Here is a 57,671-nt window from a genome sequence, read left to right as displayed (position 1 = left end):
TGCAAGCATTATTTTATTGGGTTGTCATGGCAAATCTGCTGTTGAACATGCCCAAGTAACATCTACCTTAAAACCTGTTGATTTTAACAGCAAGCCAGGCTTTATTGAGCAGCACCGTCTTGGTATGTTTACCATTGGTGCGTGGGTCAATCAAAAATTAGGACAGCGCTTTCAGCCTGTACAAGCACAAAATGATCAAGCTGCCATTGTGTATATGTACCGTCCTGATAGTAAATGGAATCGTCAAGAAATTGTGGCATCCAGTCTTTTTATTAATAGTGAGCGCATTCCTAGTTTATTGAATAATCATTATTACTGGATTGAATTGCCAGCAGGAACGTATCGTTTATCGAGCAGTCGTCCTTTGGGTGCACAGCATTTTCAAAAGCCTAAATATTTAGATTTTACTGTGGAAGCAGGGCAGTCTTATTTCATTAAATATGATGAAGAAAATTTAAGTACCCGTCGTGAAGTTTCCGGACCATTGATGATCGTGCCTGAAAAAGCAGGCTTAAACGAAATTGCATTTACCCAGTTAAAGTCGGAAAGTTTTAACTTTGTGGCCCAAGATCAAAATACAGGTCAGGTGCGTAAAAAAGCACAAAAACTTAAACCTGGGAAATATGATCCTGCAGAAGATGTGCAACTGACCACACCATTTAAGTTATGGAATCCAATGACCTGGTAAATACACATCGCTGGATTTGAAATGGAAGACTAACAGTTGGTTGAGTAAGAAATATTTGTTTATAGAAATAAAAAAAGCACCCGAATGGGTGCTTTTTTTATTTTGGAAAATTAAACCGCAGCAGCATCAACCACTGGAATTTTACCAATTTTCGCTTGCCAGATTTTCGGAGCAGTTGCATGAATAGATGTACCATTCACGTCTACTGCAACAGATACAGGCATATCTTCAACCACAAATTTGTAGATTGCTTCCATACCAAGGTCTGCAAATGCAACCACTTCAGCTTGACGAACAGCTTTAGATACGAGGTAAGCAGCGCCACCTACAGCCATCAAGTAAGTCGCTTTGTTGTCTTTAATCGCTTCAATAGCCGTAGGACCACGTTCCGCTTTACCAATCATACCGAACAAGCCAGTATGTTCTAAAACTTGACGGGTAAATTTGTCCATACGTGTAGCAGTTGTTGGACCTGCAGGACCAACGACTTCGTCGCCCACTGGATCAACAGGGCCAACGTAGTAAATGAATTTACCTTTAAGATCGACAGGTAATTCTTCACCGTTGTTGATCATGTCAACCATACGTTTGTGCGCAGCATCACGACCGGTATAGATTGTACCGTTAAGAAGTAATGTGTCACCTGGTTGCCAAGAGTTCATTTCTTCTTGAGTGATGTTGTCTAGGTCAACACGTTTAGAAGTAGAAGAATCCCAAGTTACCGCTGGGTAGTCAGAAAGTTTAGGCGCTTGAATATGCGCAATACCTGAACCATCTAACTGGAAGTGTGCATGACGTGTTGCAGCACAGTTTGGAATCATACCGACTGGTTTGCCCGCAGCGTGGCAAGGGTAGTCTTTGATCTTGATATCAAGAACTGTGGTTAAACCACCAAGACCTTGCGCGCCAATACCCAAAGCATTTACTTTTTCGAAGATCTCGATACGGAGTTCTTCCATTTTGCTTTGTGGTCCACGACGAAGCAATTCGTCCATATTGATTTCTTCCATCAATGCTTCTTTTGCAAGCATCATGGCTTTTTCAGCAGTACCACCAATACCGATACCGAGCATACCAGGAGGACACCAGCCTGCACCCATGGTTGGAACAGTTTTAAGTACCCAATCCACGATTGAATCAGATGGATTCAACATTGCAAGTTTAGATTTGTTTTCTGAACCGCCACCCTTAGCAGCAACAGTAATGTCTACTTTGTTACCTGGTACGAGTTTGTAGTGGATCACAGCAGGAGTGTTGTCTTTGGTATTTTTACGGCCAAATGCAGGATCAGCTAAAACTGATGCGCGAAGAATGTTCGAGTTTTCTAAATAACCCTGACGTACACCTTCGTTAATTGCATCGTCTAAGCTCATCGTTAAATCAAATTTAACGTCTAAACCAACTTCAAGAAATACGTTAACAATCCCGGTATCCTGGCAGATCGGGCGGTGGCCTTCTGCACACATACGAGAGTTAATTAAGATTTGTGCAATAGCATCTTTTGCGGCTTTGTTCTCTTCACGATCATAGGCACGACTCATCGCTTGGATGAAGTCTTGTGGATGATAGTAAGAAATGAACTGAAGCGCATCTTTTACTGATGTGATCAAGTCATCTTGCTTGATAATAGTTGTCATATCAAATATCTCTTGAGCGGGCTGTTAGCTAGCGGGCTAAATTATAAGATAAAAAGCAAGTTTTGTGGGCATTTTGACTGCTTTTTGGCCGAAAGTTTAATAGCAAATTTCAACTCAAGTGAACGGTCATTTTTGTGAGGATTTCTGTCATAAATATGACAAAAGGCTGTCATATTTCAGTGTAAATATGACATTTAAAGCATCAATTAAAATATTTTGAACTTATTTTTAGTATTAAGTTATTGAAATTATTAATTAATATTATTATTTCAAGTTGTATTAAATATGACGAAATTGTCATAAAGTTGTCATAAAACTTTTACATAATGAGCTAGATCAAATCTAGAGTGTTATAAGTGTATGATTACTACAGTAGTTTCAGTCGTTGGTTTCTCTTTATATATCGCAGCGACATGGTTTTACGGTCAAAAAGAAGATCAGGCTTAAGCTCTATCTTCTTTTTTTTGCTTTAAATTTTATCAAAATAAAAACATTCTGAATCTTCAAATCTTCAAATCTTCAAATCTTCAAATCTTCAAATCTTCAAATCTTCAAATCTTCAAATCTTCAAATCTTCAAATCTTCAAATCTGGATCTAAATTTGCGTATACTATTTTAAAAATACTAAGCCTTTGATAATGAAAGATCAGTCTGAACTTGCGCAAAATATTATTGAAATCTATAAAAAACATGCACGTGCCTGGACAGAATTGCGTGGTCAATTCCTTTATGAAAAAGCATGGCTCGATCATTTTCTTTCACTCCTTCTAGAACATTCAACAATCCTTGATTTAGGCTGTGGTTCAGCGAAACCTATTGCAGCCTATTTAATTGCACAAGGTCATCCAGTGGTGGGTGTCGATAGTTCTGCTGTCATGATTGAAATGGCGCAAGAAAACTTTCCTGAACAGAGCTGGATTCAGGCAGACATGCGTCAGATGGATTTAGGGCAAAAGTTCCAAGGCATTTTAGCGTGGGATAGTTTTTTTCATTTGACTCAAGATGATCAGCGTGCAATGTTTTCGATATTCCAAAAACATGCCCAACCGGGAGTAGTATTGATGTTCACTAGCGGGCCAAGCCATGGTGAAGCAATAGGAGATCTGTTTGGCGATGCTTTATATCATTCCAGTTTGTCGCAAGAAGAATATCGAGCTTTATTGAAACAGCATGGTTTTAAAGTGGTAAAGATGATCGCCGAAGACAAGGAGTGTGCAGGACATACAGTATGGTTGGCAAAGAAAATTGATGAAGAAATTCTAAATAAAAATGTGGAACATAGAAAATCATTAAAAAAGCCCAATCAGGGGTGATTGGGCTTTTCAATATGCATTAAATAAATGATTTATATCAGAATAAAATCTGCATTTCGTATAAGGTGTATTATGTTGATTTTAGAAAAAATAAAGAATGAATATTAGATATTCTTCTCAAGGGTAACCTCTACATCATTACTGATTTTACTTTTTAAATTTCAATGATTAAAATTTTAATCATATTTAATAATTAGTAAAAGGTCATATAGCAGTGGAATATGCAGTAGTAGAAAATATCAGAATAACAGATGATAAAAATGAGATAGATCTAGACACAGTTCATCAATTCTTAACAACTACATATTGGTCTAAAGACATTCCCAAAGAAGTAGTTCAGAAAGCAATTAAACATTCATTATCTGTTGGATTATTACTTGACGATCAACTAATAGGCTTTGGTCGAGCAATTACAGACTATGCAACGTTTGCTTATCTTGCGGATATTTATGTTGGGGCTGAATTTCGTGGTAAAGGCTATTCTAAAATAATCATAAAAGCATTATTAGATAAAAGTGGATCAGAAGAATTAAGAAGAATTCTTTTAGCAACTGCTGATGCTCATGGTCTATATCGTAAATTTGATTTCACTAATTTAGCTAAACCTGAAAATTTTTTGGAAATAAATAGACCGAAAATATATCAACAAACAAATTAAAATCTATTCCATTTAATATGTATGATGGCGGTTATGTGAAATCCACATAAAAAAACCACCCAATTTTTCAATCAGATGGTTTGGAAAACTTAAATTTAAGGATTATTGAGCAGCTTGCTGTTCCGCCTGAATCGCAGTTAAAGCAATCGTGAACACGATGTCATCCACTAATGCACCACGAGACAAGTCATTCACAGGTTTGTTTAAACCTTGCAGCATTGGTCCTACACTCACCACATTCGCAGCACGTTGTACGGCTTTGTAGGTTGTGTTACCGGTATTTAAGTCAGGGAAAATAAATACATTGGCACGGCCTGCAACAGGAGAACCCGGTGCTTTCGATTGACCAACACTTTCAACCGATGCCGCGTCATATTGTAATGGACCATCAATCAGCAAATCAGGGCGACGCTCTTTGGCAATCCGTGTTGCTTCAGCCACTTTCTCTACATCTGCGCCCGTACCAGAAGTACCGGTTGAGTAAGAAATCATGGCAATGCGCGGGTCAATACCAAAGGCTTTTGCTGAATCCGCAGATTGAATTGCAATTTCAGCCAGCTGTTCAGCATCAGGATCTGGGTTGATTGCACAGTCACCGTAAACGTAGACTTCATCTGGCAACAACATAAAGAACACAGAGGATACCAGTGAATAATCCGGTGCAGTCTTAATCAGCTGGAATGCAGGGCGAACCGTATTGGCTGTGGTGTGTACTGCACCTGATACCAGTCCATCGACTTGATCAAGTGCTAGCATCATCGTACCTAAAACAACCGTATCTTGCAGTTGTTCACGTGCTTGTAGTTCGTTAATTTTACCTTTACGTAGTTCAACCATTTTAGGCACGTAGTTTTCACGAATCAGATCAGGATCGATAATTTCAAGATCATGCGGTAATTCGATATTACGAGCTTTGGCAACCTCAATCACAATTTCAGGTTTCGCCAATAAAACACAGTGTGCGATACCACGCGATTGACAAATAGCAGCTGCTTGAATGGTACGTGGCTCATCACCTTCAGGCAGGACAATACGTTTTTTCGCCGCCATTGATTTTTGAACCAATTCATGGCGGAAAGCAGAAGGAGATAAACGTGGTTTGTATGAACCATTCAGGATTTGTACAAGCCAATCCAGATTAATGTGACTGGATACGAAACGCGTCACCTGTTCTGCACGTTCAGTATCATCGACTGGAATTTCATTACTTAAATTTGAAAGGCTTTGAGCAGTTTCAAAGGTACTTAATGGCGTATGCAGAATCGGTAGGCCATTTTTAATCGCAGACTGGCAGAATGCTAAAACGCTTGCATTCGGTTCATGGTGCTCAGTCAATACTAATCCTGCTAAAGGAATACCATTGCAACTTGCCAAGCTACTTGCCAATAAAACATCAATACGGTCAGATGCGCTAATGATCAATTCACCAGCCACAAATTTATTCAATTCATGTTCAATATTTGAAGCAATTAAACTGCTGTGTAACACACGACGCTGTGATGCTTCACCCTGATTAATCCATTCTGCTGAAATATGTGCTGCCAGATCAGATATGCGCGGAACACTCAGGGTGCTACTGAACGGCACTAAACCAATCACAGGAAGATTTTCAGAACCAATATGTGCATGGGTTTTTTGAATCGCTGCAACAAATTTATTAGTGTCGCTAATCAAGCGCAGGCTTGGATCAAGCGTGACAGGAATTTGTTCAGAATCTTCTGGCAAACCTTTGGTACGCATAAATAACACACCGGCAGTGCGGTCACTGGCAGCACCGCCTAAATGGCGTAATTGTGTATCCACTTTGTCCGCAGTCGCTACAGGGTTATTCACATCTGCATTGCTCACCACAATCACTTGGGCATCTAGGGCTTTCGCTAAAGTTGCATTAAATTCTGATGCAAAAGCGTCACGGCTGGTAGGAACCAAGCCTTCTACAATAATGACATCATGCTGTTTTGCAATTTGGCGATGCAGGCGTACAGCTTCTTCAAGTAACTCGTCATTTTCACCCAGACTTAGTCGCTGGATGAGATTTTCATAAGCAATCGGTTCAACCGTTTCGCTATTCGATAAATGACGATACAGCGCTGTTGTGCCATCTATTGGTTGATTTTTTTCTTGTGAAAAAGGTTTAAGAAAACCGGCTTTCACACCTTGGCATTCCAAAGCGTAAACTAAGCCTAGACTGGCTGAAGTTAATCCTACGCCTTCCCCGGTTGGAACTAATAAAATTGTTTTCATAGCTTGATTCTAAATAAAAGGATTCAATGATGAGCATCATAAAATGTGCGATGGCTTAAGCCATCGCAACATTGGTTTCAAACTTTTTTGCAGCGGCTTGACTCACCTCATTCACAACGTGCTCAGTTTCTTGCGCAATGCGACCTTCTTCATCGGTAGGAACAACCCAGATTTGAGGACCTGTACCGGCATCGATACGACCTTCCGTTCCGCGTTTCAAATTGTCGTTTTGTTCTTTGTTTAATTTGAAACCGAAATGAGGTAAGTAAGCCATGGTTTTTTCGCGTATATAAGCCGAGTTTTCGCCAATACCACCGGTAAAGAACAGACCATCAAGACGTGGCAAGCCACAGCTTAAAGCAGCCAGAGATTTAGCGAGACGGTAGCAGAATACTTCAATAGCAATCGTGGCATCTTCATTGCCTTGTTCTGATGCTTCAATCAGGGTACGCATGTCATTTGAAAGATTGTCTGATAAACCGAGCAAACCACTTTCTTTGTTAAGCATCTTGTCAATTTTATAGAGATCCCAGCCAAGGTTAGCAGCTAAGAAGCTATGCAAACTTGGATCGACATCACCGCTACGGGTGCCCATAACAATGCCTTCAAGTGGGGTTAGACCCATAGAGGTATCCACACTTTGACCATTCCAAATGGCACAGGTCGAGCTACCGTTACCAAGGTGAGCTGTGAGCCATCCACCTTGTTTGAAGCTGCCAGCCAGTTCTGAACCGCGTTCAGATACATAGGCGTGACTGGTTCCGTGGAAGCCATAACGACGCACATTGTGTTCGGTATATAAAAATTTTGGCAAAGCGTAACGAAAAGCGTGTTCCGGCATGGTTTGGTGGAATGCGGTATCAAATACGGCTACTTGGGGTAAGTCCGGGAAAAGACGTGTGGTGGCTTCAATACCGACTAAATGCGCAGGGTTGTGTAGCGGTGCCAGTGGCGTCGCTGCACGAATTTTTTCAATAATGTCGTCAGTCAGTAATTCAGCTTTGGTGAGCGTGCCGCCATGTACAATACGGTGACCGATGGCATCAGGTTTATAGTTGGCTAGACGCGCCAAACCGACTTCAAGTGCTTCTTTATGATCAGCATTGGGAATACGAATATCAACAGGTTCATTGCCTACCGTCACACCTTTAATCCGCGCTTCAGGTGTACCCAAGTTTTCAGCCAAACCATGGATGCGGAATTCTTGATCTTCAAGCAATAATGCAAATTTAATCGATGAAGAGCCGCAATTGATGACCAGTACTGATTTAGGCATGACGTATTCCTTAACTGAAAATTATCGTACTTGAATTGTTGTATTACCCCTGATCGTTGATATTCATTTTGCTAGGCATCATCCGATCTGTTTAATAGTTGTACCATGTAGCTTTTTATAGCCACAAGCTAGACTTTAGGAGATTAGACTTAAGCACTATCGACCAGTAACACAATAATAATTAAAATTTATCAGCTGATAGTTTTCATTTATTAATAAAATAGTACTTAATCGTAAACTGTATCGTCTGTATGAATTATAAACATAGCATGGACGATCAATTTTGAGCAGAATGTAAGCGTGGTTTTAATACTTAGTTTCGATACTTTATTTCTGACCAGCGTACGATCACATAAGCAATCAGTGCAACCATAAAAAACACCAGCATCATCCAGGCCAAGCCTTGCAAGGTTTCAATAATCGTCCGATAAATTTCCAGTACCCAGCGTTCCTGTGTCAGCTCAATGACAATTTTTTTGTCATTATCGGTATAGGTGAGGGGGGTGATGTATTTTTCCATATCGTAAATACGAATGCCGGAAGATGTCCCCACGACCATGCCTGCAAATTTAGTGTATTTTGCCCATGCTTCATGAATCGGATCGTTAATAATTCGAGCCAGAATTTGATTAATAGAATTAGAAAAAATTTTCATTACGGCAAAGGAAACCAGTAATGCCAATACAAATGTGCAGATCATTAAATAATAAAACATCGCATTTTCCCTTTTATGGTTATTTTTATCATCTTATGAAATTTAGCTGAGAGATATTGTAGTGGCTATGTTCAGCCTCATTTTTGAAGCTGAACACGGAATGCTTTTATTCATTTCAGGATTTATTGGCGAATTTGACCATCACCAAACACCACCCATTTTTGCGAAGTCAGACCTTCCAGACCCACAGGACCACGGGCATGAATCTTGTCAGTTGAAATGCCAATTTCTGCACCTAAACCATATTCAAAACCATCTGCAAAACGTGTAGACGCATTGATCATCACCGAGCTTGAATCAACACGTGCGAGGAATTGGCGAGCAAGACTATAGTTTTCAGTAATGATGGCATCAGTATGATGTGAACCATATTTGTTGATATGTTCAATCGCTTCATCAATACCACTCACGACTTTAACCGCCAAAATTGGACCTAAATATTCGGTGTACCAATCTTCTTCACTGGCAGGTTTCACAGTTGAACCTAGTATGCGCTGTGTTTCGCGGCAGCCGCGTAGTTCAACCTGTTTTTCTGCATAGAGTTCAGCAATGTTAGGCAAGAATTCTTCAGCAACTTTCTCATCCACCAACAAGGTTTCCATGGCATTACATACGCCATAACGATGCGTTTTGGCATTCAGCGCAATCGGTAAAGCTTTTTGCAAATCGGCTTGTGCTTCAACAAAAACATGGCAGTTGCCATCCAGGTGTTTAATCACCGGAATACGTGCTTCGTTACTTACACGTTCAATCAGCCCTTTACCGCCACGTGGAACAATCACATCCACATATTCAGACATGGTAATCAGATGACCGACAGCAGCACGGTCAGCCGTGTTAATCACCTGTACTGAAGTTTCAGGTAAACCTGAAGCTTTTAAACCATGTTGAATCGCTTCAGCAATGGCTTTATTCGATTGCAGTGCTTCAGAACCACCACGCAAAATAATGGCATTTCCTGATTTTAACGCCAGAGATGCAGCTTCAAGGGTCACATTCGGGCGTGATTCATAAATCATGCCGACCACGCCTAAAGGTACACGCATTTTACCGAGCTGAATTCCGGAAGGGCGGAAGGCTAAATCGGTGATTTCCCCAATAGGGTCAACCAGGCTCATCACATCTTTTAAGCCATGCAGCATGCCTTTAAAGCGTGTGGGAGTGAGTTCTAAGCGATCAAGTAATGCACTGTCCAAATTGTTGTTACGACCTTTGGTCATATCAATTTGGTTCGCAGCTAAAATTGCAGCTTCACTGTCTTCTAAAGCAGTGTAAATTGCAGATAAAGCATTGTTTTTTGTTTGGGTAGAAGCGCTTGCTAACACGCGAGAAGCTTGGCGTGCCTGTTGTCCTACCGTTTGCATATATTGTTCAATTGAATCTTGCATAGCGGTTGATCACTTAGAAATTACACCTTCGATAGTAACAGTCTGGAACAAGACAATGAAGCATCTATCTGGAAAAAATATTTGAAACTTTTCAAGCTATTCATATTTTGAAATTCTTTAGTTTGTAAATTTAGATGAGTGGTCATGGAATAAGTTGCGTGTTAAATCATCCTCTGTATAGAATAAAAAATAGTGACATTGATGTCTGATAATTAAAGCAAATGAATGGATGCAGTACAGAGCAGAAATTCTATATTTATTTTCTTGCAAAATAACAATAAGGCAGGAATGGAGGAAGGGATATGAATTCCATGATCCAAATGGACTCGGAAGTACAAGAATCAAACACGAGTTTTGGCTTTTTTGATCTTTACCATAGAAACAGTTTTAAAGCGCCTGCACGTACAACGTGGATCAATGGCTGGAAAATTGAATATATGGCGATTACTCAACCTGAAACGATTCACAATACTCCAATCGTCATCATTGGCGGGGCATTTCAAAATTTCAACTCTTATAAATATTGTGTTGAACAATTGCTCAGTGCAGGTCCAATCATCCTCATTGATTTACCGTCTATGGGCGCGAATCAACAAATTACCAATCGTGATACCGGTGTTTCTGCAGGAACTTTGGAATTGCCGGATTTGGCACGTATGCTCGGTGAATGGCTGGATATAGAAAATTTGTCCAAAGTTTCGGTCATGGGGATGTCGCTAGGTTCAGTAGTCGCTTCAGGCTTGGCACATCAACGCCCTGAATTGATTGACCGTATGATTCTGATGGGTGTGATGCAAAAAACCCGTAAAAGCTGGCGCATGTTGCTGGAAGAGTCTTTGCATTTAATGAAAGAACAACGCATGGACGAGTTTGGCCAAGCGGTAATTTTGTATTTGGTCAATCATGCCAAAATTGATCAAACCCGCATGTCACCCACTGCGAAACGTTTATTCTTTAAACAGATGGCTGAGTTTACTGCAACCGAGCAAGATCGCTATGAAATTAACTGTAGCCGTTTACTGCGTTTAACGGATGTGCCTATTCCTGAATGTAAAGTACTGGTGGCTTGTGGGCAATATGACAGTTTTACCTTGCCACATGAAAATGCAAATTTTGCCTTGCAATGTCCAGACATGGAATTTGCAATGATTGCCAATGCAGATCATGTACCGCAATTACAGCGCCGTAAGGAAACCATGAGTTTGTTTGCAACTTTCTTGCAAGGTCAATCAATTCACACTGTGGAAGGGATTATCCCGATGACACGTGCGCAATTGCTGACCTTAGAACGTCGTGGTGAAGAACGTATTGCGGTACAAAGCCCAATGACTATATTGACCCATCGTCATTCAGAGTTGCAATTGCCCACTCATATTATTGATCTAAACTTCTTTGGGGTTTTACTTGAATTTGCTGAAGGTCTAACTGCAAAAGCGGAGCAATATCCACGTGATTTGGCTTTGCATTTGGAAGATGAAGAAGGTCAATTCAAGATTGAATGTTTGATTTTTGAGGTCGATGCAACACAAATTCGCACCTTATTTAAACATGGCAGTTTTGAATTGGCAGAACGTTTATTGCGTTATGTACAACGACAAAAAGAAGCGATGCTGGTACTAGAATCAGTGAGTTAAGCGCTTCCTTGCCAGGATGGAAACAGCGTTATTTAACGCTGTTTTTTTTGCTCGCATGAATCATCCAGACCAAATCCCCCAGGTGTTCATCGCTAGGTGATTCATTCGTCGGCTGGTCTTGAAAATACTGTTTAGGTTGAACAACAGTGATATTTTCAAAACCTGCTTGCTGGAAAAAGTCTTGCGCTTGTTGAGGATTAATAAAATGGAAACTAAACGCGCTACGTGACATCCATTTCAGTAATTTACTGCTTGCCCAAATAAAATTAGCCAATTTATTTTTTACCGGTTCCGGATAAATATCAGTCAGGTAATGCAGTTCTTTAAAGTCCTGACCGTAATGTGTAATCGCTTGCAGCAATTGCAATAGCATGTCTTTATTAAAGTAATTAATTAGTCCTTCACTAATCACCACCAATGGGCGAGTTGAGTCAAATACTTGAAAAGCTTGCTCAAAATCTGCAGTGAATAAATCAACCGATAAAACTTCAGGGCTATTCACATCGATTTGTTTCAAGGCTTGAGTTTTGACTTTTGCCATACCGGGTAAATCAAGTTCACGATAATCGATATTGGGGTGTTTTTGTCGAAAGTTCCAACCGCGTGGAGAAAGTCCACTAGCGATTTCAAGGACCTGTAAATCTGGATGTTGCTCGATCAGTTGCGTGAGATGCTGATCAATCATGCGGTGACGTTGTTTTAGCGTGGTACGCATACTGCCACCGACAAATTTTTCAGCCCAACTTTCTAAAGGGTGAACCAATTTGGCGAGCATTTTGCCTTTAGATGTTGCAAAAACCGGGTGTGAAATCCCCATGGTGTACCAAATATAGCCGGTGTAATGTGCAGTAAATGAAATATGTCGATGTTCTGAAAGCGGTTGTGTCATGTCATCCTGACCTGTATGTTTTTGTAGTTTTGAATATATAAGTGAGTGTTTGATAGGCTTCTTATATAGCTGATTCGTATCTTTTAAAAGTTAATATCAGCAAATATCTACAAGAAGTCTATGACTTTCTTTTTAATTATCATAAAGAAAAAGGAACACCTTGTCGTGTTCCTTTTGTCGCATTAATTAAATGATTTTTTAAAGTTTTCGATATTATCTCGAACTTTTTTCCATTCATCACCTAAGTTAAGCGTTTCATCTACGGTAATCTGTGGGATCTGTCCACGCATGCGTTCCAGACGTTTTTGATTCGGTAAAGCTAAGTCACGAATACCTTCTAAAGCAAGACAAGCCGCTGAACGGTCGTTACAGACTAAGCCCATATCACAACCGGCTTTGAGTGCAGCCTGAATACGTGCATCAGCGCCACCGGCTACACAGGCAGCTTGCATGGTTAAGTCATCTGAGAAAAGCACGCCATCAAAGTTTAACTCTTGACGTAAGATGTTTTGAATCCAGTAAGGTGAGAAACCGGCAGGGTTGGGGTCGACCTGATCGTAAATCACATGCGCTGGCATGAGTGCATCCAGTTGCGGCATCAGCTGAATAAACGTCTGCATATCCTTGTTGTAGATTTCGTCATAAGAACGTGAATCTACAGGTGCTGCCACATGCGAATCCGCTTTGACTGAACCATGACCCGGGAAATGTTTGCCTGTATTGGCCATGCCTGCACGTTTCATTCCTTTTAAAAATGCACTTGCAAGCGGGACAATATCCTGAATATTTTTGGCAAAGCCACGGTCGCCAATTACATCACTGACATCATTTAAGTCCAATACTGGTGCAAAGCTAAAGTCGATGCCAACAGCGAGGACTTCGGTTGCCATAAGCCAACCACTTTGCTCAGCTAAATCAACCGCTTTTTCAGGTTCGGTGAGATAGAGTTCGCCTAAACGACCCATTGCAGGAAGTAAGCTAAAGCCCTGTTTTAAGCGTTGTACGCGACCGCCTTCCTGATCCACGGCAATTAAAATATCGGGTCTGATACGACGCATATGATCGGTTAAAGCACGAACTTGTTGTGGCGATTTTATATTTCGTGAAAATAAAATCATGCCACCTACTTGCGGTGTTCGTAATAGTTCAATATCTTCTTGAGTAAGTTCTGTGCCAGCGATGTCTAGCATCAATGCGCCAATCATATCGGTGTCCGTGTTGGAATTTTATAAAGAAAAAACAATACCCGAATTTTGCAATGATTTGCTACATTTTGACAGTACAGAATATGATAAAACTACACGACATACACATATTAAGTTGTTTAAGATTTTGAATATACTGCATTCATGTTGAAAAATGACGCTGGAATATTGGTCAAAGACCAAGGAATTACGAATTATTTATGAAACTTCAGACATTAGCTTGTGCAGTTGCAATTGCGACTGGAGGGTTTTTCTTTACTCATGTAGTAAACGAGGCAATTGCTGCAAATACGACTGTTGCAGTTTCTCAATCTATACAGCCAACGCAAGAACAAGCGCTTGTATCGCGCCAATTGGCGACGTTGGTTGACCGTCAGCATTACCTAAATCAACGTTTAGATGCCGCGACCTCTAATCGAATTCTTGATTTTTATCTAGATAGCCTAGATGCAGATCATTCATTATTTTTAGCACCTGAAGTTGAACAATATAAGAAAAATTATGGTGCCAATTTTGGTGCTGCGCTAAAAGCCGGGGATTTATCCGGTCCATATTTGATTCATGCCCAATATCGTGAACGTTTAAAACAGTTTTATGAGTTCATGTTGGCTGAGTTGAAAAAGCCGCAAAACTTGAAACAAACTAATGTCTATATTGATACCGATCGCGAAAAAGCACCTTATTTCAAATCTGCAGCAGAGCAACGCGCACATTGGCAAAAAATGCTGGTGTCGCAACTCATCAACTTAAACATTAGTAAAGAAGAAGAGTCTGCGAAGCAGAAAGCATTAAAAGCTGATCCAGCTTTAGCCAATGGTCAGGATTTAGCCAGTCCCGAAGATTTAACGCCTGTTCAAACCTTGACCAAGCGTTATACCCGTCAACTTGAACGAATTACCCGCGTTAAAAGTGACGATGTCTTGGACAAAACTTTAAATGCGATGATGTTGACCTATGATCCGCACAGTAACTATTTCCCGCCTGTAGATGCAATGGAGTTGAATCGTCAAACCACCTTGCAATTAGAGGGGATTGGGGTTTCGATTCGTCCAGAACGCGGTAATGAAGATTACACCAAGATTGAAACCATTGTCGAAGGTGGTCCAGCCAGTAAATCAGGTCAGATTAAATCAGGCGATCGCATTATCGGTGTTGCACAAGACGGCGAAAAAATGGTCGATGTCATCGGCTGGGCAAGTAACGAAGTAGTGGGTTTAATCCGTGGTAAGCGCGGAACCAAAGTCAGCCTACGTTTACTGGGTGCCGGTGCATCCATGAGTCAGGCGCGGACTGTGAGCTTGGTTCGTGATGTAATTCAGGAAGAAGATGCCGGTGTACGTTCACGTACGGTTGATATTAAGCGTGATGGTAAAAACTATACTTTCGGTGTGATTGAAATCCCATCGTTCTATCTGAACTATCGTGCGCGCCGTGCAGGTACGGATTATCGCTCGGTTTCTGAAGACACCAACAACGCTTTAAAAGCTTTGGCTGCGAAAAATGTGACCGGGATTATTATTGATTTACGTAATAACCCGGGCGGTTCACTTGAAGAAGTGGCGCGCATGCTGGGTCAGGTGATCAAGTCAGGTCCAGTGGTGCAAATTCGTGATGGTAATGGCAATGTCAGCGTGTTTGAAGATGATGATGGCGGGGCACAAACTTATGCAGGTCCACTTGCAGTCATGGTGAACTTGGCATCAGCATCTGCTAGTGAAATTTATTCTGCGGCTATTCAGGATTATGAACGCGGTATCGTGATTGGTAGTACCACTACAGGTAAAGGTACAGCCCAAGTTCAACTGGATACTCTGGCGCATGGTCAAGCCACCTTAACGCAACGAAAGTTCTATCGTGTCACGGGTGGTAGTACCCAAAATAAAGGCGTAGTGCCTGACATCAAACTGGTCGATATCTACAACGAAGAGTTTGGTGAGCGTAAAGCCAAGAATGCCTTGAAATGGGATACTATTCCAACTGCACCATTTAAGCGTGAAGGTTCTGTACAACCGTATGTGCAAAACCTGGCACAAATGTCGCAACAACGCGTAGTGGCTGATCCGCAATTTAAATATTTAGAACAACGCAAAGCGATTGCTAAAAAAACCGAAGAGCAAAAACGTGTGGTTCTTGATATTGATCAGCGTAAAGCGGAGTTAAATGCACTGGAACAGAAAACTTTAGAGGCAGAAAATCAGCGTCGTGCGGTGACAGGTCAAAAGCCTTATGCCAATTGGGAAAGCTACCAGGCTTCTATGGATGCATTGATTGAGTCACGTGCAAAAATGAAGGCAACTCAACGACCTTATTTACCTGAAGAAGAAGCGTTTGTCACAGAATCTGCCAATATTTTATTGGATTACGCGAAATTACAGTCTGGTAAAGCGACTGCAAACTAAGCTTACTCATTACACGTTACTCCTTTAAATATCCAAAAAACCAGTCAGGTCAGCTGACTGGTTTTTTATTTGTCTGTGTATTGGTGGTTTTGAATTTGAAATAGTCTCCTTTCAAATAACGGGCTATACAACAAAATGTAATGCATCCGATTGGACTTTTGCTTGTCATTGGCAACCAGATTTTTTATTAGCGCTGAATTTTATGGAGAAACATATTGAATGCCTTGAACAGCTGGAAATATGACTGGTGTAGGGATAATGATCAAAAGTTTGATCTATCTTTGATTAATTAAATAAATAAATTAGTAATAAAAATGAATAGAGTAATAATCACTTGACCAAAATAGAATAGTATTAGATGCTTGTTTTAATTGATTGTTTTTATAAGTACTCTTTAATGAACGAAAAGCTTTTGTGAAAGGATAAATGGTATTAATAACGTGGATTAAAACAAGAAAGATAACCTATACGGAAGCTTAATATGGCTCATATACATTATGATTTTAGCCTCGTGGTAGGTTCAGTTATTGTTGCTGTTTTGGCCTGTTATTTTGCAGTGTCGATTGAACAATCATTATTCCGAGGCTTACGTCAGAAATATGAAAAAATTCTTCTTGTTATAAGTGGTTGCATGTTGGGTGCTGCAATTTGGTGTATGCACTTTATGGGCATGCTCGCCTGCCATTTACCTGCTAGCTACTCTTTTGACTATGGACTTACTTTCCTTTCTTATGTGATCGCGTTTATTGCTGCTACCTTTGCTGTTTGGCTAACGACCCGTGCAACCTTACCATTTTTACGTCTTGTCTTAGGCGCGGTACTGATGGGCTTAGGCATCGCTGGGATGCACTATACCGGGATGCTGGGTTTGGTCGTTGATCAACATCAAATTTATTATGATCCGCGCTTAACCATTTTTTCAGTCTTGATCGCCATTATTGGTTCTGGTTTAACGTTTTGGCTGACCTTTAAATATAAAAAGGCAGTACATAAATTGCTGCATATTAAAACCTCTATTGTTTTCATGATGGCACTTACCATTGTGGGTATGCACTATACTGGTATGGCCTCTGCCGCTTTTTATGCTATTGATGCGAATCAACTGGTTTCGAATTATAAAACTGGAGAAGGGTTAATTTTATTTAGCGTAATCTTTGTAAGCAGTTTAATCCTGGTTGCTGCATTTACAGTAGCTGTATTAGAACTACGCTTGGAAGCGCGCAATAAACAGCTTTCTAAAGCCAATCGTGAGCTTGCCAATCAAGCAGTCCAAGATAATTTAACCAAGTTGCCGAATCGTTTATTCCTGGCTGAATATTCACATTTGCTATTTACTGAGCATCGTTATCGAGATGATAAAATTGCATTTCTTTATATTGATTTAGATCGCTTTAAGGCAGTGAATGATGTATTTGGTCATCATGTTGGTGATCAATTGTTGGTGCAACTCGCTACACGCATTCAGCGCATACTCGCCGAAAAGGAAAAACTTCTTCGTATCGGCAGCGATGAATTTTTGATGGTACTCGAAAGAGCAAGCATTGAACAGGCGATCGAAAAGTCAGAAAAAGTATTAAGGCTGATCCAAGACAGTTTCTTGATTGCTGGCAAAGAGATTAATATTTCCAGTAGTATTGGCATAGCGATGTATCCCGATCATGGCAATAATTTACAAGATTTGCTGATCAATGCCGATGCTGCAATGTTGATGTCTAAATATCAGGGCAGAAATACCTATTCGGTGTTTAATTACAGTGTTGATCAACAGGAAGCCAAAAGCCAGACCAAACTGATCAATGATTTGTACAAAGCGGTTGAAGAACGACAGTTTATTCTATTTTATCAACCCAAATTTACCACTAAAAGCCATGAAATTTGTGGTGTCGAAGCACTGATCCGTTGGAATCATCCCAGTTTGGGACTGTTGACCCCGAATATGTTTATCGATGGTGCTGAAAAAACCGGACTCATTATTCAAATGGGCTATTGGGCACTCGAGCAAGCCTGCAAGCAGATTCAAATTTGGGAACAAAATGATTCAAATTATTTCCCGCTAGCGGTGAATTTATCGGCGGTACAGTTTGAACATAAGCATTTATTTTCAACCCTTGAGCGCTTATTCGATAAATATCAAATTAATCCCAATCATTTAGCCATTGAAATTACTGAATCTACCGCGATGCATCATATTGATGCCAGTATTCGGAGTTTTGAGCGCCTGCGTCAGATGGGCATTAAACTGGCCATTGATGACTTCGGGACTGGGCATTCCAGTTTCTTGTATTTAAAGAACTTGCCTGTGGATGAATTGAAAATAGATCGAGAGTTTATTCGTGATCTGTCCGTGGGTTCAAAAGATGAAATTATTTTAGAAAGTATTATCAAATTAGCCATTAAATTGGGTTTGGTGGTCACTGCAGAAGGGGTGGAAACGCCATCGCAGGCAGACATCCTGACCCGTTTAGGTTGCCAGCAATTGCAAGGATATCTGTTAGGAATGCCAGTGAATGTTGATCGATTGGAAGAGAGCAAATACGCGCTGCCTATTTAAGATTGGTAAACTTTGAACAAGTTTAGTTCATTTCAAAAGTTTGATGATCTGCTACAATATCGCCAAATTTTTATATTGATCAGTTCTGATCTTTTACACTGCCATTCTGCAGTAGGTATCTTTCATGAGTTTTAAAGACGAATTAGCGGCACAGGTCGCGAAGCGACGGACGTTCGCAATTATTTCCCACCCCGATGCTGGTAAAACCACCATGACAGAAAAACTGTTGTTATGGGGTAAAGCGATTCAGGTTGCCGGGATGGTCAAAAGCCGTAAGTCAGACCGTGCTGCAACTTCTGACTGGATGGAAATGGAAAAAGAACGTGGTATTTCCATCACCACCTCGGTTATGCAGTTTCCTTATAAAAATCAAGTCATTAACTTGCTTGACACCCCGGGACATGAAGACTTCTCGGAAGATACTTACCGTACTTTAACTGCGGTTGACTCTGCGCTGATGGTGATTGACGGTGCAAAAGGGGTCGAAGATCGTACCATTAAATTAATGGAAGTGTGTCGTATGCGCGATACACCGATCATTTCTTTTGTCAACAAAATGGACCGTGAAATCCGCGAGCCGTTAGAGTTACTCGACGAAATTGAAAACGTATTGAAAATCCGTTGCGTGCCACTGACCTGGCCAATGGGTACAGGACGTGATTTCGCCGGTGTTTATAATCTTTTAGAAGAAAAATTTTACGTCTACAAAGCAGGTTTTGGTTCAACCATTACCGACATTGAAATTCGTGATGGTTATGATTATCCAGACTTGCGTGAAAAAGTTGGTGATCTTGCTTTTGCTGCTTTTGAAGAATCTTTGGAACTGGTGCAAATGGCCAATGATCCGATTGATCGTGAGCTATTTTTACAAGGTAAACAAACCCCAGTCTTGTTTGGTACCGCTTTGGGTAACTTTGCGGTGGATCATGTTTTAGATGCTTTCATTAAGTGGGCACCTGAACCTAAGGCGCATCCAACCAAAGAACGTACTGTAGAAGCAACCGAAGAAGGTTTCACCGGCTTCGTATTTAAAATTCAGGCCAATATGGATCCAAAACATCGTGACCGTATTGCATTCATGCGAATCTGCTCAGGTAAATATGAGAAAGGTTTAAAAATGAATCATGTCCGTCTGGGTAAAGATGTACGGATTAGTGATGCATTAACTTTCTTGGCCGGTGAACGTGAACAGCTCGAAGAAGCTTGGCCAGGTGACATCATTGGTTTGCATAACCACGGCACCATTCAAATCGGTGATGCTTTTTCATCGGGTGAAAATGTTCATTTCACCGGTATTCCGCACTTTGCGCCAGAAATGTTCCGTCGTGTACGTTTAAGAGATCCGCTAAAATCCAAGCAGCTACAAAAAGGTTTGAAAGAGCTTTCTGAAGAGGGTGCGACTCAGGTGTTTATGCCACAAATCAGTAATGACTTGATTGTAGGGGCGGTTGGTGTGCTTCAGTTTGAAGTGGTGGCGTACCGATTGAAAGAAGAATACAAAGTTGACTGTGTATACGAGCCTGTAAACATTAATACTGTACGTTGGGTTTCATGTGATGATGAAAAGAAATTCAACGAATTTAAGAAAAAGGCGCATGACCAACTCTCCATTGATGGCGGCGGTCATTTGACTTACCTGGCGCCAAGTCGTGTCAACTTGCAATTAATGCAAGAGCGTTATCCGGATATTCAATTCCGTGCTACACGCGAACACTAAACATAACGAAAAATAAAACAGCTTCTTTATGAAGCTGTTTTATTATGTAAAATCATTCATATAAATGAATCACTTTAAAAAAAGAGTTGTGAGCATGAACGGGAAAATAGTGGGTGCATCAGTGATCGCCATTGGTCTGATACTCAGTGCTTGCGATGCTTCAAAAAAAGAACAACCAGACCCATCACATGAAAAGTCTGAAACTTCTGTATTAAAAACAGAAAAAGCAGAAGTTTTGCCGTATTTAAATATTCAAGAACAAGATGCAAAAATTGCTTTGCCCTTTTGTGAAACCAAAAATTGTATTGATCTGAGTATTCAAACAGTCCATACCGAAGATGTCTGGTTAAATGACTGGATTGCGAAAAGCCAGGCATTGGTGATTCAAGATCAAATCGGCATGAAACAAAATATGAGCCTGCAACAAGCCATCAATGCTTATGTAAAAAAGTCGGATGCATGGCAGGCTGAATTTTCCAAAAATAAAGCTTATGAGCTCTCTATGTATACCCGAATTGCCTATCAGCGTAATCAATATGTGTTGATGCAATTAGGTGTAGATACCAACCAAGAAGGCATTAAGGTTAAAGAACGTTATTACTTCTTTGTAGCCGATCGTAAAAAACAGCAAGCAGTCACTTTATTGGATGTGATTGAACCGAAACAGCAAAACAGTATGAACAGCATTGTGCAACAAGCTTATCAAAAATGGTTAAAAGAACAAACGGCTGAAGTGAAGCAGAAAGCGCCGAAAAAACTGTATTGGGGACAAGCCGACTGGTTCTTTGATCAGGAAGGGATTGGTTTACATTATCGTACCCATGAAATTGTTGCAGATGGAGCACAACTGGATATTTATTTAACCAAAGAACAAACGCAACAGTTATTGAAAGTTGATGTGTATCAGCATATGTTCTAGTTATCTATTTTAAATACAGACATCTAACAGAAGTCACGTTACCCGATTTAAAGTTATAGGTCAGCCTCATGTTAAAAAATAAAACAATATTTACCATCAGTATTCTTGCGTCAGCGATTGCATTGAGTGCATGTCAGCCTAAACAGACCGAATCTAACCAGGATCAAACGCCAGCATCTGAAGCGGTTCAAGCTGAAGTATTAAAATTGGCAGGGGATTCTGAAAAGTTAACTTTAGATTTGCCTGAGTGTGATGGCAATAGTTGTCCTGAAATTTCGATAGAACGTCTTTCCAGTAATCAGGCTTTTATTGATGAATTTATTGACCAGAAAATTTTAAAACAATTGGATCATATTTTAGATATTTCTCCAAAGTTGGCAAAAGAAAATCAACAGGCAACAACAGCAGAAAATCCGAAAGCTTCAAAAGCTCAGGATCAAGCTGCTGAACAAGCTGCATCAGTAGCTATTGAAACGCCAAAGCAAAAACTGGAACAACAAGTTGCACCTTATTTAGTGAATTTCTTGTCATTGGATAAGGAATTGAAGGCTTTAAGCGCCAATCATCAAATCAGCTTGATGATCAAGCCGAAAATTTTAAATGCAGACGTGCCTTTGGCGACGGTTGTTTTGAATTCGAGTAGTTATTTGGGTGGGGCACATGGTTCATCATCACAGCGCTACTATAACTTTGACTTGGAAAAGAAAAAACAGGTTGAACTGAATGATATTTTAGTGCCAAATCAAAAAGCGGCTTTGGAAAAGAAAGCGCATGAAGTATTTAAAACCTGGGTGATTGAATCCAAGTTGGCAAATAGCGTTGAAGAATATGAACAGGCATGGAAATTCACCTTATCAGATAATTTTTATTTATCCAGCCAAGGCTTAATTTTGCAATATGGCGAATATGAAATTGGTCCTTATGTGGTGGGATTGCCACGTTTGACCATTCCTTATGATCAATTGCAAACTGTGCTGAAGAAACAGTATTTACCTCAGGTTGAAGCGCCTGCAAGTACGCCTGCGGCAAATAAAGCTAAACCTTAATGTCTTATCCGCTGTTTGATACCCATACCCATTTTGATGTTCCCGATTTTGATCAGGATCGGGAGAAACTGGCGCATGCTGCAAAAGCAGTGGGGGTGGAACGGTTGATTTTGATTGGTTTTGTGCAATCTCGCTTTAAAGATTTAGTTCAGACTCAGCACTTTTTAAATCAATTGCCGGATGCCCCGCAAAGTTATTTAGCGCCGGGTTTGCATCCTGTTTATATTGAACAGCATCAAGCATCTCACCTTGCAGATTTAGAGCGACTTTTAACAACTGAAGCATGCGTGGCCATTGGTGAAATTGGTCTGGATACATTTTTAAAACAGCACAAGCAAGCAGACATTTTTCAAAAGCAACAAGATTTTTTCTCGGCACAACTTGAATTGGCACAACAATTTGATAAGCCTGTGTTATTACATATTCGTAAATCACATGCTGAAACATTGGCAATTTTGAAGCAGCATCAGTTTAAATTGGGCGGTATTGCCCATGCGTTTAGTGGCGGCATAGAAGAAGCCAAGGCTTTTATTAAACTGGGTTTTAAAATTGGTGTCACCGGGCAGATTACCAATCCCAATGCAAAAAAATTACATGCCGTGGTTCAGGCGATTGGTGCTGAACATTTGGTGTTGGAAACCGATTGTCCCGACATGACACCTTTATGTTGTCAAAGCTCAACGGAGCAGCGAACCCGCAATACCCCGGTCAATTTGCCTTATGTTTTAACTGGCTTGGCACAATCTCTTCATCTTGTACCAGATATTCTTGCCCTACAACTCTGGCAAAATTCACTACATGCTTTACAGCTTGATGCTTAAAAAATGTTATGAAATAACCTTTTATCCATAAATATTGGTATTTAATTTCATCGTTTGCTATGAATATATTTTGTTGAGTCATCCTGTTTTTATGGAATGTTGAAAAGATCCATTTTCTATACTTAAAACCTGTTTATACTATTTTAAAAATCTAAATGAAAAATAATGAGTGAATTATGCAAAGTAATAACCCCATTTTAACCCGGGTGGAAACCCACAGTGATTATAACCAGACCATGACTGTACAAGGCGCAATTCAAAAATCTGTGTTATTGACAGTAATTGCTGCTGCAGTAGGTTTGTCCCTATTTTTTTATAGCTTCATCACCTTAAATTTATCACTGGCCTATGCTGGTGCAATGGTCGGTGCGGTCGGTGGATTGATCTTGGCACTCATTGCGACATTTAAGCCGAAGACAGCACCGGTATTGGCGATTCCTTATGCCTTATTTGAAGGTGCCTTTTTAGGCGGAATTTCGGTGATCTTCCAGGTGAAATTTCCGGGCGTACCTTTACAGGCGTTACTGGCGACCTTTATCACCACCTTGGTGATGTTTGCCTTGTATCGCTTTCAAATTATTCGTGCCACAGAAAAATTTAAAGCCGTGGTTTTGTCAGCCTCCATTGCGATCGCAATTGTCTTTGTGGTGCAAATTGTCATGCGTTTGGCTTTTGGCTCAAGCATTCCTTACATTTTTGAAAGCAATTGGCTCGGGATTGGCTTTGCTGCATTTGTTGCTGTGATTGCCTCTTTAAACCTCATACTCGACTTTGACCTGATTGAATCATCAGCTGCACAATACGCCCCAAAAGCGATGGAATGGTTGTGTGGTATTGCCTTATTAGCGACTTTGGTCTGGATGTATTATTCATTCTTGCGTTTGCTCAGTTTATTACAAGGCGATGATTAATCATCTTAAAAGTAAAATGCATCTAAATAAAAATGCTCCCAGATCCTGGGGGCATTTTTTTATGATTTTTACAGAACATGGTAAAAAAGGCGCATTATGCAATTTCGCAAATGCTCCAGACTTGGCATTATGCTTCTAAATTATTTTGAGTGAGATTCACATGGCACAAGGACTATTGGCGGGTAAGCGCTTTTTAATCGCAGGTGTTGCAAGTAAGTTATCCATTGCATTTGGTATTGCTCAAGCCTTACACCGTGAAGGTGCGGAACTCGCATTTACTTATCCAAATGAAAAATTAAAAAAACGTGTTGATGATTTTGCTGAACAATTTGGTTCAACGCTGGTTTTCCCTTGTGATGTGGCAGTTGATGCTGAAATTGACCAGGCTTTTGCAGATTTGGCAAAACATTGGGATGGTTTGGATGGTGTGGTTCATTCAATCGGTTTCGCACCAGCGCATACTTTGGATGGTGACTTTACCGATGTTACCGACCGTGAGGGTTTTAACATTGCCCACGACATTAGTGCATACAGTTTTGTTGCAATGGCACGTGCTGCGAAACCTTTACTCAAAGTTCGTCAAGGTTGCTTGCTGACGTTGACTTACCAAGGTTCTGAACGTGTGATGCCAAACTACAACGTGATGGGTATGGCTAAAGCCTCATTGGAAGCAGGCGTACGTTATTTAGCGTCAAGCTTGGGTAGCGATGGTATTCGCGTCAATGCTATTTCAGCGGGTCCAATTCGTACACTGGCAGCATCAGGTATTAAATCTTTCCGTAAAATGTTAGATTTAAATGAAAAAGTTGCACCACTTAAACGTAATGTCACAATTGAAGATGTGGGTAATGCAGCATTATTCCTATGCTCGCCTTGGGCAAATGGTATTACTGGCGAAATTATGTATGTTGATGCTGGCTTCAATACAGTCGGTATGAGCGCAGATTTGATGATGGATGGTGAATAAATTCATCTAAAAGCTCCTCCCTTTTTTAAAGGGAGGTTGGGAGGGATTCTGTAATCTCCCCAACCCCTCTTTGATAAAGAGGGGCTTAAACGCCAATAAAAAAGACCGCATATGCGGTCTTTTTTATATGAGGTTGGCTTAAACGATTAAGCCTGACCTTCAGCAGCGGCAACTTGAGCACGTTGCATATTCGCTTCGAATTCAGCATCGAAGTTAATTGGGGTAAGAAGCAATTGCGGGAAGCTTCCTTTAGTTACCATGTCATTTACCGCTTCGCGTAGGAATGGGAACAAAATATTTGGGCAATATGCACCCAAAATATAAGGAAGACGTTCTTCTTCAACGCTATCAACCAAGAAAATCCCTGATTGTGTTACATCAACGATGAATGCAGTTTCACCTGCGTTATTCGCTTGAACAACCACTTGTAATGAAACTTCATAATGTGTCGCATCAATTTTTTCTGCAGCAGAAGACAGATTGATATTTAATTCAGGCTGCCATTCTTTGGTAAATACTTGAGCCCCAGGTACTTCAAAAGAAATATCTTTAGTATAAATACGTTCAAGTGCTAATTGCGGTTGAGCTTGTTGTTCACTCATTTTTTAATCCTTAATATGAGGGTGACTTAATAAAAGTGTTAAGCCAATAATTCGTTGAGTTTTCCTTCACGCTCTAAAGCATAAAGTTGATCAAAACCACCGATAAACTGGTCGTTAATAAAAATTTGTGGAACAGTACGGTGATTGGTGCGTTGCATCAATTCAACACGTACTTCAGGCGCTTCTTTAGATAAATTAATTTCTTTATATGCAACGCCTTTACGCTCAAGAAGTTGTTTTGCGCGAACGCAGTAAGGGCATACAGTCGTTGAATAAATTATTACTTCAGCCATTAATATATCTCCTTAAGCGAATTACTTGCTTTTAATCAGTGGTAAGCCTTGGACTTTCCAGTTGTTGATACCGCCGTCTAAACGGTAGCTATCAGCATGACCCACTTGTTGCAAAGCTGTACCCGCGATTTGACCGAGGTTACAAATAAACACCAGTGGACGATCCGAAGATTTTAACTCTTCAAGATGGCTTGTAATTTGGCTATACGGAATGTTGCGGCTACCGCTGATATGACCTTCACGGAAGTCTTTAGCATCACGTAAATCAATCAGCATGGCATTTTTAGCTTTGACTAAAATACCCAAAGATTGTGGTGAAATCTTACGACCATTGCGTTGTCCTTCTAAAACGAAGAACAAAACGATGAGAACCCCAAGTGTTCCAAACAAGAAGGGGTGATTCCCCATAAATTCCAACCAACGTTCCACAAGTCACCTAAGTACAATTTTAAATTGCGTAGAGTATAGCTCATAAATATGGCGATCAAAATCACCGCTTCAAGGGCTAAGGGTTAAGAAAAACTAATTTTTTTGCTGTGCTTCAGCAATTTCATCGGTTAAACGTAAATAACTGTCTAAACGACGTTGTAAAATTTCACCCGATTGCGCTGCCTGACGCAAAGCACATTGTTTTTCGTGCTTATGGGTACAGTTACGGAACTGGCAATGTCCAAGAAGATTTTCAATTTCAGGAAAACCTTGCTGAACTTTATCTGGGTTTAAATGCCATAAACCAAATTCGCGAATTCCGGGTGAGTCAATCAGTGCTGCACCTTCACCAAAAGCGATTAAACGCGTAGAGGTTGTGGTGTGCTGACCCAGTGCAGAGTTTTCCGAAATGATATTGGTCTTTTGCGCTGCATCTGGAACCATGGCGTTAATCAGCGAGCTTTTTCCGACACCGGACTGTCCCACAAAAGCCACCGTTTCACCAGCCAAACGATTTGCCAGTTCTGATAAATCACCATCAGATTGAGTTTGAATGATTTCATAACCTAAAGCTTGATACTCTTTCATTAGGCTCAAAATCGGATCATTTTCTTTGATTAAATCGGCTTTATTCAGTACCAGTAGCGCGGGAATTTCTGCATCGGCACACGCCACGATATAACGGTCGATTAAGCTTGGCGCAACTTCGGGAAAAGATGCGAACACAATCACAATTAAACTGACATTAGCGGCGACCGGTTTAACTTTATGGTAGCGGTCAGGACGGGTTAGCAGTGATTGACGTGGATGAATCGCAGTAATAATGCCGAGTCCAGTATTTGGATCAGCCTGCCATTTGACACGGTCACCTGTGACCAGTGCTTCTAAATTGGTACGTGTATGACAGCGCCAGACACTGCCGAGTTCAATCGGCTTCCAGAAAGGTTCTGGTTCACCTGCGGGTACTTCAGGTTTGATCGGATGCTCATCAGGCGTTGATAGGGCTTGAACCTCAAGTTGACGACCATAGTGCTGTACCACCAAGCCTTCTAAATCACTTGAAGTGTCGAGTTCTTCTTGACGTGTTTGATGTTGTTTCTGAATGCGACGTTGCTGCTGTTCAGTTAAACGACGTTTACGAATTAAAGCCATTCATATCCTAAAAAAACCATGAACTAAGGATGTCAAAAATAGCATGAAGCGGGGTACGAGTTACAGCCAAGATGCAATAAATTTGCTACTATAGCCGTTTTAAGCCTAATAAGATTGCACATTTATGAGCAGCACTCCTGATACTCGCCTCATTTGGATTGACCTTGAAATGACAGGTCTAGATACAGATAACGACCAAATTATTGAAGTTGCAACAATTGTGACGGATGATAACCTCAATATTTTGGCGGAAGGCCCTGTGCTTGCTGTTCACCAGTCGGATCGCGTGTTAAATGCGATGGATGAATGGAATACCCGTCAACATGGACAATCGGGTCTGATTGAACGCGTACGCCGTAGTAAACTCACTGCGCAAGATGCCGAACAACAAACCTTAGAATTCCTGAAAAAATGGGTGACCCCAAAATCATCACCAATGTGTGGTAATTCCATTTGCCAAGACCGTCGTTTCTTGCACCGTTTAATGCCGGAAATGGAGCAATTTTTCCATTACCGTAATCTTGATGTATCTTCAGTGAAAGAGTTGGCGAAACGCTGGCGTCCAGAAATCATGAGCGGCTTGAAAAAGAATGCCTCACATTTGGCGATGGATGATATTCGTGATTCGATTGTTGAACTCAAATATTATCGCGAGTATTTCTTTATTACCAATAAGTAAAGAATGACTGATTTATAGAAATTGAAAAAAGGGGCGAAAGCCTCTTTTTTTATAGCTGCAAAAATTATATCTCTATTTTTTGAGCAATTTTTTATGTTTATTTGATCGGTTGGATAATGTTGAAGATATAGATTATCGAATTGGGGCGGAATTTGATAAAATGCGCCGGTGTTTTTTAGATACCAGATGACGAATGACTGATCTTCCTGAAGATGATGAATATGAGCGCCGCTTTGCAGGTGTGGAAAAAATTTATGGAGATGAAGCTTTTCGTCAGTATGAACACAGCCATGTGATGGTGATTGGGATTGGCGGTGTCGGTTCTTGGGCAGTTGAAGCTTTGGCACGTACCGGCATTGCTGAGCTGACGATCATTGATATGGATGTGGTTGCTGCATCCAATATTAACCGTCAGTTGCCTGCCATGAGTTCGACCTTGGGACGTGAAAAAATTGAGGTGATGGCAGAGCGTTGTCATTCGATTAATCCACGTATCAAGATCAATCTGGTGGATGATTATTTAACACCCGAGAATGTCAAAGAACTGTTAGAAAACAAACCTGATGTGGTTCTCGATTGCATTGATGATGTCAAAGCCAAATTGGCGTTAATGCTGCATTGCCGATTTAATAAAATTCCTTTGATTGTATCGGGCGGTGCAGGCGGCAAGCTGGATCCCTTAAAAATTCGTGTTGCAGATTTGTCTAAAACTGAACAGGACCCGATGTTGGCCAAATTACGCAGTCAATTGCGTGCCAAAGGAATTTGTAAAAAGCCCAAAGAGAAGTTCGGCATTACCTGCGTGTATTCGATTGATAATCCATTCTCGAGTGCCGATGTATGCCCAAGTGCCGGCTTACGTTGTGGCGGATATGGTTCAGCTGTCGTAGTCACTTCAAGTTTTGCCATGGTGGCAGTTTCAGAAGTATTGAAAAAGCTGACGGTTAAAAAAGCGAAAACGGAAGCATCAAAATCATGATGTAAACCCGAGTCTGTTGATCTTTAAGCTGAGCATTAAATATATTTGGACGCTCCTGTTAAATTTCAGCAGATGATTACTGCTATTCATAAAAATTAAAACAATTGAAGCAGAGACATTTAACCAAGTTAAAAATAGTTCAGGTATTTGAGCAACTATAAAATTTATCGCTCATGAGCCTTTAATCAATCTAAACATAGATTCGACTTCTTAACTCTCTTTATAAGCAAATTCTTTTTCGTTGTTTCTTATGATCTTTAAGCCAATCTTTTATTATTCAAATGTATAAGTTGAGTAAGGTGAGATATCTAAAGTGAAAAATATCACTACTCTAGTAAAGAAGCGAATGCACAAAATTAAATAATTTCTTATTTCTAAAGTTTAGCTTCAGGAGAAGAGTAATGACGGATAATCATAATCGCGAAAAATTATGGCAACTGATCAAGGAAGTACGATATGCCATGATCAGTCATATGACTGAAACGCAGGAATTACATTCACAACCCATGACCATGCTTAATTCTGAGAAGACTGAGCAGATGAGTGAAAGTCACAATCTGTATTTTATCTTGAGTGATAGCAATGATCTGGTGAATGCAGTCAATTCCGGTCGTAATAAAATTGGATTATCTTTTGCCAAGCCCTCTGACAGCATTTATGTCTCGATTAGTGCACATGCCCATATCAGCACAGATGCTACCTTGATTGATCAACTCTGGAACCCGTGGGCTGAAAACTGGTTTGAAGGAAAGGAAGATCCGAGTGTATGTATCTTGGTGGCTGCAGCAGTCAGTGCAGAATATTGGAACGTGACTGACAATAAAGTGACTCAGCTATTTAAACTGCTTAAAGGCAGTCTTACTGGCCATGCTGGTGGAGTCGAAGCGGATCATAAAAAACTCAACTTATAATCCGCTGATCTTTAATACGGTTTAAAAGACAGGCTAAGTGTTTAGGTTTATTATAAATTTTCATTCATCTTATTTTTATGGTGATGAAGAACAAGAGATTAAGAAGAACACGTATAGATAAAAATACCTGTTCTTCTTTTTATATCTATTGAGCTGAATTTTTTAGCATCTTTATCAAAATTAAAGTCCAAAATAATAAGCCAACAGACAAATCACAATGGTCAACAAAATCAGTTTAATCACCCCAGATGCACCGACTTTATGTGGGGCATGTGCTTTGTGGGTTTTTAAATGGGGTGATGCGGGGGGAATCGTATGTGTTCCATCCAAAGGATTGGCAATTTCTACTTTGCTCAGTTTTGCAGACTGATAATGATTGGCGACCTTGACAATGAATTTTGCTCTTAAATCATCCAGTTTTTGCGAAAAGTGACGCAGATTCAGTTGTTCATCAGCTGTAAGTTCAGTGCCATCAGCATGAAACGGATGTTGCAGTTTGTGCTGAATATAAGTCGATAAGGCTTCTAAACGATGTAGTGTGGTATGGGCATAATCTGCTTGATATTCGGTTGGCAGTAAAGGCAGATATTTACTTTCGAGCAAGGGCGAGCCATCGGCATTTTCAGTATCAGCTTGAGTAAGGCCGTAATAAGGAAAATCCCGGTTTGCGGGTTCGCTAAAGCCTTGTGCAAATTTGCTATCAAATAATTCGTTATCAGTATAGGTCTGAATATCATCCCAATTTGGCTGTTGTAAATCTGCATCAACGCGCTTTGCAAGCTTGGGATTCAAATCAAAACGCCAAAATGTTTCCTGACGACATTGTTCTTGTTGCGGTTTCGGCGCGTCATAGTCATTGTCAGCGCTATACCATTCGGGGAGTTCTTTACCAAAAATCCAGGCGGTTTTTTTGTTATGTTCATGGCTGACAATAAAATGTGGAATCGCTAGTAGCTCTACATTGGCATTTGGATTTTTTTCGTCAATTAAAAGACTTGAACTATGTAAGCTAATACGATGACTGCCTTGTTTTTTTAGACCTTCAAGCCAGATTTGAAAATGTTGTGCCAGTAAATGTTGTGACATGAGATCACGGAAACGCAAGTTATGCTGGTTAAAAATGGAATGCTGTACCCAATGATTAAAGCTTAAATTCTGGCTGAGATACTCATTACCATAGGTGACCAAAGTCAATTGTTGTTTCCAAATTGGATCGAGTGCCATTGTTATTGATCTCATGAATAATGGCTTTATCTTATACTTTTTATAAATCTGGATGCCAATCTAATTTTCCTCTACAGGGAACTTCATCAATACGTTCAAAAACTGTTAGAATATGGGGTTTTATTATATTTTTAAATTGTTGCTTTGAGAGTTACTATGTCACTGGAAGCCCTGACCACTGAAGCGCTCGCTGCGATTGCAGCAGCTCAAGACCTTGCTACACTCGATCAAGTACGAGTGCAATTTACAGGGAAGAAAAGCCAGCTCGCGGAACAATCGAAGGCACTCGGTAAAATGGACCCTGAAGAACGTAAAGTTTTTGGGGCGAAAATTCACGCTGTACGTGAAGCCATTACCGGTGCATTAACGACACGCCAGGCGGAATTACAAAAAGCTGCACTAGAACAAAAACTTGCTAGCGAAATGATCGACATTACCTTGCCAGGTCGTGGTCAAAGCGTGGGGAGTATCCACCCTGTGACTCAAGTGCAAGAACGTATTTGCCAATTCTTTACCAAAGCGGGTTTTACGGTTGCGACAGGTCCTGAAGTTGAAGATGATTATCACAACTTTGAAGCCTTGAATATTCCGGGGCATCACCCGGCACGTGCCATGCATGATACGTTCTATTTTGATGTAAATCATTTATTGCGTACGCATACTTCAGGTGTGCAGATCCGTACCATGGAAACTCAACAACCGCCGATTCGCATTGTCTGCCCGGGCCGTGTTTATCGCTGTGATTCGGATCAAACCCATTCGCCAATGTTCCATCAAATTGAAGGCTTATACATTGCGGAAAATACCAGCTTTGCGGAACTGAAAGGTTTATTGATTAACCTGTTAAATGAATTCTTCGAAAAAGATTTAACTGTACGTTTCCGTCCATCTTACTTCCCATTCACTGAGCCAAGTGCCGAAGTGGATATTATGGATGAACGCGGTCGTTGGTTAGAAGTTCTAGGTTGCGGTATGGTGCATCCGAACGTGCTTCAAGCAGCTGGGATCGATCCTGAAAAATACAAAGGTTTTGCTTTTGGTCTGGGTGTAGAACGTTTTGCAATGCTTCGCTACGGTGTGAATGACTTGCGTATGTTCTTCCAAAATGATGTGCGTTTCTTACGCCAATTTGCTTAAGACTTTTAATAAATCCTCTCCTAACCTCTCCTTTAAAAAAGGAGAGGGACTCCGCGAAATGATTGGGGTTCTCGCCCTTTGAAAAAGGGGGAGTTAGAGGGGGATTCAAGAAATTAGATTTATAGGTTTTTATAGAAATGAAAATTAGCGAAAATTGGTTACGCACATGGGTCAACCCAGCCATTGATAGTGAAAAACTATCTGACCAACTCACCATGCTGGGTTTAGAAGTGGATGAGTTGGCTCCAGCGGCAAAACCATTTACAGGTGTGGTTGTAGGTGAGGTTCTCACTGTAGAACAACATCCGGATGCAGACCGTTTGCGTGTAACCACAGTGAACATTGGTTCTGGTGAGCCATTACAAATCGTGTGCGGTGCACCAAATGTACGTGCAGGTATGAAAGCGCCAGTGGCAACCATTGGTGCAGTATTGCCGGGTGATTTTAAAATCAAGAAAGGCAAGCTTCGTGGTATTGAATCACAAGGGATGCTTTGTGGCGCTTCTGAAATTGACCTTGAAGATAAAATTGATGGTCTTTTAGAGCTTCCTGCGGATGCGCCTGTAGGTGTAAATGTACGTGAATACTTAAACCTTGATGATCACGTGATTGATATCAGCATCACGCCTAATCGTGGTGACTGTTTTAGTATTCGTGGTATCGCACGTGAGATTGGTGTAATTAACCAATTACCTGTGACTGCACCTGAAATCAAGGAAGTTGCTGCAACAATCACAGACGTTAAAAATGTGGTTGTTGATACAGAAGGCTGTCCACGTTATTTAGGCCGTGTGATCAAAAAGGTCAATACCAAAGCACCGACACCTGAATGGATGGAGCGTGCGCTTGCTCGTTCTGGTATCCGTCAGCACAGTATCCTTGTCGATATTACCAACTATGTCTTAATTGAACTTGGTCAGCCGCTACACGCATTTGATGGTGGTAAAGTTCAAGGTGCAGTACATGTGCGTCAGGCAACTTCTCAAGAGAAACTGGTTCTGTTAAATGAACAAGAAGTTGAATTGACTGAAGATGTCATGGTGATTGCTGATGATGAAAAAGCATTAGCCATTGCCGGCATCATGGGGGGATTATCTTCATCTGTAACTGATGCTACAACTGAAATCTTCCTGGAATCTGCTTTCTTCGCACCATTACATATTGCAGGCCGTGCACGTCGTTATGGTTTACATACCGATGCATCGCAACGCTATGAACGTGGCGTCGACTTTGAATTGCCATTGATCGCAATGAACCGAGCATCTCAATTGATTGCTGATCTTGCTGGTGGTGAATTCGGTCCGATTACTGTTGCAGAAAAGGTTGAACTTTTACCAACCCGTGATGCGATTGAATTGAATCAAGCTCAAGTGGATCAATTGTTGGGTTACGTCGTAGAAAGCGACTTTATTACTGATGCGTTACAACGTCTCGGTTGTATCGTAACGGTAAAAGCACAAGGCGAGTGGAGCGTTATTCCTCCTTCGCATCGTTATGACATGACCATTTATCAAGACCTGATTGAAGAAGTTGCCCGTATTCACGGTTATGACAACATTCAGATCAGCTTGCCTGTAATTGATGTGAAGCTTGCAAAACATCAAGATCAGTTTGAATTGCCTCAACTTCGTCAAACATTGGTAACTTTAGGTTATCAAGAAGCGATCAGCTTTAGCTTTGCCGATGCCAAACTTGAAAAACAATTGAATCCAAATGTTAATCCATTGATGTTGGCAAATCCAATCTCAAGTGACTTGGCGGCGATGCGTTCGACTTTGTTATCAAGCTTGATTCCATGTGTGCAGTACAATATTAACCGCCAACAAAGCCGTGTACGTTTCTTTGAGCTCGGTTTACGTTTTGATTATCAAGATGCAAAAAGCATTCATGATCTTAAACAGATTCCGACTTTGGCTTTAATCGCTGTGGGTGCTAAAACCGCTGAATCTTGGCATGGTAAAGCACATCCAATGGATTTCTTTGACCTTAAAGGTGAAGTTGAAGAGATTTTAGCTGCTGGACGTGTAAAAGTTGAATATGTTCGTTCAGAACGTACATGGTTACATCCTGGTCAATCTGCTGAAATTTTAGTGGATGGCAAGTCTGTCGGTTACCTCGGCCGTTTACACCCATCTTTAGAAGATGAGCTTGATTTGGGCATCACCTGGGTGGCAGAACTCGATCAACAGGCTGTTTTGCAAACTTATGTATCTAATTTTACAGAATTATCACGTTTTCCATCGGTTAGACGTGATATTGCGCTTTTAATTAGTGATAAGATTAATGTTAGCGAAATTCAGCAACTTATCGGAAAAACGGGTGGAGAGTTATTAGGCTCGACTTGGTTGTTCGATGTGTACACTGGACAAGGTGTCGAAGAAGGTAAACGCTCATTAGCATTTGCAATGTTATGGCAACATCCATCACGTACACTTGAAGATGCTGAAATTAAATCGGGTATGGATCAAATAATCGAAGTGTTGCAAAACACTTATCAGGCGACATTGAGGGCTTCATGACAGCATTAACAAAAGCAGAAATGGCTGATCATTTAAGTGAGCTCACGAGTTTAAACCGTCGTGAAGCAAAACAAATGGTCGAGTTGTTCTTCGACGAGATTAGCCAAGCGCTAATCTCAGGCGAACAAGTAAAACTTTCGGGGTTTGGTAACTTTGAGTTGCGTGATAAACGTCAACGTCCAGGTCGAAACCCGAAAACGGGTGAAGAAATTCCAATTTCTGCACGCCGTGTAGTCACATTCCGTGCAGGGCAGAAATTCCGCCAGCGCGTAGGAAATGAGCAGATCGATTGATCTGCTTTTTTTATTTTAAAATATGCAAAACTCTATCACTTGAGTGACGGGGAAGCAGATTGCCTATGACTGGAAGTAATGTTGTAGCTGAAAATAAGATTGGATAATTTTTGTTTTACTAATCCTTATTTTTGCCATAAAAAAAGAGAGCCGTTAGGCTCTCTTTTTTTACTTAATAATCGTAAAGATTATTGAGCAGCAGCTTCAGAAGCAGCAGTAGCATCAGCAGCAGCGTCAACAGCTACAGAAGCAGCGTCAGCAGCTTCAGAAGCAGCAGCTTCAGCAGCAGGAGCAGCTTCAACAGAAGCAGCAGAAGCAGCAGCTTCAGCTTCAGATGCAGCTTCTACAGCTTCAGATGCAGCAGCATTAGCGTCAGCAGCAGCTTCTTCAGTTTTTTTAGCACAACCAACGAAAGCTAAAGTAGTAGCAACTGCAGCAGCAATAGCGATTTTTTTGAATAACATGGCATCACTCTCTAAAATATGAGATTAAAAAAAACCTATGTTAGCCTGTTGAGTGCTTTTATTCTTCCTAATATTTGTTAGGCAGTAACAATGCAAAGGCAGTCTAACTGGTCTGCAAATATGCTATCACTGCGCATTTTTAATTACTACTAGGGCGCAGGCAAAAAATGCAAAAAATGATGAAAAATGAGCAATTTATTAACAGAAAATAACAATCAAGTAGAGGGTTTATATTGGAGAAGTACTAAATAACTTGCTAAAAACTATAGTGTTTTTTTAATGAATATTTTAACAATCATAAGCTTGCATAAAAGTTTACAAAGAAAAAGGTCAATTGTAGCTTTATGTAAGTAAAGTCAACCAAATAAAAAGGCTATCGTTACAGATAGCCTTTTATACATAAAATAATAATGAATCGAATTAGCTAGTTGCTTTACGTTTCATTTGATCGAAGAAATCATCATTAGTTTTAGTTTCTTTCATACGATCAAGCAAGAATTCCATTGCTGCCAATTCATCCATAGGGTGAAGCAGTTTACGCAGAATCCAAACTTTACGTAAATTATCTTCGCTCATGAGACGTTCTTCACGACGTGTGCCTGATTTCTTGATATTCATGGCAGGGAACACGCGTTTTTCAGAAATACGGCGATCAAGGGTAATTTCCTGGTTACCGGTACCTTTGAATTCTTCGTAGATCACGTCATCCATCTTGCTGCCTGTTTCAATTAAGGCAGTAGAAATGATCGTCAGTGAACCACCTTCTTCAATATTACGTGCTGCACCGAAGAAGCGTTTTGGACGTTCAAGTGCATGTGCATCCAAACCACCCGTAAGTACCTTGCCTGATGAAGGAATAACCGTGTTATATGCACGCGCTAAACGAGTGATCGAGTCAAGCAGAATAACCACATCTTTCTTGTGTTCTACCAAACGTTTTGCTTTTTCGATGACCATTTCAGCGACTTGTACGTGACGAGCAGGTGCTTCATCAAATGTTGATGCAACCACTTCACCACGAACGGTACGTTCCATTTCGGTGACTTCTTCTGGGCGTTCGTCAATGAGAAGCACAATGAGGAAACATTCAGGGTTGTTACGCACAATCGACTGCGCGATAGTTTGCAACAACATTGTCTTACCGGCTTTAGGCGGAGCAACAATAATTGAACGCTGACCTTTACCAATCGGCGCAACCAAGTCAACAACACGTGAAGTTAAATCTTCAGTGGTGCCGTTACCCAACTCCATAATTAATTGTTCAGTTGGGAACAAGGGAGTTAAGTTTTCGAACAGGATTTTGTTACGTGAGTTTTCAGGCGTGTCATAGTTAATTTGATTAACTTTTAATAAGGCAAAATAACGTTCGCCTTCTTTCGGTGGGCGAATCGTTCCTGTAATCGTATCGCCAGTACGTAAGTTAAAGCGACGAATTTGAGATGGGCTGACATAAATGTCATCAGGACCTGCAAGATATGAACCTGCTGCAGAGCGGAGGAAGCCAAAACCATCAGATAGAATTTCTAAAACACCATCACCAAAAATTTCTTCGCCATTCATTGCATGGCGCTTTAAGATGGCAAAAATGATGTCTTGCTTACGGTTACGAGCCATTCCTTCTAGGCCCATAAACTCGGCAATCTTGATGAGTTCGCCAATCGGTTTTTTCTTGAGTTCAGTTAAATTCATAGGTGGTCAGATAGAATCAAAATTCTGGAATAGAGATGAGGAAAGGGAGCAACATTCAGCCGCTTGCACGCAATAAAAGTAACGTAATTGTATTTGCACAATAACAATTCAGAGGTCTGATTCATTGTTTCGAAGAAAAAAGTGTAAAAACAATTTCTGTTGCCGAGCGGCGATCTTATGTGTTGTGTCTTGTAAGAAAATTGCGGATTGAAAATCCTTTATTCCTTGAACATGTAATATAAGAGAGAATACAACTTTTGTCAATTTATAGACGAAAAAAATACGCTATCCGGAGATAGCGTATTGGATTAAATTGTACTGTTTTTGAATTAGATGTTTTCTTCAATAAATGCAGTCAATTTAGATTTTGGTGCTGCGCCTACTTGCTGAGCGACTACTTCACCATTTTTAAACATTAATAATGCAGGAATGTTACGGATGTTGTAATTCACGGCAGTTGCTTCGCAAGCAGTCACGTCAACTTTAACAACTTTAACTTTGCCTTCGAATTCTGCAGATAATACTTCTAATACAGGTGCAATGGCTTTACATGGTGCACACCAACCTGCCCAGAAATCTACAAGTACAGGAACGTCAGATTGTAAAACGTCAGCTTCGAAGTTTGCATCAGTTGTGTTTACGATATTGCCAGACATGGATATGCTCCAGATAAAATTTTAAGATAGTTCTATATCTATAAGTATTACATAGCCTCGTTTAACTATGTAGTCGGATCTGTAGATTTTCAAACATTATATTGAGTTTGTCTAATTGATGCTCACGATATTGATAATCGTGACATGCAATTGTCAATTATAAAAACATAAAAACTGATTCATTTGAGCTGATAAATGGCTTTTAAATTGGATGGTTGTGAATTACTCTAAGCATAATTCTTATAGGTTCGTTGAATAATGTCTGATTTTTTGATTGATGAAGAGTTACTTGCTGCCATCGATATGGGGTCGAACAGTTTTCATCTTGCTATTGCACGTGTAGATCATGGCGAAGTGAAGAAAGTTGCTTCAATGTCAGAAAAAGTACAATTGGCTGCAGGTCTTGATGAAAATAAAAACCTGACTGAAGCCGCACAGCAACGGGGTTTGGCTTGTTTGGCACGCTTTGTCGGACGCTTAAGCTCAGTACAGGCGAACCGGATGCGAATTGTAGCGACCAATGCTTTGCGTCAAGCCAAGAATGGTCATGAATTTATTCAAAAAGCTGCGGAGATTTTACCCAAACCGATTGAAATCATTGCCGGTCGTGAAGAAGCACGTCTGATTTATTTGGGTGTCTCACATACCATGGCCAATAGTGGTCGTCGTCTGGTAATTGATATTGGTGGCGGCTCTACAGAACTGATTATTGGTGAAGAATTCGAGCCAATTCATACAGAATCTTTGCAAATGGGCTGTGTCGCCTTTACTAAAGCTTATTTTAGTGAAGGTGAAATTAATCAGAAAAGTTTTGATAAAGCAGTGGTTGCTGCACGTAAAGAACTTTCAGGTATTGCCAACACTTACAAAACAGCGGGTTGGGATACGGTTGTCGGTTCAAGCGGCACCATTAAAGCCTGTCGTCAAATTACCGTAAATATGGGCTGGAGCGATGAGAAGGAGAACTTGACTCGCGAAGGTCTAGAAAAACTCAAAGAAAAATTACTCAAATTTAAACATATCTCTGAAGTCGATTTTGATGGTTTAAAAGAAGACCGTCGAGCAGTTTTGCCAGCAGGGGTTGCCATTTTATATGCTGTGTTCGATGTACTAGAGTTGAATAAGCTGGTGTATTCCGATGGTGCATTACGCGAAGGTGTGATGTATGACTTGCTGGGTCGTTTCCAGCATGAAGATATTCGTGACCGAAGTGTACAAGCTTTAATGGGACGCTATAACGCAGATCCCAAACAGGCTGAACGGGTGGTGAAAACTGCGCAGCATTTATTTGATGGTGTAGCTAAGACACTGAATTTAAACAGTGAAGACAGTGATTTATTGCGTCGTGCAGCCTATTTACATGAAATTGGCTTGGCGATTAGTCATGCGGGTTATCACCGTCACGGGGCATATTTATTACAACATTCAGATATCGCTGGCTTCTCGCAAATTGACCAAAACCACCTTTCACACTTAGTGGCGCATCATCGTCGTAAGTTGCGCAGTGACAGCCGAGTGGATGTAATGAAGGTAGGTGGTAGCAAATTAGTTTACTTAAGTCTATTGCTTCGTCTTGCTGTTTTACTTAATCATAGTCGCAGCGATGAGATGCTTCCTGCCATTGAATTAAGTGTCGACAATGAGCAACAATGGCAACTAAGCGTTTCTGGCGATGCCAAACAATGGCCTTTGCTTGTAGCAGACTTGCATGATGAACAAGTGCAGTTTAAGCATTGGGATATTGAATTGAATATTCAGTCGGAACAATTTATCTATTAACAAGTTATTGGTTAACAAGCTATTGTTAGTTTTGGGATAATGGTCGACCTATGAAAAATAAAGCTACTCAATCTAAGGCATGGACAACGGTTCAAATTGCACGTCATCCGGAACGTCCGCAATTTTTGGATTATGTTGGTGAAATCTTCACTGAATTCGATGCTTTACATGGTGATCGGTTGTTTGGTGATGATGGTGCAATGATCGGTGGCTTGGCACGTTTTAATGGTCAGCCAGTCATGATTGTTGGGCAACACCGTGGTCGCAGCACGCGTGAAAAATTGCAACATAACTTCGGTATGAGTAATCCTGAAGGCTATCGCAAATCACAGCGTTTGCTTGATATGGCTGAACGATTTAATCTGCCAGTCTTTACTTTTATCGATACCATGGGTGCATATCCAGGTGTGGGTGCAGAAGAACGCGGTCAGGCAGAAGCGATTGCCACCAGTCTTGCACAGCTTTCAAGCTTGAAAGTGCCTGTGATTGCAACAGTATTGGGTGAGGGCGGTTCTGGTGGTGCACTGGGTATTGGTGTGGCAGACCGTGTGGTGATGCTATCTCACAGTATTTATTCAGTCATTTCACCTGAAGGTTGTGCATCCATTTTATGGAAAACAGCTGAAAAAGCCGAACAAGCCAGTGAAGCTTTGGCATTGACTGCTGAAAAACTCAAAAAAATGGGTATTGTGGAATATGTGGTTGACGAAGGTGAAGGTGCACATTTGCAGCCTGAACAAGTCATGCAAGATCTTAAAGATGTGTTACAACAGGCTTTAGAAGAATTGCAATCGATGGATGCGAATGAAAGATGCGAAGCACGTTACCAGCGTTTAATGAAGTTTGGCAGCGACAATTTAGGTCTGGCGTCTTAAATCAAATCCAGTGCTTTCCTCCTGAAAGCACTTTTTTAATTGGATGTAGTGGCGGCATGGATTCCATGCTGCTGCTGCATTTAATGTCTTATTTATATCCTGAAAAAATCCGTGCCATCTATATTGATCACCAATTGCAAAAAAATAGTGCAGATTGGGCACAGTTTGTATCTGATCAATGTGCAGCGCTGAATGTGCCTTGTATTGTTGAAGCGGTCAAAGTGCAAGCCGGCAACTTGGAACATCAGGCACGTACGGCACGTTATCAAGCCTATTCAAAACATTTAAAACCCAATGAAATTTTAGTTCTGGCGCATCATCAGCAAGATCAAGCGGAAACTTTAATGTTGCGTTTGCTCTCCGGTGCCGGAGTGCAGGGTCTAGCTGCCATGAAACAGGTCGATGTTCGTGAGCAATTTACCATCTGGCGACCGCTGCTGGATATCTCGCGTGAGCAGATTTGCCAATGGGCAACTCAACTCAATGTGCAAAATATTGAAGATCCGACCAATTTAGATACCCATTATGATCGCGCCTGGTGCCGTCATGAATTGTGGTCAGTCTTGCAAAAACGCTATCCTAAAATGCAACAGGCACTCAGCCGCACCAGCTATTTAATGCAAGATGCTGACGAAATTCTGCAAGAAGTATTACAACAAGATTTAGCATTTTGTGGATCAGTAACAGAACTTGATTTAAAAAAATTATCCCAATTATCAAACGCGCGTCAAAGACAACTGTTATCTGCTTGGATGAAAGGGCAGGATACCTATCGCCCGAGTTTTGAGATGGTGGAACGCTTGTTGCATGAAGTGATCGCATCCAAGTCGGATGCGCAAGCCGCATTGCACTGGAATCAATATTATTATGTGCGTTATCAGCAAAAACTTTTTCGTTTAAGGTCTGAAGAATATCTGGCTGAAAAAAGTGAATCTAATATTTCCACGCAAGTGATTCGTTTGGAATTAAATAAAAAGATAGAAGTGCTTTCAGGACAGTATGTTGCTGAAACTGCAAAAATAGGATTGTCAGCGACATTGTTAGGCAAAGAATTGAATCTGGTGATGCGCCAAGGTGGAGAAAAAATTCATTTGTATGGACGAATTGGTGCTTGGCCGTTAAAAAAAGCCATTCAGGAAGCACAAATTTTTCCTTGGCAGCGTCATAGAATTCAAATATTAAGCATAGATAATGTTATGCTTGGTGTTTTTACACCGAAAGGGTTTTGGTTGGCTCAATCTGAATATTGTGAAGTCGGTGGTTGGCAACCAAATTTGATCTCTTAGTTAAAAAATTCTAATTCGAGTATGATTCATGAATGCAGCTTTAAATTGTAATATTTGTTTTATTGGTGGCGGTAATATGGCTCAAGCCTTAATTGGCGGGCTCATTTCGCGTGGTTTGCCAGCAACACGTATTACAGTTTCTGATCCGGTCGAAAAAGTACGTCTTTTATTAGAAGAAAAAGATGTGCATGTGACCGATGACAATATTGCTGCCATTCGTGATGCCGATATCGTACTTTTTGCGGTGAAGCCACAAGTGTTGGCGAGCGTATTAAAACCGCTGAAAGGTTTATTCGACGGTAAATTGGTGATGTCGATTGTTGCGGGGGCTGAAATTGCAACCATCGCAAATCTGTTAGACACTGATCGAGTTGTTCGTGTAATGCCGAATACGCCTGCTTTGGTACAAACAGGGGCACATGGTTTGTATGCGACTGATGCGGTTGATGCAAAAGACCGTGAGCTTGCAAGCCAGGTTTTAGCTGCAACGGGCTTAACCCTTTGGGTAAATTCAGAAGCACAGATTGATGCAGTCACTGCAGTGTCTGGTTCTGGTCCAGCATATTTCTTTTATATGATGGAAAGCATGATTCGTGCAGGGAAAAACTTGGGCCTAGATGAGAAAGTGGCGACAGCCCTGACTTTGCAAACGGCTTTAGGTGCTGCACAAATGGCAATCACCAGTGCAAACACACCTGCTGAGTTGCGTAAAAATGTGACCTCTCCAAATGGTACAACACAGGCTGCACTCGAAGTTTTTGATCGTGCACAAATCTCGCAAAATATTCAGGCCGCTTTGGCTGCAGCTCAAAAGCGCAGTCAAGAACTTGCTCAAGAGCTAAGTGAAAGTAGCAAATAACTCGTTTTTATTTAGGAAAGTTCCAGTATGGGTGCAAACTCTGCGCTAATTTTTGGCATTATCATTAACGTAGCGATTTTGCTCGTGTTCTTCCGTTTTCTCATGCAGTTGGCAGCGGTGAATGCTTATAATCCAGTGGTAATGTCTACGGTAAAAGCCACGAAAATCGTGGATGTCTTTGGTCGTATTTTTCCCACTGTGGCAAAAGGTCGTGTCAATTTAGCGGCTTTGGCGTTGGTGGTACTGTTATATTTACTCAAGATCTTTGGGGTAATGTACCTTTCAGGTGCCATGCCGAATAGTCCGGTACATTTGGTGATTTTAACTTTTGTCACCATGATTCAGGACTTGATTCGTTTCTGTCGTTATTTGATTTTTGCGACGATTATTTTAAGTTGGGTCGTGATGTTTACACAATCTCGCTCGCCTTATATTGAAGTGATTCAAGAACTGGCAGAACCATTGCTTGCACCGTTCCGTCGCATTTTGCCGAATATGGGGATGATTGATTTATCTCCAATCATTGCATTTTTGACTTTGTATATTGCTGAAATCATCATGAATCAAGTGGCGATTGTGCTTTTGACAGGGCTCTAAAATTTGTTCAATAAAAAAGGACTCGATGGAGTCCTTTTTTATTGCCTTTTGAAACGCTCTATTTTTTATGGAAATAGAAAATGGCATGAGGTGAGTAGCAAAAATTTGGAGTTCCTCTCCCTGAGCAAACTTGAAAGCACTGCTTTCAAGTAAAGCGCAAGAGAGGTTAGGAGAGGGATATTAAAAAATTTAACCTCTCCCTAACCCTCTCCTAAAAGGAGAGGGAACTCTCTACTTCTTTAATGTGCCTCATCCCAATTCATGCCTTTGCCCACTTCCACAATCAATGGAACTGAAAGTTTTACCACGGATTGCATCACTTCAGCCAGTTTCGGTGCAAGTTCATCGGCAATGTCGGCATCCACTTCAAATACCAATTCATCGTGTACCTGTAACAGCATTTTGGCTTGATCTTTCGGTAACATTTTATCGACTTCAATCATCGCCATCTTGATGATGTCGGCTGCACTGCCTTGAAGCGGTGCATTGATTGCAGCACGTTCAGCACCTTTACGGACCATCATATTTCGTGCATCGATATCCGGTGTATAAAGGCGACGACCTAAAATCGTTTCAACAAAACCTTGTTCCAAAGCCACCTGACGCGTACGTTGCATATACTCATAAATGCCCGGATAGCGATGGAAATATTTCTTGATATAGTCTTGCGATTCTTGGCGGGTAAAGCCGAGTTGACGAATCAAACCAAATTCAGACATACCATATAAAAGCCCAAAGTTGACGGCTTTGGCTTGACGACGTTGATCATGGGTGACGTCTTCAAGCGCAATTCCCAAAACTTCAGCCGCGGTACGGCGATGCACGTCTTGACCATGCTTAAAGGCATCGACCAAGGCTTCATCCTGTGAAAGATGCGCCATTAAACGCAATTCAATTTGTGAATAATCGGCTGCAAGCAATACACGACCTTCAGGTGCAATAAAGGCTTTGCGAATTTGACGGCCAATTTCTTCACGCACAGGAATGTTCTGCAGGTTAGGATCAGTCGATGACAAGCGACCTGTTGTCGTTAAAGCCTGATGATAACTGGTATGCACACGACCACTATCATTGTTGGCCTGTTTTTGTAGACCATCGGTATAAGTACTTTTCAGTTTTGAAAGACCACGATATTCCAAAATTAAAGCGGTAATTGGATGGTCAATTTTTTCCAGGATACTTTCACTGGTACTGTATTGGCCAGTCGCTGTTTTCTTGCCACCTTTGAGTCCAAGCTTGTCAAATAACACTTCACCGACCTGTTTTGGCGAGCTGACATTAAAGCTTTGTCCTGCCAATTCGGTAATCTGGTTTTCGAGGTTTTGAATGGTATTTGAAAATTCCACACCTAGTTGATCCAAGAATTTCAGATCAAGCTCGATACCGTTTTCTTCCATGATGGTCAGAACACGGGCAACCGGCATTTCAATATTGTGCAAAATATTGTTCAGCTCAGGAATGGCCTGTAATTTTTTAGACAAAACTTCATACAGACGATAAGTAACATGCGCATCTTCAGCCGCATAATGCGCTGCTGTTTCGATCTCGATCTGATTAAAGGTTTTCTGTTTAACCCCTTTGCCGGCAACCTGTTCAAAGGTTGTGGTCAAATGGCTCAAATATAAACGCGCAACATCATCCATGCCATGACGGGTCGCCACAGAATTTAAAACATATGAAGCCAGCATGGTATCGAAATACCAGCCTTGTAATTCAATGCCGTGATTTTGCAAGATGTGGGCATCATATTTTAGATGATGTCCAATTTTCTGAACGGAATCATCTTCTAAAATGGGTTTGATTTGCGCAAGGATGGTTTCACGATTTAGCTGTTCCGGTGCATCTTTATAGTCGTGTTCCAGCGGAATGTAATAGGCATCGTTGGCATCAAAAGCCAGTGAAAAGCCGACCATTTCAGCGACACGATAATCCAGACTGGTGGTTTCTGTATCGAAAGCAAAGCGTTTTTCAGTACTTAAACGTGTGAAGAGTTTGTCCCAATCCGCCTGAGTTAAAATCGTGTGATAATTCGCTTTTCCCAGTTGATCATCTACGCTGGTAATATCCGCCTGATCTTCAGTTTCAATTACGACTTCTGAGTGTGCAGATTTCTCAATGACTTTAGAATTTTGTTTATAAACTGAATTATTCGGATTATTTGGATGGTCCAGAGACTGTAACTGGTTACGGAATTCAAGTTCGGTATACAGGCGACGCAGTTCTTCGACATTGGGGTCAAGAAGTTTAAGATCTTCATAAGTGAGGCCCATATCAAGGTCGCAAACAATACTGGCTAATTGATGGTCTAGGGTAATGCCTTCAACATTGTCTTTAATGTTTTGACCGACTTTACCTTTGATTTGATCGACATTTTCTAAAATGCCACCAATGGAACCGTATTCGGTCAAAAGTTTAGCCGCGGTTTTAGCCCCCACGCCCGGTACGCCACGAATGCCATCCGAAGCATCGCCCATCAGGGTTAAATAATCGATAATTTGATTCGGCCACACCCCGAATTTTTCAAACACGCCATCGACATCCATCGGTTTGTCTTTAAAGCTGTCTTCTAAGGTTACTTTGTCGGTAACCAATTGGGCCATGTCTTTATCGCCCGTGGAAATCAGCACCTGATAACCTTCTTTTTCAGCACGTTTAGCCAGTGTTCCAATCACGTCATCTGCTTCAGCGCCTGGAAGAGTGTACAAAGGAATACCCAAAGCACGGATCAGGTTGTGAAGATAGGGAATCTGCTGAGAAAGTTCATCCGGCATACTTGGACGGTCACCTTTATAAATCGGTGAAAGCGCATGACGAAACGTCGGTTCAGGCGTGTCAAAAATCACCGCCATATGGGTCGGTTGAATACGGCGCATCAACTTTTGAATCGCAGAAATGGCACCACGAATTGCGTTGGTCTGTAAACCAGTCGAAGTGGTTAGTGGTGGCAGTGCATGGTACGCACGAAATAAAAAATATGAGCCATCGACCAAAACAAATGGTGGCATTGAAGGATTCCTAATTCAAATATCGGGCTTATTGTACGTGATTTTGCACATGAACATAGACTCATCATCAAACAAGCGTGTTACCGAATATCTGATGAATGCTTAAAAATCAAAGTCCGAGCTGTTGTATGATCGGGTCAAAAGGATTGAGATAAAGAAAAGATGCACAAAGGGCAGAGCGAAATCCGGATGATTTGGCTGATGGTATTAATTATTGTCGGGGTGGGGTCTTGGTTTTTAGAGCTACGCATATTCACGTATTTATGTGGATTGGCCTTTGTCATGAGCGTGATGCAATATGTCGATGCCATCCAGACACCCACAGTGAAAATTGCTGCAGAAATAAAACCTTCAGTTCAGGAAACCTCTAAAGTTCCCTTATATCTTTCTTCAATTGTTGCCATTGTCGGTGGTGCAATGGAGTGGGGTTTTGTCGTGGGGCTTGGCATCACGGCGTGGATTTTTTTCTTTCTGAGATGGTTACGCCGTTTAGAAGGTTTATTAAACCAAGTGCAAACGCGCTTACATCAGACGCCAATAAACCTATCTTCTACTGTCGAAAATCCACCCACTCAACTTCCTGAATCTCAAATTGCTTCCCCTTCATTAGAACTGATTGATCAGCTAAAACAATGGATCTTTCAAGGAAATCCTGTTTTAAAAGCGGCAATATTGGTACTGGTGATTGGCATCGTATTATTATTACGTTTTGCTACCGAACATTGGCAACTCAGTCTGGCATTGAAGCTGGCGATTGTTGCGGGTATCAGTGTCGCAGTTACAGCATTGGGGTATTGGTTCCAGAATAAAAACCGCAGTTTTGCACTGGCTTTAGAAGGCTTGGGTTTAGCGGCATTATTTTTGACCTTATTCTTTGCTTATTACAATGCCGTGATTCTTACTCTGGGCATGGCTGCATTGTGCTTTGCCGTCATTATGGGCGTGACACTGGCGCTAAGCCTAAAACAACAATCGATTGAACTGGCACTGATGGCGATGATCATTGCCTATATTGCGCCATTTACCTTGCCAGTTCGCAATGCCACCGCCATTGAATTGATTGCTTATTATGTGGTGATTAATCTTGCCGTTGTCGTGCTAAGCACATTACGCCCCTGGAAAATCCTCAATCAAATTGCTTTTTTAATGACGGTAATTGTCGGGGGAGGCTATGCCTTTTATCAGGGGGAAGAGCAAGAACGCAATACTTTAACCTTATTGGTCATGATCCATACTGCCATATTTGTATGGCTGAGTTTTCGTTTTAGCCAGCTCATTGCCAAAGAGGATCTTGCTCAATTCAAACTCAAACCTGCTTTAGATATTGCCCTTATTTTTGGCGCACCGATTGTTGGTTATATTTTTATATATTTAATGCATTTTGAAGAGATGTTTTGGCAAGCAGGTGCAAGTCTGGCATTTGCAGCAGTTTATGCAGGCTTGTATCAACTCTCTAAACGCAATCAGGCGGTGCAGCTGATTTCACAAAGCTATTTTAGTTTAATGCTGATTTTCCTGGCCCTGATTCCACCGATTCTTTTACACAAACAATGGAGTGTCATCGGCTGGGCAGTTGAAGGACTGATTATTTTTACTTATGCCTTGTATCGTAAGTCGGAGATCAGTCGTTATCTGGCAATGGGCTTGCTAATTGTTGCCGGATTATCCAGCTTTTATTATCTGGTGGAACTGAATGAATTTCCACGTGAGATGTATTGGGGACTATGTCTGAGCTATTTTGCTGTGGTTCTGGTCGCCAATAGTCGTGAATCTTTTAGAAATCAGCTGACCAATTCAACCATCGCTTTTCACTGTTTGCAGATGCTGTCTGCAACTACGATGTTCATTGTGTTATTGCTTGATGAAATTGATGGTTCTCATCAACTTGTGATGAGTCTGTTGATTGTCAGTGGATTATATCTGCTGATGAATGAGGTCATACTACGTTGCAAAGCCACATGGTCATGGCTATTTCCTAAATGGCTGGGCTTAATTCCAGTCTTTGTTTTTGCATTGATCATTGTGATTGATCATAGTAAACAGGGTGTTATTGTTTGGTTATCTATGTTTGATCGGGTCGGCTTTGCACTCTCTGGCCTGATGTTAACTGCATTATGGCTGCGTCCAATGTTGGGTGTGCGAACTGAAAAAGAGTGGGTCAGCTTTGGAACTTTAACCAGCCTTGCCATGACCAGCTTAACTTTGCTTCCGAGCATGCCTTATATCAGTGTGGTGATTTTGCCTTTGCTGTTCTGTGCCTGGTGTTATTGGCAGGTGGATAATCCAGACTGGAAAATGTTCTGGCAAGCACGTAGTACTTTGCTGCTGATGGCGACATGGATTGTGTGCTCGCAACTGTTTACCCAACAAGCTTTCCAAAGCTATTTTCTACCAATTATTAATCCATTTGATTTGGTCAGTATTGCCATGCTGGCGTGCTTTATCTGGATGTTGTCATTGCAGGTTAAATCAGGTCTGGATAAAGGCATCGTGGCGGTGCTGATGGTGCTCAGTTTACTGTGGTTAAGCAGTTATATTATGCTACGGGCATTACACATGTATTTAGATACGCCGTTTAACGAACTCGCTTTATGGGAAGATGGCACCGTTCAACTCAGTTTGACTTTGCTGTGGGTGAGTTTGGCCTTCATGACCATGAGCCTTGCCAGCCGAAAACAACTACGTTCAGTCTGGATTTTGGGTGGCAGTATTTTGGTGATTGTGACCTTGAAGTTGGTGCTGTTTGATTTATCGCATATCGGGACTTTAACCCGGGTGATTTCATTCTTGGGTGCGGGCTTTGTGATGTTGGTGATTGCTTATATCGCCCCGATTCCTGAAGGGGAGAAAGCGAACCCCTCATCCCGACCTTCTCCCTGAGCCATATATGGCGTAAGAGAAGGAGAAGTTCCCTCTCCTTATAGGAGATGAGAAGCAATGCTTCGCAAGGGAGAGGTAAAACAAATTGGGTGAGTGTGCTAAAAAAACTATTTTAAATCCGCCTCTCGCTTCACTTCTTTGGCATTGGCATATTGGTCAATATCTTCCTCATTTAAAGGCTGAACATTCGCAGGACGATCGACAAAGCCCATTTTCGGCACCGGGATTTCAATCTGATTGTCCAGGAAACCATTGCGTATACGTTCCTGCATCTCATCCCGAACTTTTAAAAAGTTTTCACGATCACACCAAATCGCAAATAACAGTTCAATGGAGGATTCTCGGAAGGCGGTAACGGTCACGGCAGGTTTTGGGTCAGCTAAAACCAGTGGATACTTGTTGGCAACATCAAGCAGAACTTCCCGAACTTTAATGATGTCTTCATGAAAGTTGATGGCCAAGGTAATTGGAATACGCCGAATCGGAAACTTAGACAAGTTATACACGGGTGCACGAATCAGCTGTTCATTCGGTACGCGTACATAGACATTGTCTTGAGTCAGCAGTTTGACCGAGAGTAGATCAATTGAAATCACTTCACCTTCAATGGTATGACCACGAATTAAAGTCATTTGCACGGTATCGCCAATTTCAAAAGAACCTTCACCAATCAAAAATAAACCACTGATTAAGTTGGAAGCAGAGGTTTGTGAAGCAAAACCCAAGGCTACGGTTAAAATACCGGCCGCACCTAAAAATACACTTAGTTTAAAGCCGGCTTCTTTAAGGCTGGCCATCACAAAAATCAGGAAGATGAAATAGAAAATACCGCGTCGCCAAACCAGACTTTGGTGCGCATTAAAACGTGAACCGATGGTGCGGATAAAAGTATTTGAAACAAAACGGGCAATTAAAAAACCGATAAAACACAGCACCACCGCAACGATAATTTCAGTCAGGCGTTCCGTATTGATATTGGTAAAAATGCCCTTGACGCTTTGGGTGATTTCTTTCGGAATATTTGAATCTGCCATATTGCCCCCTAGAAAAATGAATCAAACATATTAAACAAAGCACTTGCGGGAGCGCGTGGCGGATGCAGATACATCACTTCGCCTGCATGGGGTGGGGTACGGTTTTCAATCCGAATTCGCGGCGGTCGATCCGAACCTTCATGCAAGACTTTAATTTGTGAAGTCCATAACCGTCCGGTACTTTCACTATAAAATAAGGGGAGTGCAGAAACAGGTACATTCATCCGGTCAAAGCGTAATTGTTGATGGCTGGTGTTATGAAATTCAATCGGGGTGACAGCACGAAAAGCACGTGGTTTTAATTGATGCAATTCAGTACGACCATCGACCGAAGTGGCATAGCAAATTTCTCCAGTGCGATGATTCGGGCCAAACCAGGTATCTTTCGGCAGAATCACAGGAATATCAAACAGCGGATCTTTTTGTCCTTCTACAAAACCGGCAATCCATAACGGTGTGCTGATATAAAGCGTACCGCGTTGTCCGGCAGGAATATAAATCGGATCAATCGGTTTGATCACCACGGAACGATCTGCCAAACGCGGCATAAGCTGTAACTTATTTTGCGTTGACTTGAACATATAGCGTTCTACTTTGACCGGTTGTGGAAAACCAAAATTGGGATCTTCAATTTGATGCCACTTTTGTTCATAGTCGTACTGAACTGGAGGGCGATGAAATTCCAGCCGCCATTCTTGTAATCCACGGGTAAGACGAAATAACAGCGAACCAAACTGCCATGCTTTGGGCTGATTCAATTCAAAAGTGTGTTCACCCCACCATTTTAAATTCGGGTGCTCTGGTTCGATCAATTCATTGCTTTTAGACAACGGCACATTTCCTTTATTGCTTAATCAGTAAAAACAGACTTCACGCTGTCTTATGCTTAGAGTACACTCAAATCAATTTATTCATCATTATAAACTTTGATGCAAATACTTAAACAATTACAAATACCCTATAGTTTTGCCAAGCGTCATGGCGTATTGCTTCGATACGAGGGTGATCAGGCCTTTATTGTGCGCCGTGAAAATACACCATTGCTGGCTATACAAGAAGCACGGCGATATTTAGGCCATGCTGCACAGCATCAATTATGTAGCGAACAAGAATTTCATCAATTGCTCAGTTCAAGCTTTGCCGGAGATACTGGAGAATCGCAACAAGTGGCTGCAGGTCTGGAAGATCATCCCGATTTACTCAGTTTGGCGGACTCAGTGCCTGAAGCTGAAGACCTGATGGATCAGGAAGATGATGCACCGATTGTACGACTGATCAATGCACTTCTGTCTGAAGCGATTCGCGTGGGTGCTTCCGATATTCATATCGAATCTTTTGAAAAAAAATTATCCGTACGCTTACGTGTCGATGGGCAACTTCGAGAAATTGTACAGCCTCGCCGTGAATTGGCGCCACTTTTGGTGTCACGTATTAAAGTCATGGCAAAACTGGATATTGCTGAAAAACGCGTGCCGCAAGATGGTCGTATGTCTTTAAGACTGGCTGGTCGTGAAGTGGATGTGCGTGTATCGACTTTGCCATCGTCGCATGGTGAACGTGTGGTGATGCGTTTGCTGGATAAGCAAGCCGGGCGTTTGAATATGACGCATTTGGGCTTAATGCAGCCTGATTATGAGCGCTTAACCCATCTGGTACATCGTCCGCATGGCATTATTCTGGTGACTGGACCGACAGGTTCGGGTAAAACTACCACCTTATATGCGGCATTATCCGACCTGAATGATGGCTCAAAAAATATTTTGACTGCCGAAGATCCAATTGAATATCAATTGGAAGGTATTGGACAAACTCAGGTGAATACCAAAGTAGATATGACCTTTGCCCGCGCTTTAAAAGCGATGTTGCGTCAGGATCCCGATGTGGTAATGGTCGGAGAGATTCGTGATCTGGAAACTGCAGAAATTGCGGTTCAAGCGTCCTTAACTGGTCACTTGGTGCTTTCAACCTTGCATACCAATACTGCGATTGGTGCGGTCACACGCCTAAAAGACATGGGTATTGAGCCGTTCTTGCTCGCCAGTTCTTTGATTGGTGTGATTGCCCAGCGTTTGGTTCGTACCTTATGTCCACGTTGTGCAACATGGCATGAAGCTGATGCTTTTGAAACTGACATTTTCCGCCATTTAGATGTCGGTACTGAACTGAAATTACCGCAACCCAAAGGTTGTGAACACTGTTCACATACCGGTTTTATGGGACGTACTGCCATTTATGAAATTGTCCCTGTCGATGATCAAATGCGCCGTTTAATCCATGGCAATGTTGCAGAATATGAAATTGAAACGTATGCGCGTAAACAGTCGGGTTCTATTCGTGATGATGGTTTACGCAAAGTAATAGCAGGAAAAACCACCTTGGAAGAAGTGCTTCGCGTCACCAATGAAGCAGCAGATTAGCGAAGTACTTTGAGTTTATATGGTTAGAAAAATTGCTGAACTTATCAAAGTTCTGCAATTTTTTTCATCAGTTGAGTGCGAAATGGGGGTAGTCGGATGGCTAGGATTAACTGGGCTTCATTTTCATAAAACTTCTGCCAGGTTCGAATTATTTTTAAAGTAAAAATATCTTAGGTTTTGAGCTTTTTATATCTGTTAATGATGCTGTTAAGACTTTTTTTAGCAAATTATCTTTTAATAAAATTCAGTAAATTTTATGTGGTTTGGGGGAGTGTGCAATTACCGAATGGCTAGATTCACCTGAGATTTGCCTTGCTTTACTGAGTGAATCAGATCAGTAGGTCTAGCTCATGTAGATGAGAGATTTGAGATGTGATTAATAGATTCTATCCTAAAATCACCTGATTCATTGTAGGATAGATTCAGATTCTACTTAGGTAATCACATTCAACGTCACATTAATATTGCCACGTGTTGCATTGGAATAAGGGCAAACAATATGCGCGGAATCCACCAGTTTTTGCGCTTCAGCCTGATCCATACCTTCTAAATGAATATTCAAGGTCACTTCAATCCCAAAACCTGTCGGGATGGGGCCGATCCCCACTTCACCTTCGATATAGGCATCTTTAGCGATATTTAATTTATCGCGGTTGGCGACAAATTTCATGGCACCGAGGAAACACGCTGAATAACCGGCTGCAAAAAGTTGTTCGGGATTGGTGCCACCACCCGCACCACCCATTTCTTTAGGTACGGCTAATTGGACATCCAAAATTCCATCGGATGATGTTGCACGCCCATCACGTCCACCGGTTGCTTTTGCTTTTGCTGTATAGACTGCTTTTTCTAAAGGCATTTTTATGATCCCTGTAATTTTGATATGAGCTGTTATCGTGTGGGATTTTGATGAAAGAATAAGCAGGGATTTTGTAATTTTTATATAGTAAAAATTTAAAGCTGAATTGAATTAAAAATTAATAATTTTACGGTGCTGAATTAAAGGCATAGATGCACGAACAGCTTCTTGCTCAGTAAGATCAAAAGGAACCGTAATTAAACTTGCACCTTCGGTATCAATGATATCTAAAATTTGACCACGACTATTGGTAGCACCTGCATGTCCCCAAGTTTGACGCTTTTCACCATGCCAGCCTTGTTGAGCAGCTCCTAAAACATGACATTGACTATCTATTGCACGTGCTTGCAACAGTAACTGCCAATGCATTTGACCGGTGGTGTAGGTAAATGCTGCAGGTGCCGTCAGGATATTTGCACCTTGGCTACGCAAAGTGAGTGCCAGTTCAGGAAAGCGTAGGTCATAACAGACCATCAGACCAATATTGCCAAAAGGTGTTTTTGCAACAACTACATCTGTACCTGGCTCAAAAAATTTAGATTCCTGATATCCACCGACAGCATCACCGACTTGCACATCAAACAAATGAATTTTGTCATAACGTGCTTCAGTCCGTTCTGGGCTAATACATAAACTGACAGTACGTACACGACCATCAGTAATAACAGAACCATCTGGACGGAACGGGCATGGGAGAGTGCCCGCCACAATCCAGATTTGATATTGATGCGCAAGTTTTTCTAAGCGCTGTTGAATCGCTTCGAACTGCGCTGCGGTTTCGCGCTGTTTTCCACCTGCAAAACAGACAAAGTTTTCAGGGAAAACAATCAGCTCTGCACCATCTGCTTTACTTTGTTGTATCAAAGACTCGATCACGATGAAATTGGCGTCAATATCATCTTGGGAATTCATTTGTACAACAGAGAGTAAAGTCATGTGATGGCTCTAAATAATAATTTTTATACGTTTTGTTGAGACACTTGTTCTAAGGTGTCCTGTTCTTTTTGTAATTGCTTAACCAAAGGCTCAAACATGTTTTGGTTACTTTCATTTAGCTTCATCAATGTTTTATGTGCATCTAAAACAGTGGTTAACATTGCGTTATGAGTAATATGTTCTTCGATTAATTCACGGGTACATACTTTTGGATCACCGCAGTAATTTAAGATCACAAAAACCTGACCCAAGCCCATGCTATTGGCCAAGGTAGTGATATCTGGATTGGTGGATAACATAACTGCCTGAATTTGGTGAGTCTGTTTCAGCTTTAAACCAAGCTTGGCAAGTACACCTAAAACAGTGCTGTCAATAAATGTAGTTTGGGTTAAATCTACGATTGCCCCAACGACATTAGATTGCTGTTCAATTTTACTAAGGAGTTTGTCTAGACTGATACAAGATTGGGCACGCACTTCGCCAATAAGCTTAAAAATATGCGTTCCATTCAAGCTTGCATATTCAACATGACCTGTTGACATATAAATGCCATTTGCAGAGAAGGATTGTAAAATTATCACATAGGGCTACTACAGACTCAAGTGCTCAAGAGTCGTATATCGCTTAGTTGAAAGTTAACGTATTGATTATATGATTAATTCATTCGGCGTAAACTTAGGATCGCAATATCGTCTGCAACATGTTCGGGGGCTTGGAAGGACTGATTCTGTAAATGGAAGACTAATTTTTCAAATTGTTCATTCAGTCCGCCATCAAAAGGTTCAAGTGCACCATCTGAACAAATAATAAACCGGGCCTGACGATTCAACACACACTCAAATTCTTCAACTTCAAGATCTTCCGTGAGTCCCAAAGGAAAGCTGCTGGTATTTAAAATGCGTGGTGGTTGGTTCGGTTCAAAGATAATTGCAGGGGGATAATGTCCGGCACTGGACCAACGCAGCTGATGAGTTTCTAAATTTAGAACCCCGGCAATCATCGTAATATGTTTTTCGATATTTTCTTGAACCAGCATTCCATTGAGTTTTTTAATCAACTCGCGCGGGGTTTTAGAGCGACCATGAAAAGCCGCCATCCAGGAGGTTAATAAACTACTGGTGACCCCATGTCCAGAAACATCAGCCAGATAAAACATAATTTCTTTATCGCTGATTTTCCAGTAATCGTACCAATCACCTGACAGATATGCAGAAGGTTGAAACAGGGTTTCAACTTTGTAATTCATCAGTTCAATCGGATTAGGAAGTAGGCACTGTTGCAAATGTGCAGCTGAGGGAAGGTCACGACTATCTTGATTACGTTTATATTGCGCATCAATTTTCAGTAATGAAGCTTCGGGATCACTCGGCAATTTGTTCCAGATCCAGCCCGCTAAAGCACCCAGTTCCCAGGCTTGGGCTAAAGCTGTACCTTCATTTTCAAAAGCTAGCACAATGGTGGGTAGTGACCATTGATGCGTCAGATAGTCTTGTACATCCGCAATCGCTAAAATTGTAGGATCATACAAATCAATATCATCTATGTGAATCATTTGTACACTGGGAAGTGTACTTAGAACCTGATCTAAATAAGGAATATTGCGAGTCGGTTGAATGAAATACATAAAGAAATTGTATGATCCTTAAGGTGATAACGTATGGTTGTACTATAACAAGCTAATGATCAGCAAAGAAAGACGCTCTACTGATCATATTTTTAATAAATGGAAAAGACTTATTTGGTTGTTGGGTTTACATCATCGTTTTGCATTTCATCTGTGCTGTTATTTTGATTATCTTCTGGCACTTCATCTTCAGTGTTATCTAAATCATCTTCAATGAACATGCTTTCAGATTCTAGTCCTTTTTTTTCTGCAATTGCGAAATTTTTACGTTGCAAGTAAATATCACGAATTGCAGCATATTTATCACCTTGTAAGACATCTTCTATATCTAAAAGTTGTGAACGGGCATCAATGCCGCGCAAAGCTTGGTCTGCCCAATAAATCCCGTCATGATCTTCCAGAAGGTATTTTTGCGGGCGCGCCTGACTATCTACTATGGTACCCAATCCGTCACGAAATGTACTTGGACCAAAAAGTGGTAAAACTAAATATGCACCAGAGGGGACGCCGTAATAACCTAATGTTGTACCAAAATTCTCTTCTTCAGCAGACAAACCAAGACGTCGCGCAGGGTCGGCAAAGCCTAAAGAGGTAATCGTATTAATGGTAAAGCGTCCTAAAGATTCTGCAGCACGAACAGGACGACCTTGAATCAGTTGATTTACCACATTCCAAGGTTCACCTAAATTTTTGCGAAACTGACGATACGACCCACGAACATCAGAGGGTACTTTATCCTTATATTGAACGGCTAAAGGACGAGCTACGTGACGATCTAGCACATCATTAAAAGCAAAGATCTGTCTATTCAATGGTTGCAAGGGATCTTTTTGACTTTCGGGTTGGGTTGCATTTGCATTTACTTTTAAATCTTTCGCTTTAACATTTTTTAATTCTTTTAACGCTTCAAGACGAGGATGTTGAGCTGTTTGGATTTTTGCTGTAGAAGAAGTTTTTAGGTCTTCTGTTGCCGAAGATTCAGAAGTATCAATCGAATCATTTGCACATACAGGAGAAATCAAGCCTAAAGATAGAAGGCTAGCCCAAACATAATGAAAGTGACGCATAAAAAATCCTAGAGCTTTATCGTAAGCCAGTGCTTAAAGCTGAAAATACCTAATAAAATATATTAACAGTTCTTTGAATGATGGTATTAAAACAAATTTGATCAAATTATGTAGGAAAAAAAGATAAAATGACTAAAAAATACCCATGTGATGAGAAAGGTTGAAAAAAGGGGTTGCGCCTGACCTGAAATACTGTAGAATGCACATCCATCGGCGGTGATGTTGATTAAAACTTGTTGAGAAACAAGGATTTAGCCTAAAAGGTTTGAATCTGAAAGTCTTGAGGAAGTTGAAAATTAATCAATAAAACCTGTTGACTTTCTTTCAATAGAGAGTAATATAGCCGACCTAGCTTGCTGCTGACGAAGTAGCAAGAAGATCATTAAGAGATTATGAAGAACAACTTGTGTGGATTTTTACCGGTTGATCGATCGAAATTATTTTCATT

Annotated in this window: 49 protein-coding genes (1 of these 49 running past the window's edge); 25 read left to right on the top strand and 24 right to left on the bottom strand. The window is 41.1% G+C overall.

What is annotated here, in order from left to right; all coding sequences use genetic code 11:
• Nucleotides 1-688, top strand: partial view of a DUF2846 domain-containing protein gene (locus B9T23_RS02630; protein ID WP_067721888.1) — the 3' portion only. 26 nt of this gene lie to the left of the window's left edge; only the last 688 of its 714 coding nucleotides appear in the window; the start codon falls outside the window, past its left edge; its stop codon occupies nucleotides 686-688.
• A gap of 110 nt (nucleotides 689-798) precedes the next feature.
• Here the strand turns inward: B9T23_RS02630 and B9T23_RS02625 are convergent, their stop codons facing one another.
• The gene (locus B9T23_RS02625) at nucleotides 799-2,325 is read right to left on the bottom strand and encodes a fumarate hydratase (protein ID WP_067721886.1); all 1,527 of its coding nucleotides are present in this window, start codon (nucleotides 2,323-2,325) and stop codon (nucleotides 799-801) included.
• A gap of 638 nt (nucleotides 2,326-2,963) precedes the next feature.
• On the opposite strand from B9T23_RS02625, the gene B9T23_RS02620 reads away from it, so the two are divergent.
• Together B9T23_RS02620 and B9T23_RS02615 are read left to right on the top strand one after the other, a co-directional pair.
• Nucleotides 2,964-3,638, top strand: a complete 675-nt coding sequence (locus B9T23_RS02620; RefSeq protein ID WP_067721885.1) for a class I SAM-dependent methyltransferase — start codon at nucleotides 2,964-2,966, stop codon at nucleotides 3,636-3,638.
• Between the two features lie 214 nt (nucleotides 3,639-3,852).
• On the top strand, nucleotides 3,853-4,296 hold the full coding sequence (locus B9T23_RS02615; RefSeq protein ID WP_067721883.1) for a GNAT family N-acetyltransferase: 444 nt from the start codon (nucleotides 3,853-3,855) through the stop codon (nucleotides 4,294-4,296).
• Nucleotides 4,297-4,398: 102 nt separating this feature from the next.
• On the opposite strand, the gene pta is transcribed toward B9T23_RS02615, so the two are convergent.
• The 4 genes from pta to B9T23_RS02595 form a co-directional block, all read right to left on the bottom strand.
• Entirely contained in the window at nucleotides 4,399-6,540 is a 2,142-nt protein-coding gene (pta, locus tag B9T23_RS02610; RefSeq protein WP_086192888.1) for a phosphate acetyltransferase, read from the bottom strand.
• A gap of 55 nt (nucleotides 6,541-6,595) precedes the next feature.
• Nucleotides 6,596-7,816, bottom strand: a complete 1,221-nt coding sequence (locus B9T23_RS02605) for an acetate/propionate family kinase (RefSeq protein WP_086192887.1) — start codon at nucleotides 7,814-7,816, stop codon at nucleotides 6,596-6,598.
• A gap of 313 nt (nucleotides 7,817-8,129) precedes the next feature.
• Nucleotides 8,130-8,531, bottom strand: coding sequence for a hypothetical protein (locus B9T23_RS02600; RefSeq protein ID WP_086192886.1), 402 nt, complete (start codon nucleotides 8,529-8,531; stop codon nucleotides 8,130-8,132).
• 122 nt (nucleotides 8,532-8,653) lie between these two features.
• Nucleotides 8,654-9,919 (bottom strand): glutamate-5-semialdehyde dehydrogenase, encoded by a 1,266-nt coding sequence (locus tag B9T23_RS02595; protein ID WP_086192885.1) that lies wholly within the window; start codon nucleotides 9,917-9,919, stop codon nucleotides 8,654-8,656.
• 302 nt (nucleotides 9,920-10,221) lie between these two features.
• Here B9T23_RS02595 and B9T23_RS02590 point away from each other — a divergent pair, with 302 nt between their 5' ends.
• Nucleotides 10,222-11,553, top strand: coding sequence for an alpha/beta fold hydrolase (locus B9T23_RS02590; RefSeq protein WP_086192884.1), 1,332 nt, complete (start codon nucleotides 10,222-10,224; stop codon nucleotides 11,551-11,553).
• Between the two features lie 28 nt (nucleotides 11,554-11,581).
• On the opposite strand, the gene B9T23_RS02585 is transcribed toward B9T23_RS02590, so the two are convergent.
• Together B9T23_RS02585 and nagZ are read right to left on the bottom strand one after the other, a co-directional pair.
• Nucleotides 11,582-12,442, bottom strand: coding sequence for a class I SAM-dependent methyltransferase (locus B9T23_RS02585; protein WP_086192883.1), 861 nt, complete (start codon nucleotides 12,440-12,442; stop codon nucleotides 11,582-11,584).
• Between the two features lie 182 nt (nucleotides 12,443-12,624).
• Entirely contained in the window at nucleotides 12,625-13,647 is a 1,023-nt protein-coding gene (nagZ, locus tag B9T23_RS02580; RefSeq protein WP_086192882.1) for a beta-N-acetylhexosaminidase, read from the bottom strand.
• Nucleotides 13,648-13,847: 200 nt separating this feature from the next.
• On the opposite strand from nagZ, the gene B9T23_RS02575 reads away from it, so the two are divergent.
• The 8 genes from B9T23_RS02575 to B9T23_RS02540 all read left to right on the top strand — a co-directional run bounded on the left by B9T23_RS02575 (nucleotide 13,848) and on the right by B9T23_RS02540 (nucleotide 24,978).
• The gene (locus tag B9T23_RS02575) at nucleotides 13,848-16,046 is read left to right on the top strand and encodes a carboxy terminal-processing peptidase (RefSeq protein ID WP_067721870.1); all 2,199 of its coding nucleotides are present in this window, start codon (nucleotides 13,848-13,850) and stop codon (nucleotides 16,044-16,046) included.
• Between the two features lie 481 nt (nucleotides 16,047-16,527).
• Nucleotides 16,528-18,597: a putative bifunctional diguanylate cyclase/phosphodiesterase gene (locus B9T23_RS02570; RefSeq protein ID WP_086192881.1), complete on the top strand. Its 2,070-nt coding sequence runs from the start codon at nucleotides 16,528-16,530 to the stop codon at nucleotides 18,595-18,597.
• Between the two features lie 124 nt (nucleotides 18,598-18,721).
• On the top strand, nucleotides 18,722-20,314 hold the full coding sequence (locus tag B9T23_RS02565) for a peptide chain release factor 3 (protein ID WP_086192880.1): 1,593 nt from the start codon (nucleotides 18,722-18,724) through the stop codon (nucleotides 20,312-20,314).
• A 94-nt stretch (nucleotides 20,315-20,408) separates the two neighbouring features.
• Nucleotides 20,409-21,233, top strand: a complete 825-nt coding sequence (locus B9T23_RS02560) for a hypothetical protein (protein WP_086192879.1) — start codon at nucleotides 20,409-20,411, stop codon at nucleotides 21,231-21,233.
• A 68-nt stretch (nucleotides 21,234-21,301) separates the two neighbouring features.
• Complete coding sequence (locus B9T23_RS02555) at nucleotides 21,302-22,279, top strand: RsiV family protein (protein WP_086192878.1); 978 nt, start codon at nucleotides 21,302-21,304, stop codon at nucleotides 22,277-22,279.
• Nucleotides 22,279-23,100, top strand: coding sequence for a TatD family hydrolase (locus B9T23_RS02550; protein WP_086192877.1), 822 nt, complete (start codon nucleotides 22,279-22,281; stop codon nucleotides 23,098-23,100). Before B9T23_RS02555 ends, B9T23_RS02550 begins: the two co-directional genes overlap by 1 nt.
• 176 nt (nucleotides 23,101-23,276) lie before the next feature.
• Nucleotides 23,277-24,011 (top strand): Bax inhibitor-1/YccA family protein, encoded by a 735-nt coding sequence (locus tag B9T23_RS02545; RefSeq protein ID WP_067721860.1) that lies wholly within the window; start codon nucleotides 23,277-23,279, stop codon nucleotides 24,009-24,011.
• Between the two features lie 160 nt (nucleotides 24,012-24,171).
• The gene (locus B9T23_RS02540; RefSeq protein WP_086192876.1) at nucleotides 24,172-24,978 is read left to right on the top strand and encodes an enoyl-ACP reductase FabI; all 807 of its coding nucleotides are present in this window, start codon (nucleotides 24,172-24,174) and stop codon (nucleotides 24,976-24,978) included.
• Between the two features lie 146 nt (nucleotides 24,979-25,124).
• Here the strand turns inward: B9T23_RS02540 and secB are convergent, their stop codons facing one another.
• The 4 genes from secB to rsgA all read right to left on the bottom strand — a co-directional run bounded on the left by secB (nucleotide 25,125) and on the right by rsgA (nucleotide 27,454).
• A complete protein-coding gene (gene secB / locus B9T23_RS02535) occupies nucleotides 25,125-25,580 on the bottom strand; it encodes a protein-export chaperone SecB (RefSeq protein WP_067721857.1) in 456 nt (151 codons plus the stop codon).
• A 38-nt stretch (nucleotides 25,581-25,618) separates the two neighbouring features.
• Nucleotides 25,619-25,873, bottom strand: coding sequence for a glutaredoxin 3 (gene grxC, locus B9T23_RS02530; protein ID WP_067721855.1), 255 nt, complete (start codon nucleotides 25,871-25,873; stop codon nucleotides 25,619-25,621).
• 21 nt (nucleotides 25,874-25,894) lie between these two features.
• Nucleotides 25,895-26,302, bottom strand: coding sequence for a rhodanese-like domain-containing protein (locus B9T23_RS02525; RefSeq protein WP_067721853.1), 408 nt, complete (start codon nucleotides 26,300-26,302; stop codon nucleotides 25,895-25,897).
• Nucleotides 26,303-26,395: 93 nt separating this feature from the next.
• Nucleotides 26,396-27,454, bottom strand: coding sequence for a small ribosomal subunit biogenesis GTPase RsgA (gene rsgA, locus B9T23_RS02520; protein WP_086192875.1), 1,059 nt, complete (start codon nucleotides 27,452-27,454; stop codon nucleotides 26,396-26,398).
• A gap of 124 nt (nucleotides 27,455-27,578) precedes the next feature.
• On the opposite strand from rsgA, the gene orn reads away from it, so the two are divergent.
• The 3 genes from orn (at nucleotide 27,579) to B9T23_RS02505 (ending at nucleotide 30,023) form a co-directional block, all read left to right on the top strand.
• The gene (orn, locus tag B9T23_RS02515; RefSeq protein WP_067721847.1) at nucleotides 27,579-28,133 is read left to right on the top strand and encodes an oligoribonuclease; all 555 of its coding nucleotides are present in this window, start codon (nucleotides 27,579-27,581) and stop codon (nucleotides 28,131-28,133) included.
• 193 nt (nucleotides 28,134-28,326) lie between these two features.
• Complete coding sequence (locus tag B9T23_RS02510; RefSeq protein ID WP_086192874.1) at nucleotides 28,327-29,112, top strand: tRNA threonylcarbamoyladenosine dehydratase; 786 nt, start codon at nucleotides 28,327-28,329, stop codon at nucleotides 29,110-29,112.
• 401 nt (nucleotides 29,113-29,513) lie between these two features.
• Nucleotides 29,514-30,023 carry a pyridoxamine 5'-phosphate oxidase family protein gene (locus tag B9T23_RS02505; protein WP_086192873.1) on the top strand — a complete coding sequence of 170 codons (510 nt, stop codon included), beginning with the start codon at nucleotides 29,514-29,516 and terminating at the stop codon, nucleotides 30,021-30,023.
• A 180-nt stretch (nucleotides 30,024-30,203) separates the two neighbouring features.
• On the opposite strand, the gene B9T23_RS02500 is transcribed toward B9T23_RS02505, so the two are convergent.
• Nucleotides 30,204-31,247: a hypothetical protein gene (locus B9T23_RS02500; RefSeq protein ID WP_086192872.1), complete on the bottom strand. Its 1,044-nt coding sequence runs from the start codon at nucleotides 31,245-31,247 to the stop codon at nucleotides 30,204-30,206.
• Between the two features lie 156 nt (nucleotides 31,248-31,403).
• Between B9T23_RS02500 and pheS the strand changes: the two genes are divergently transcribed.
• The 3 genes from pheS to B9T23_RS02485 all read left to right on the top strand — a co-directional run bounded on the left by pheS (nucleotide 31,404) and on the right by B9T23_RS02485 (nucleotide 35,196).
• Nucleotides 31,404-32,384 (top strand): phenylalanine--tRNA ligase subunit alpha, encoded by a 981-nt coding sequence (gene pheS, locus B9T23_RS02495; protein WP_086175782.1) that lies wholly within the window; start codon nucleotides 31,404-31,406, stop codon nucleotides 32,382-32,384.
• A 137-nt stretch (nucleotides 32,385-32,521) separates the two neighbouring features.
• The gene (gene pheT, locus B9T23_RS02490) at nucleotides 32,522-34,903 is read left to right on the top strand and encodes a phenylalanine--tRNA ligase subunit beta (RefSeq protein ID WP_086192871.1); all 2,382 of its coding nucleotides are present in this window, start codon (nucleotides 32,522-32,524) and stop codon (nucleotides 34,901-34,903) included.
• Nucleotides 34,900-35,196 (top strand): integration host factor subunit alpha, encoded by a 297-nt coding sequence (locus B9T23_RS02485; RefSeq protein WP_004649746.1) that lies wholly within the window; start codon nucleotides 34,900-34,902, stop codon nucleotides 35,194-35,196. Before pheT ends, B9T23_RS02485 begins: the two co-directional genes overlap by 4 nt.
• Nucleotides 35,197-35,384: 188 nt before the next feature.
• On the opposite strand, the gene B9T23_RS02480 is transcribed toward B9T23_RS02485, so the two are convergent.
• From B9T23_RS02480 to trxA, 3 genes are all read right to left on the bottom strand, one after another.
• On the bottom strand, nucleotides 35,385-35,660 hold the full coding sequence (locus B9T23_RS02480; RefSeq protein ID WP_086192870.1) for a hypothetical protein: 276 nt from the start codon (nucleotides 35,658-35,660) through the stop codon (nucleotides 35,385-35,387).
• A gap of 420 nt (nucleotides 35,661-36,080) precedes the next feature.
• Nucleotides 36,081-37,349 (bottom strand): transcription termination factor Rho, encoded by a 1,269-nt coding sequence (gene rho / locus B9T23_RS02475; RefSeq protein WP_067721834.1) that lies wholly within the window; start codon nucleotides 37,347-37,349, stop codon nucleotides 36,081-36,083.
• 329 nt (nucleotides 37,350-37,678) lie between these two features.
• A complete protein-coding gene (trxA, locus tag B9T23_RS02470) occupies nucleotides 37,679-38,005 on the bottom strand; it encodes a thioredoxin (protein WP_067721833.1) in 327 nt (108 codons plus the stop codon).
• Nucleotides 38,006-38,263: 258 nt separating this feature from the next.
• Here trxA and ppx point away from each other — a divergent pair, with 258 nt between their 5' ends.
• From ppx to B9T23_RS02445, 5 genes are read left to right on the top strand one after another with little or no spacing between them, the layout of a single operon-like run.
• Nucleotides 38,264-39,784 carry an exopolyphosphatase gene (gene ppx, locus B9T23_RS02465; RefSeq protein ID WP_067721832.1) on the top strand — a complete coding sequence of 507 codons (1,521 nt, stop codon included), beginning with the start codon at nucleotides 38,264-38,266 and terminating at the stop codon, nucleotides 39,782-39,784.
• A gap of 50 nt (nucleotides 39,785-39,834) precedes the next feature.
• Nucleotides 39,835-40,659, top strand: coding sequence for an acetyl-CoA carboxylase carboxyltransferase subunit alpha (locus tag B9T23_RS02460; RefSeq protein WP_086192869.1), 825 nt, complete (start codon nucleotides 39,835-39,837; stop codon nucleotides 40,657-40,659).
• Entirely contained in the window at nucleotides 40,596-41,945 is a 1,350-nt protein-coding gene (gene tilS, locus B9T23_RS02455; RefSeq protein WP_086192868.1) for a tRNA lysidine(34) synthetase TilS, read from the top strand. Before B9T23_RS02460 ends, tilS begins: the two co-directional genes overlap by 64 nt.
• A 28-nt stretch (nucleotides 41,946-41,973) precedes the next feature.
• Nucleotides 41,974-42,804, top strand: coding sequence for a pyrroline-5-carboxylate reductase (proC, locus tag B9T23_RS02450; protein WP_086192867.1), 831 nt, complete (start codon nucleotides 41,974-41,976; stop codon nucleotides 42,802-42,804).
• 27 nt (nucleotides 42,805-42,831) lie between these two features.
• On the top strand, nucleotides 42,832-43,401 hold the full coding sequence (locus B9T23_RS02445; RefSeq protein WP_067721822.1) for a YggT family protein: 570 nt from the start codon (nucleotides 42,832-42,834) through the stop codon (nucleotides 43,399-43,401).
• A gap of 239 nt (nucleotides 43,402-43,640) precedes the next feature.
• Here B9T23_RS02445 and polA read toward each other — a convergent pair whose 3' ends face one another.
• The gene (gene polA, locus B9T23_RS02440; protein WP_086192866.1) at nucleotides 43,641-46,406 is read right to left on the bottom strand and encodes a DNA polymerase I; all 2,766 of its coding nucleotides are present in this window, start codon (nucleotides 46,404-46,406) and stop codon (nucleotides 43,641-43,643) included.
• Nucleotides 46,407-46,568: 162 nt separating this feature from the next.
• Here polA and B9T23_RS02435 point away from each other — a divergent pair, with 162 nt between their 5' ends.
• On the top strand, nucleotides 46,569-49,286 hold the full coding sequence (locus B9T23_RS02435) for a DUF2339 domain-containing protein (RefSeq protein WP_086192865.1): 2,718 nt from the start codon (nucleotides 46,569-46,571) through the stop codon (nucleotides 49,284-49,286).
• Nucleotides 49,287-49,393: 107 nt separating this feature from the next.
• On the opposite strand, the gene B9T23_RS02430 is transcribed toward B9T23_RS02435, so the two are convergent.
• Together B9T23_RS02430 and B9T23_RS02425 are read right to left on the bottom strand one after the other, a co-directional pair.
• Nucleotides 49,394-50,320 (bottom strand): mechanosensitive ion channel family protein, encoded by a 927-nt coding sequence (locus B9T23_RS02430; RefSeq protein ID WP_086192864.1) that lies wholly within the window; start codon nucleotides 50,318-50,320, stop codon nucleotides 49,394-49,396.
• A gap of 8 nt (nucleotides 50,321-50,328) precedes the next feature.
• Nucleotides 50,329-51,150 (bottom strand): hypothetical protein, encoded by an 822-nt coding sequence (locus B9T23_RS02425; RefSeq protein ID WP_086192863.1) that lies wholly within the window; start codon nucleotides 51,148-51,150, stop codon nucleotides 50,329-50,331.
• Nucleotides 51,151-51,249: 99 nt separating this feature from the next.
• Here B9T23_RS02425 and gspE point away from each other — a divergent pair, with 99 nt between their 5' ends.
• The gene (gspE, locus tag B9T23_RS02420) at nucleotides 51,250-52,737 is read left to right on the top strand and encodes a type II secretion system ATPase GspE (protein ID WP_086192862.1); all 1,488 of its coding nucleotides are present in this window, start codon (nucleotides 51,250-51,252) and stop codon (nucleotides 52,735-52,737) included.
• 44 nt (nucleotides 52,738-52,781) lie between these two features.
• On the opposite strand, the gene B9T23_RS17200 is transcribed toward gspE, so the two are convergent.
• From B9T23_RS17200 to B9T23_RS02395, 6 genes are all read right to left on the bottom strand, one after another.
• Nucleotides 52,782-52,889 (bottom strand): DUF4951 domain-containing protein, encoded by a 108-nt coding sequence (locus B9T23_RS17200; protein ID WP_407640413.1) that lies wholly within the window; start codon nucleotides 52,887-52,889, stop codon nucleotides 52,782-52,784.
• 281 nt (nucleotides 52,890-53,170) lie between these two features.
• The gene (locus B9T23_RS02415; protein WP_086192861.1) at nucleotides 53,171-53,596 is read right to left on the bottom strand and encodes an organic hydroperoxide resistance protein; all 426 of its coding nucleotides are present in this window, start codon (nucleotides 53,594-53,596) and stop codon (nucleotides 53,171-53,173) included.
• Nucleotides 53,597-53,707: 111 nt separating this feature from the next.
• Nucleotides 53,708-54,532, bottom strand: coding sequence for a carbon-nitrogen hydrolase family protein (locus tag B9T23_RS02410; protein ID WP_086192860.1), 825 nt, complete (start codon nucleotides 54,530-54,532; stop codon nucleotides 53,708-53,710).
• 23 nt (nucleotides 54,533-54,555) lie between these two features.
• Nucleotides 54,556-55,074 (bottom strand): anti-anti-sigma factor GigB, encoded by a 519-nt coding sequence (gene gigB, locus B9T23_RS02405; RefSeq protein WP_086192859.1) that lies wholly within the window; start codon nucleotides 55,072-55,074, stop codon nucleotides 54,556-54,558.
• Nucleotides 55,075-55,187: 113 nt separating this feature from the next.
• The gene (gene gigA, locus B9T23_RS02400) at nucleotides 55,188-56,156 is read right to left on the bottom strand and encodes an RsbU family protein phosphatase GigA (protein ID WP_067721794.1); all 969 of its coding nucleotides are present in this window, start codon (nucleotides 56,154-56,156) and stop codon (nucleotides 55,188-55,190) included.
• 110 nt (nucleotides 56,157-56,266) lie between these two features.
• Nucleotides 56,267-57,223, bottom strand: coding sequence for an MlaA family lipoprotein (locus tag B9T23_RS02395; RefSeq protein WP_086192858.1), 957 nt, complete (start codon nucleotides 57,221-57,223; stop codon nucleotides 56,267-56,269).
• Nucleotides 57,224-57,671: the final 448 nt, after the last annotated feature.

It is taken from the genome of Acinetobacter terrae, assembly GCF_002135195.1.
Classification (GTDB): domain Bacteria; phylum Pseudomonadota; class Gammaproteobacteria; order Pseudomonadales; family Moraxellaceae; genus Acinetobacter; species Acinetobacter terrae.
Note: the sequence above shows the minus strand (reverse complement) of the source record. Positions and strands in the feature narration are given on the sequence as shown.

What these genes read in the sequence shown, in the direction of transcription:
- rho (WP_067721834.1), bottom strand. Translation starts at nt 37,349, where the DNA reads ATGAATTTAACTGAACTCAAGAAAAAACCGATTGGCGAACTCATCAAG.
- B9T23_RS02625 (WP_067721886.1), bottom strand. Translation starts at nt 2,325, where the DNA reads ATGACAACTATTATCAAGCAAGATGACTTGATCACATCAGTAAAAGAT.
- B9T23_RS02430 (WP_086192864.1), bottom strand. Translation starts at nt 50,320, where the DNA reads ATGGCAGATTCAAATATTCCGAAAGAAATCACCCAAAGCGTCAAGGGC.
- secB (WP_067721857.1), bottom strand. Translation starts at nt 25,580, where the DNA reads ATGAGTGAACAACAAGCTCAACCGCAATTAGCACTTGAACGTATTTAT.
- tilS (WP_086192868.1), top strand. Translation starts at nt 40,596, where the DNA reads ATGCGAAGCACGTTACCAGCGTTTAATGAAGTTTGGCAGCGACAATTT.
- polA (WP_086192866.1), bottom strand. Translation starts at nt 46,406, where the DNA reads ATGCCACCATTTGTTTTGGTCGATGGCTCATATTTTTTATTTCGTGCG.
- gigA (WP_067721794.1), bottom strand. Translation starts at nt 56,156, where the DNA reads ATGTATTTCATTCAACCGACTCGCAATATTCCTTATTTAGATCAGGTT.
- B9T23_RS02500 (WP_086192872.1), bottom strand. Translation starts at nt 31,247, where the DNA reads ATGGCACTCGATCCAATTTGGAAACAACAATTGACTTTGGTCACCTAT.
- B9T23_RS02600 (WP_086192886.1), bottom strand. Translation starts at nt 8,531, where the DNA reads ATGTTTTATTATTTAATGATCTGCACATTTGTATTGGCATTACTGGTT.
- rsgA (WP_086192875.1), bottom strand. Translation starts at nt 27,454, where the DNA reads ATGGCTTTAATTCGTAAACGTCGTTTAACTGAACAGCAGCAACGTCGC.
- B9T23_RS02485 (WP_004649746.1), top strand. Translation starts at nt 34,900, where the DNA reads ATGACAGCATTAACAAAAGCAGAAATGGCTGATCATTTAAGTGAGCTC.
- B9T23_RS02460 (WP_086192869.1), top strand. Translation starts at nt 39,835, where the DNA reads ATGAAAAATAAAGCTACTCAATCTAAGGCATGGACAACGGTTCAAATT.
- B9T23_RS02415 (WP_086192861.1), bottom strand. Translation starts at nt 53,596, where the DNA reads ATGCCTTTAGAAAAAGCAGTCTATACAGCAAAAGCAAAAGCAACCGGT.
- B9T23_RS02590 (WP_086192884.1), top strand. Translation starts at nt 10,222, where the DNA reads ATGAATTCCATGATCCAAATGGACTCGGAAGTACAAGAATCAAACACG.
- B9T23_RS02550 (WP_086192877.1), top strand. Translation starts at nt 22,279, where the DNA reads ATGTCTTATCCGCTGTTTGATACCCATACCCATTTTGATGTTCCCGAT.
- pheS (WP_086175782.1), top strand. Translation starts at nt 31,404, where the DNA reads ATGTCACTGGAAGCCCTGACCACTGAAGCGCTCGCTGCGATTGCAGCA.
- B9T23_RS02575 (WP_067721870.1), top strand. Translation starts at nt 13,848, where the DNA reads ATGAAACTTCAGACATTAGCTTGTGCAGTTGCAATTGCGACTGGAGGG.
- B9T23_RS02410 (WP_086192860.1), bottom strand. Translation starts at nt 54,532, where the DNA reads ATGACTTTACTCTCTGTTGTACAAATGAATTCCCAAGATGATATTGAC.
- proC (WP_086192867.1), top strand. Translation starts at nt 41,974, where the DNA reads ATGAATGCAGCTTTAAATTGTAATATTTGTTTTATTGGTGGCGGTAAT.
- B9T23_RS02545 (WP_067721860.1), top strand. Translation starts at nt 23,277, where the DNA reads ATGCAAAGTAATAACCCCATTTTAACCCGGGTGGAAACCCACAGTGAT.
- pta (WP_086192888.1), bottom strand. Translation starts at nt 6,540, where the DNA reads ATGAAAACAATTTTATTAGTTCCAACCGGGGAAGGCGTAGGATTAACT.
- gspE (WP_086192862.1), top strand. Translation starts at nt 51,250, where the DNA reads ATGCAAATACTTAAACAATTACAAATACCCTATAGTTTTGCCAAGCGT.
- B9T23_RS02505 (WP_086192873.1), top strand. Translation starts at nt 29,514, where the DNA reads ATGACGGATAATCATAATCGCGAAAAATTATGGCAACTGATCAAGGAA.
- B9T23_RS02510 (WP_086192874.1), top strand. Translation starts at nt 28,327, where the DNA reads ATGACTGATCTTCCTGAAGATGATGAATATGAGCGCCGCTTTGCAGGT.
- B9T23_RS02570 (WP_086192881.1), top strand. Translation starts at nt 16,528, where the DNA reads ATGGCTCATATACATTATGATTTTAGCCTCGTGGTAGGTTCAGTTATT.
- gigB (WP_086192859.1), bottom strand. Translation starts at nt 55,074, where the DNA reads ATGTCAACAGGTCATGTTGAATATGCAAGCTTGAATGGAACGCATATT.
- pheT (WP_086192871.1), top strand. Translation starts at nt 32,522, where the DNA reads ATGAAAATTAGCGAAAATTGGTTACGCACATGGGTCAACCCAGCCATT.
- B9T23_RS02560 (WP_086192879.1), top strand. Translation starts at nt 20,409, where the DNA reads ATGAACGGGAAAATAGTGGGTGCATCAGTGATCGCCATTGGTCTGATA.
- B9T23_RS02445 (WP_067721822.1), top strand. Translation starts at nt 42,832, where the DNA reads ATGGGTGCAAACTCTGCGCTAATTTTTGGCATTATCATTAACGTAGCG.
- nagZ (WP_086192882.1), bottom strand. Translation starts at nt 13,647, where the DNA reads ATGATTGGCGCATTGATGCTAGACATCGCTGGCACAGAACTTACTCAA.
- B9T23_RS02395 (WP_086192858.1), bottom strand. Translation starts at nt 57,223, where the DNA reads ATGCGTCACTTTCATTATGTTTGGGCTAGCCTTCTATCTTTAGGCTTG.
- grxC (WP_067721855.1), bottom strand. Translation starts at nt 25,873, where the DNA reads ATGGCTGAAGTAATAATTTATTCAACGACTGTATGCCCTTACTGCGTT.
- B9T23_RS02605 (WP_086192887.1), bottom strand. Translation starts at nt 7,816, where the DNA reads ATGCCTAAATCAGTACTGGTCATCAATTGCGGCTCTTCATCGATTAAA.
- B9T23_RS02565 (WP_086192880.1), top strand. Translation starts at nt 18,722, where the DNA reads ATGAGTTTTAAAGACGAATTAGCGGCACAGGTCGCGAAGCGACGGACG.
- trxA (WP_067721833.1), bottom strand. Translation starts at nt 38,005, where the DNA reads ATGTCTGGCAATATCGTAAACACAACTGATGCAAACTTCGAAGCTGAC.
- B9T23_RS02585 (WP_086192883.1), bottom strand. Translation starts at nt 12,442, where the DNA reads ATGACACAACCGCTTTCAGAACATCGACATATTTCATTTACTGCACAT.
- B9T23_RS02480 (WP_086192870.1), bottom strand. Translation starts at nt 35,660, where the DNA reads ATGTTATTCAAAAAAATCGCTATTGCTGCTGCAGTTGCTACTACTTTA.
- B9T23_RS02595 (WP_086192885.1), bottom strand. Translation starts at nt 9,919, where the DNA reads ATGCAAGATTCAATTGAACAATATATGCAAACGGTAGGACAACAGGCA.
- B9T23_RS02540 (WP_086192876.1), top strand. Translation starts at nt 24,172, where the DNA reads ATGGCACAAGGACTATTGGCGGGTAAGCGCTTTTTAATCGCAGGTGTT.
- orn (WP_067721847.1), top strand. Translation starts at nt 27,579, where the DNA reads ATGAGCAGCACTCCTGATACTCGCCTCATTTGGATTGACCTTGAAATG.
- B9T23_RS02555 (WP_086192878.1), top strand. Translation starts at nt 21,302, where the DNA reads ATGTTAAAAAATAAAACAATATTTACCATCAGTATTCTTGCGTCAGCG.
- B9T23_RS02620 (WP_067721885.1), top strand. Translation starts at nt 2,964, where the DNA reads ATGAAAGATCAGTCTGAACTTGCGCAAAATATTATTGAAATCTATAAA.
- ppx (WP_067721832.1), top strand. Translation starts at nt 38,264, where the DNA reads ATGTCTGATTTTTTGATTGATGAAGAGTTACTTGCTGCCATCGATATG.
- B9T23_RS02435 (WP_086192865.1), top strand. Translation starts at nt 46,569, where the DNA reads ATGCACAAAGGGCAGAGCGAAATCCGGATGATTTGGCTGATGGTATTA.